The 56,828-nt window shown below is 56.9% G+C and carries 50 protein-coding genes and 4 pseudogenes (2 of these 54 only partly in view); 21 read left to right on the top strand and 33 right to left on the bottom strand.

Going from position 1 to position 56,828, the window contains the following annotated elements:
• The 3 genes from ACZCWR_RS25925 to ACZCWR_RS25915 form a co-directional block, all read right to left on the bottom strand.
• Positions 1–1,277, bottom strand: the start of a protein-coding gene (locus ACZCWR_RS25925; protein WP_487305879.1) for a phosphoribosyltransferase-like protein. The gene continues 1,963 nt to the left of window position 1, outside the view; the window shows 1,277 of its 3,240 coding nt (coding positions 1–1,277); its start codon is at positions 1,275–1,277; its stop codon lies beyond the left edge, outside the window.
• A 1,415-nt stretch (positions 1,278–2,692) separates the two neighbouring features.
• Entirely contained in the window at positions 2,693–4,006 is a 1,314-nt protein-coding gene (locus ACZCWR_RS25920; protein WP_487305878.1) for an MFS transporter, read from the bottom strand.
• Positions 4,007–4,051: 45 nt separating this feature from the next.
• Complete coding sequence (locus ACZCWR_RS25915) at positions 4,052–5,230, bottom strand: mandelate racemase/muconate lactonizing enzyme family protein (RefSeq protein WP_487305877.1); 1,179 nt, start codon at positions 5,228–5,230, stop codon at positions 4,052–4,054.
• Between the two features lie 148 nt (positions 5,231–5,378).
• Between ACZCWR_RS25915 and ACZCWR_RS25910 the strand changes: the two genes are divergently transcribed.
• From ACZCWR_RS25910 to ACZCWR_RS25900, 3 genes are all read left to right on the top strand, one after another.
• Positions 5,379–6,128, top strand: coding sequence for a GntR family transcriptional regulator (locus tag ACZCWR_RS25910; protein ID WP_487305876.1), 750 nt, complete (start codon positions 5,379–5,381; stop codon positions 6,126–6,128).
• 761 nt (positions 6,129–6,889) lie between these two features.
• Positions 6,890–7,138: a hypothetical protein gene (locus ACZCWR_RS25905; RefSeq protein ID WP_487305875.1), complete on the top strand. Its 249-nt coding sequence runs from the start codon at positions 6,890–6,892 to the stop codon at positions 7,136–7,138.
• 2,666 nt (positions 7,139–9,804) lie between these two features.
• Positions 9,805–10,113 (top strand): H-NS histone family protein, encoded by a 309-nt coding sequence (locus ACZCWR_RS25900; RefSeq protein WP_487305874.1) that lies wholly within the window; start codon positions 9,805–9,807, stop codon positions 10,111–10,113.
• Positions 10,114–10,325: 212 nt separating this feature from the next.
• Here the strand turns inward: ACZCWR_RS25900 and ACZCWR_RS25895 are convergent, their stop codons facing one another.
• The 6 genes and pseudogenes from ACZCWR_RS25895 to ACZCWR_RS25870 all read right to left on the bottom strand — a co-directional run bounded on the left by ACZCWR_RS25895 (position 10,326) and on the right by ACZCWR_RS25870 (position 13,745).
• The gene (locus ACZCWR_RS25895) at positions 10,326–10,475 is read right to left on the bottom strand and encodes a DUF2934 domain-containing protein (RefSeq protein ID WP_487305873.1); all 150 of its coding nucleotides are present in this window, start codon (positions 10,473–10,475) and stop codon (positions 10,326–10,328) included.
• 39 nt (positions 10,476–10,514) lie between these two features.
• Positions 10,515–10,748 (bottom strand): annotated as a pseudogene (locus ACZCWR_RS25890) (HAD family hydrolase); the annotation flags it as partial.
• A gap of 21 nt (positions 10,749–10,769) precedes the next feature.
• Entirely contained in the window at positions 10,770–11,063 is a 294-nt protein-coding gene (locus ACZCWR_RS25885) for an HAD hydrolase-like protein (RefSeq protein WP_487305872.1), read from the bottom strand.
• Positions 11,064–11,674: 611 nt separating this feature from the next.
• Positions 11,675–12,673: pseudogene (locus ACZCWR_RS25880) on the bottom strand (aldo/keto reductase).
• 92 nt (positions 12,674–12,765) lie between these two features.
• Positions 12,766–13,050: a helix-turn-helix transcriptional regulator gene (locus ACZCWR_RS25875; RefSeq protein WP_487305871.1), complete on the bottom strand. Its 285-nt coding sequence runs from the start codon at positions 13,048–13,050 to the stop codon at positions 12,766–12,768.
• Entirely contained in the window at positions 12,963–13,745 is a 783-nt protein-coding gene (locus tag ACZCWR_RS25870; RefSeq protein ID WP_487305870.1) for an AraC family transcriptional regulator ligand-binding domain-containing protein, read from the bottom strand. The genes ACZCWR_RS25875 and ACZCWR_RS25870 overlap by 88 nt, the downstream gene beginning before the upstream one ends.
• Before the next feature lie 26 nt (positions 13,746–13,771).
• Between ACZCWR_RS25870 and ACZCWR_RS25865 the strand changes: the two genes are divergently transcribed.
• The 5 genes from ACZCWR_RS25865 to arsH all read left to right on the top strand — a co-directional run bounded on the left by ACZCWR_RS25865 (position 13,772) and on the right by arsH (position 17,336).
• Complete coding sequence (locus tag ACZCWR_RS25865) at positions 13,772–13,999, top strand: hypothetical protein (RefSeq protein WP_487306197.1); 228 nt, start codon at positions 13,772–13,774, stop codon at positions 13,997–13,999.
• Positions 14,000–14,715: 716 nt separating this feature from the next.
• Positions 14,716–15,039, top strand: coding sequence for an ArsR/SmtB family transcription factor (locus ACZCWR_RS25860; protein ID WP_487306152.1), 324 nt, complete (start codon positions 14,716–14,718; stop codon positions 15,037–15,039).
• 57 nt (positions 15,040–15,096) lie between these two features.
• A complete protein-coding gene (arsB, locus tag ACZCWR_RS25855; RefSeq protein ID WP_487305869.1) occupies positions 15,097–16,167 on the top strand; it encodes an ACR3 family arsenite efflux transporter in 1,071 nt (356 codons plus the stop codon).
• Positions 16,168–16,186: 19 nt separating this feature from the next.
• Complete coding sequence (gene arsC, locus ACZCWR_RS25850) at positions 16,187–16,621, top strand: arsenate reductase (glutaredoxin) (protein ID WP_487305868.1); 435 nt, start codon at positions 16,187–16,189, stop codon at positions 16,619–16,621.
• Positions 16,587–17,336 (top strand): arsenical resistance protein ArsH, encoded by a 750-nt coding sequence (gene arsH / locus ACZCWR_RS25845; RefSeq protein WP_487306151.1) that lies wholly within the window; start codon positions 16,587–16,589, stop codon positions 17,334–17,336. Before arsC ends, arsH begins: the two co-directional genes overlap by 35 nt.
• A 255-nt stretch (positions 17,337–17,591) precedes the next feature.
• On the opposite strand, the gene ACZCWR_RS25840 is transcribed toward arsH, so the two are convergent.
• The 3 genes from ACZCWR_RS25840 to ACZCWR_RS25830 all read right to left on the bottom strand — a co-directional run bounded on the left by ACZCWR_RS25840 (position 17,592) and on the right by ACZCWR_RS25830 (position 20,019).
• Positions 17,592–18,107: a tyrosine-type recombinase/integrase gene (locus ACZCWR_RS25840; RefSeq protein ID WP_487305867.1), complete on the bottom strand. Its 516-nt coding sequence runs from the start codon at positions 18,105–18,107 to the stop codon at positions 17,592–17,594.
• Between the two features lie 119 nt (positions 18,108–18,226).
• On the bottom strand, positions 18,227–18,715 hold the full coding sequence (locus ACZCWR_RS25835) for a hypothetical protein (RefSeq protein ID WP_487305866.1): 489 nt from the start codon (positions 18,713–18,715) through the stop codon (positions 18,227–18,229).
• 167 nt (positions 18,716–18,882) lie between these two features.
• The gene (locus ACZCWR_RS25830) at positions 18,883–20,019 is read right to left on the bottom strand and encodes a hypothetical protein (protein WP_487305865.1); all 1,137 of its coding nucleotides are present in this window, start codon (positions 20,017–20,019) and stop codon (positions 18,883–18,885) included.
• A gap of 214 nt (positions 20,020–20,233) precedes the next feature.
• Here ACZCWR_RS25830 and ACZCWR_RS25825 point away from each other — a divergent pair, with 214 nt between their 5' ends.
• Both ACZCWR_RS25825 and ACZCWR_RS25820 read left to right on the top strand, forming a co-directional pair.
• Entirely contained in the window at positions 20,234–20,539 is a 306-nt protein-coding gene (locus ACZCWR_RS25825; RefSeq protein ID WP_487305864.1) for a hypothetical protein, read from the top strand.
• Between the two features lie 79 nt (positions 20,540–20,618).
• Entirely contained in the window at positions 20,619–21,125 is a 507-nt protein-coding gene (locus ACZCWR_RS25820) for a hypothetical protein (RefSeq protein ID WP_487305863.1), read from the top strand.
• 19 nt (positions 21,126–21,144) lie between these two features.
• Here the strand turns inward: ACZCWR_RS25820 and ACZCWR_RS25815 are convergent, their stop codons facing one another.
• Positions 21,145–21,438, bottom strand: a complete 294-nt coding sequence (locus ACZCWR_RS25815; protein WP_487305862.1) for a hypothetical protein — start codon at positions 21,436–21,438, stop codon at positions 21,145–21,147.
• Positions 21,439–21,968: 530 nt separating this feature from the next.
• Positions 21,969–23,420, bottom strand: coding sequence for an IS1182 family transposase (locus tag ACZCWR_RS25810; protein WP_487306150.1), 1,452 nt, complete (start codon positions 23,418–23,420; stop codon positions 21,969–21,971).
• Between the two features lie 500 nt (positions 23,421–23,920).
• Between ACZCWR_RS25810 and ACZCWR_RS25805 the strand changes: the two genes are divergently transcribed.
• From ACZCWR_RS25805 to ACZCWR_RS25790, 4 genes and pseudogenes are all read left to right on the top strand, one after another.
• Positions 23,921–25,168: an MBL fold metallo-hydrolase gene (locus tag ACZCWR_RS25805; RefSeq protein ID WP_488876524.1), complete on the top strand. Its 1,248-nt coding sequence runs from the start codon at positions 23,921–23,923 to the stop codon at positions 25,166–25,168.
• Between the two features lie 54 nt (positions 25,169–25,222).
• Positions 25,223–25,990 carry a hypothetical protein gene (locus ACZCWR_RS25800; RefSeq protein WP_487305861.1) on the top strand — a complete coding sequence of 256 codons (768 nt, stop codon included), beginning with the start codon at positions 25,223–25,225 and terminating at the stop codon, positions 25,988–25,990.
• A gap of 183 nt (positions 25,991–26,173) precedes the next feature.
• On the top strand, positions 26,174–26,443 hold the full coding sequence (locus ACZCWR_RS25795) for a hypothetical protein (RefSeq protein ID WP_487305860.1): 270 nt from the start codon (positions 26,174–26,176) through the stop codon (positions 26,441–26,443).
• A 114-nt stretch (positions 26,444–26,557) separates the two neighbouring features.
• Positions 26,558–27,185, top strand: a pseudogene (locus ACZCWR_RS25790) (tyrosine-type recombinase/integrase).
• A 1,357-nt stretch (positions 27,186–28,542) separates the two neighbouring features.
• Here the strand turns inward: ACZCWR_RS25790 and ACZCWR_RS25785 are convergent.
• From ACZCWR_RS25785 to ACZCWR_RS25770, 4 genes are all read right to left on the bottom strand, one after another.
• Entirely contained in the window at positions 28,543–29,337 is a 795-nt protein-coding gene (locus ACZCWR_RS25785; RefSeq protein ID WP_487305859.1) for an H-NS family nucleoid-associated regulatory protein, read from the bottom strand.
• 248 nt (positions 29,338–29,585) lie between these two features.
• On the bottom strand, positions 29,586–30,683 hold the full coding sequence (locus tag ACZCWR_RS25780; protein ID WP_487305858.1) for a hypothetical protein: 1,098 nt from the start codon (positions 30,681–30,683) through the stop codon (positions 29,586–29,588).
• A 586-nt stretch (positions 30,684–31,269) separates the two neighbouring features.
• Entirely contained in the window at positions 31,270–31,812 is a 543-nt protein-coding gene (locus ACZCWR_RS25775) for a hypothetical protein (protein ID WP_487305857.1), read from the bottom strand.
• Positions 31,813–32,024: 212 nt separating this feature from the next.
• A complete protein-coding gene (locus ACZCWR_RS25770; protein WP_487305856.1) occupies positions 32,025–32,714 on the bottom strand; it encodes a hypothetical protein in 690 nt (229 codons plus the stop codon).
• Between the two features lie 779 nt (positions 32,715–33,493).
• On the opposite strand from ACZCWR_RS25770, the gene ACZCWR_RS25765 reads away from it, so the two are divergent.
• On the top strand, positions 33,494–33,835 hold the full coding sequence (locus ACZCWR_RS25765; RefSeq protein WP_487305855.1) for a helix-turn-helix domain-containing protein: 342 nt from the start codon (positions 33,494–33,496) through the stop codon (positions 33,833–33,835).
• Between the two features lie 384 nt (positions 33,836–34,219).
• Here the strand turns inward: ACZCWR_RS25765 and ACZCWR_RS25760 are convergent, their stop codons facing one another.
• The 4 genes from ACZCWR_RS25760 to ACZCWR_RS25745 all read right to left on the bottom strand — a co-directional run bounded on the left by ACZCWR_RS25760 (position 34,220) and on the right by ACZCWR_RS25745 (position 39,757).
• Entirely contained in the window at positions 34,220–35,851 is a 1,632-nt protein-coding gene (locus tag ACZCWR_RS25760) for an ATP-binding protein (RefSeq protein ID WP_487305854.1), read from the bottom strand.
• A complete protein-coding gene (locus ACZCWR_RS25755; protein WP_487305853.1) occupies positions 35,835–38,033 on the bottom strand; it encodes a Mu transposase C-terminal domain-containing protein in 2,199 nt (732 codons plus the stop codon). The genes ACZCWR_RS25760 and ACZCWR_RS25755 overlap by 17 nt, the downstream gene beginning before the upstream one ends.
• Positions 38,034–38,066: 33 nt before the next feature.
• Positions 38,067–38,918: a TnsA endonuclease C-terminal domain-containing protein gene (locus tag ACZCWR_RS25750; protein ID WP_487305852.1), complete on the bottom strand. Its 852-nt coding sequence runs from the start codon at positions 38,916–38,918 to the stop codon at positions 38,067–38,069.
• A 335-nt stretch (positions 38,919–39,253) separates the two neighbouring features.
• Complete coding sequence (locus tag ACZCWR_RS25745; RefSeq protein WP_487305851.1) at positions 39,254–39,757, bottom strand: HAD domain-containing protein; 504 nt, start codon at positions 39,755–39,757, stop codon at positions 39,254–39,256.
• A gap of 154 nt (positions 39,758–39,911) precedes the next feature.
• Between ACZCWR_RS25745 and ACZCWR_RS25740 the strand changes: the two genes are divergently transcribed.
• Together ACZCWR_RS25740 and ACZCWR_RS25735 are read left to right on the top strand one after the other, a co-directional pair.
• Complete coding sequence (locus ACZCWR_RS25740) at positions 39,912–40,451, top strand: DUF6471 domain-containing protein (RefSeq protein ID WP_487305850.1); 540 nt, start codon at positions 39,912–39,914, stop codon at positions 40,449–40,451.
• Positions 40,452–40,961: 510 nt separating this feature from the next.
• On the top strand, positions 40,962–41,240 hold the full coding sequence (locus tag ACZCWR_RS25735; RefSeq protein WP_487305849.1) for a BPSL0761 family protein: 279 nt from the start codon (positions 40,962–40,964) through the stop codon (positions 41,238–41,240).
• A gap of 1,606 nt (positions 41,241–42,846) precedes the next feature.
• On the opposite strand, the gene ACZCWR_RS25730 is transcribed toward ACZCWR_RS25735, so the two are convergent.
• Entirely contained in the window at positions 42,847–43,671 is an 825-nt protein-coding gene (locus ACZCWR_RS25730) for a TniQ family protein (RefSeq protein ID WP_487305848.1), read from the bottom strand.
• A gap of 2,313 nt (positions 43,672–45,984) precedes the next feature.
• Here ACZCWR_RS25730 and dapA point away from each other — a divergent pair.
• Positions 45,985–46,851 carry a 4-hydroxy-tetrahydrodipicolinate synthase gene (gene dapA, locus ACZCWR_RS25725; RefSeq protein ID WP_487306148.1) on the top strand — a complete coding sequence of 289 codons (867 nt, stop codon included), beginning with the start codon at positions 45,985–45,987 and terminating at the stop codon, positions 46,849–46,851.
• Positions 46,852–47,064: 213 nt separating this feature from the next.
• Here dapA and ACZCWR_RS25720 read toward each other — a convergent pair whose 3' ends face one another.
• Together ACZCWR_RS25720 and bla are read right to left on the bottom strand one after the other, a co-directional pair.
• A complete protein-coding gene (locus ACZCWR_RS25720) occupies positions 47,065–47,232 on the bottom strand; it encodes a hypothetical protein (protein WP_487305847.1) in 168 nt (55 codons plus the stop codon).
• 244 nt (positions 47,233–47,476) lie between these two features.
• Positions 47,477–48,349, bottom strand: coding sequence for a class A beta-lactamase (gene bla / locus ACZCWR_RS25715; RefSeq protein WP_487305846.1), 873 nt, complete (start codon positions 48,347–48,349; stop codon positions 47,477–47,479).
• A gap of 394 nt (positions 48,350–48,743) precedes the next feature.
• Here bla and ACZCWR_RS25710 point away from each other — a divergent pair, with 394 nt between their 5' ends.
• Complete coding sequence (locus ACZCWR_RS25710) at positions 48,744–49,112, top strand: nuclear transport factor 2 family protein (protein WP_487305845.1); 369 nt, start codon at positions 48,744–48,746, stop codon at positions 49,110–49,112.
• A 285-nt stretch (positions 49,113–49,397) separates the two neighbouring features.
• On the opposite strand, the gene lpxO is transcribed toward ACZCWR_RS25710, so the two are convergent.
• The 3 genes and pseudogenes from lpxO to ACZCWR_RS25695 form a co-directional block, all read right to left on the bottom strand.
• Positions 49,398–50,300: a lipid A hydroxylase LpxO gene (lpxO, locus tag ACZCWR_RS25705; protein WP_487305844.1), complete on the bottom strand. Its 903-nt coding sequence runs from the start codon at positions 50,298–50,300 to the stop codon at positions 49,398–49,400.
• Between the two features lie 29 nt (positions 50,301–50,329).
• Positions 50,330–50,518 carry a hypothetical protein gene (locus tag ACZCWR_RS25700; RefSeq protein ID WP_488876523.1) on the bottom strand — a complete coding sequence of 63 codons (189 nt, stop codon included), beginning with the start codon at positions 50,516–50,518 and terminating at the stop codon, positions 50,330–50,332.
• Between the two features lie 22 nt (positions 50,519–50,540).
• Positions 50,541–51,920 (bottom strand): annotated as a pseudogene (locus ACZCWR_RS25695) (efflux transporter outer membrane subunit); the annotation flags it as partial.
• A 58-nt stretch (positions 51,921–51,978) separates the two neighbouring features.
• On the opposite strand from ACZCWR_RS25695, the gene ACZCWR_RS25690 reads away from it, so the two are divergent.
• Positions 51,979–52,254: a DUF4148 domain-containing protein gene (locus ACZCWR_RS25690; RefSeq protein WP_487305843.1), complete on the top strand. Its 276-nt coding sequence runs from the start codon at positions 51,979–51,981 to the stop codon at positions 52,252–52,254.
• Between the two features lie 149 nt (positions 52,255–52,403).
• Positions 52,404–52,691: a DUF4148 domain-containing protein gene (locus tag ACZCWR_RS25685; protein WP_487305842.1), complete on the top strand. Its 288-nt coding sequence runs from the start codon at positions 52,404–52,406 to the stop codon at positions 52,689–52,691.
• Positions 52,692–53,133: 442 nt separating this feature from the next.
• Here the strand turns inward: ACZCWR_RS25685 and ACZCWR_RS25680 are convergent, their stop codons facing one another.
• The 5 genes from ACZCWR_RS25680 to ACZCWR_RS25660 all read right to left on the bottom strand — a co-directional run.
• Positions 53,134–54,204, bottom strand: a complete 1,071-nt coding sequence (locus ACZCWR_RS25680) for an SDR family oxidoreductase (protein WP_487305841.1) — start codon at positions 54,202–54,204, stop codon at positions 53,134–53,136.
• Between the two features lie 73 nt (positions 54,205–54,277).
• The gene (locus tag ACZCWR_RS25675) at positions 54,278–55,357 is read right to left on the bottom strand and encodes a maleylacetate reductase (protein WP_487305840.1); all 1,080 of its coding nucleotides are present in this window, start codon (positions 55,355–55,357) and stop codon (positions 54,278–54,280) included.
• Positions 55,354–56,217 (bottom strand): intradiol ring-cleavage dioxygenase, encoded by an 864-nt coding sequence (locus tag ACZCWR_RS25670; RefSeq protein WP_487305839.1) that lies wholly within the window; start codon positions 56,215–56,217, stop codon positions 55,354–55,356. Before ACZCWR_RS25670 ends, ACZCWR_RS25675 begins: the two co-directional genes overlap by 4 nt.
• A gap of 21 nt (positions 56,218–56,238) precedes the next feature.
• Entirely contained in the window at positions 56,239–56,523 is a 285-nt protein-coding gene (locus ACZCWR_RS25665; RefSeq protein ID WP_487305838.1) for a YciI family protein, read from the bottom strand.
• Between the two features lie 27 nt (positions 56,524–56,550).
• A protein-coding gene (locus ACZCWR_RS25660; protein WP_487305837.1) for an NAD(P)-dependent oxidoreductase crosses the window boundary here: on the bottom strand, positions 56,551–56,828 show its 3' portion. It continues 631 nt past the right edge of the window; the window shows 278 of its 909 coding nt (coding positions 632–909); the start codon falls outside the window, past its right edge — the gene reads right to left on this strand; its stop codon occupies positions 56,551–56,553.

Raw genomic sequence — 56,828 nt, 5'->3', positions numbered from 1 at the left:
CGCTTTTGGCCAGTGATGAAAGAGGAGCCCATCCTGTCCTTCTGGAAGCGACCGCACAGCGCGTTTAATTTTGAGGTCCTTCCGACAAATTCCTCGCCTTCGGCGACGTCTGTATTATAGGGATGATGCTGTCGGGCCTCCAACCAATTGATGTTTGTATCTTGACCCATCAATGTGACTGGCAGGAGCACAGATCGACGCGACGTCTCTCCCATGACGTCCCATTCGAACGTGACGGCGAGTTTTGCGCTATCGGTGGCCTTTAGGACCATCACTTCGAACGACAGAGAGAAGTTGCCTGGAGGAATATCTCCGAGGCTGACAGCTGGATCAAAGTCAATGCAGTCCGAGGTGGTGCCGAGATAAGCCATGCAATTGCCAGCGACGCCGGGGCCATCATTTCGGAGCGGAATTGAGACACGGACAATTCGCTCTACCTCGTGCAAGGGATAATGCTTGTCCGCAATGTCTCGTCCACTGCCCACAGCAGTAATGTTACAGACGAACCTTGACACCGCGGCAGCCGCAAGCTCTTTCAACGCACTCCGAACGACTGTCAGGCTTAACCTGTAATAGTCGATCGTAAAGAAGTTAGGACACGCTTCGATCCAAACGCTTTCCGCTTCGATAAAATCGGATAGTGCGTCCACTCGAGAACTAAAAGAATGGTCACGGCAGGAGAGAATTTCTTCAGCGTCCGAGAGTATTTTGGTAAGAGCTGCCTTCACACGCTGTTGCTGGAACGGCTGAAGATAAGCTGCGTTCCGGTCACTGGAGACCGCTTTGATGATTGCTTGCCGGTTGGTAAGGATCAGAGACAAGTTAGGCGTTAGCGACCGCAGCACTCGCAATGATTCACAAATTTGCGAGTGGAGCGCAGTCATCGCATCAAACTTCTCGAAGGTCTGCGCATTCCTATCGAAATTCAAACGCCTACAAAGATCTGGCGCGTGTCGCTCGACCAATTGGACAAGCTTTCGATGCAGCTGATTCGCGGTGCTGTTCTCTGGAAGAACTCCCGGTTCGCCTGCGATTCTGAGCAGCACAATGGCGGCCGTGCGTGACGCCACCGACGCTGGCGATTCTAGCGCGATGCCTATCGCATCGGGAAGCGACATGTTCAATGCCGACTCTGCGTCGAAAAGAGACACAACGTAACGGCTTACGCTTCGCCTTGCGTTGTGATAGATGTTGTCCGGTCCGCCGCCCTGCGGCAAAAGAGACAACTCATACTCGACAGACTCCAGTGACGGTTGAACCTCGGAGTTAAGATCCATTCTCTTCTCGAAATAAGTCCTGTAGACCGCTTCTAACGGCAGCTAGTCGATCAAGAGTTGCCTGATTAAGCGCTTAATAACGTGATGGCATACATATTAACATTGACTGTCGCGCTCTCGCCGTGCGCATTGTTAAGGCACGTTAACGACGGCCTTGCCCAACAATTGCCATTGCTTTATGTCAGCTCGGATGGTTTAGTCGGCGCAGGCATTTGCGATTCACCTGCCGCGCGTAGCCATGCAAGGTCAGTAATAGACGGGCTGCTGGACGTTAGCGATAACTGCTCTTAATGCACGCGAACGCCAACTATCGGCAACCAACCAAACCTGAACGAACGGCTCCTGGACTTGGGAAGCGGTCATTGGCACGCCGGCCAGGCCAGTGACGGTAACGGGTCGGGCTGCGTCGGTCTGCTTTAAGAATTCATCGCCCTGAAGAGGCCACTGAGATTCCGCAGCCCCAAAGCAGCCAGTCGCAAGCGCGTACTCCCGGCCAGGAGCGGCCGGTCGACGAAACACCGTGAATCGTCGACAATCATAGTGCGCATGGCATCAATTTCTTTCATTTCATCAATCGCCGATGCAAACAGAAAATATGAGGCAACGCCGCATCAGTGTGCTATCGCCCATTGTCGTTGCACTAGTACTGCTCGGCTCGCTCTTTTTGACACGAATCCGGGAATGGCCAGTGACCGTCGAATTCAAAGACTGGCGCTTGGATGCCGTGTTCGGTTGCATACTGGCCAGTTCTGTCGGCCTTTTGGTGGCGTTTTTCGCACGCACGCTGCGTCGGCAAATAATTCGTGCTTTTTTAGGTTGGCTAGGGATAGCGCTCTCTATTGCTTCGCTACTAGTTTTGCTGATTCGCTTGCAAGGGCCGACTCAACAGGTACAAATGGAGTACAGGGCACGGAGCGGGCACTACCGTCTTTACCTTGATCAGTCGGGTGGCATGTTTGCGCCACCCTTCGCTGTGTTGAAGCAGGAATGGGGGCCCGTCTTGGGGGTCAAGCTAACTAGTCAACTTTGGGCAACCACGTACGATTGCTGCGATTTGGAGATCAGGGGCCGGGGTGCTTCAGGGATTAGCGTGGTTGATCGCAAATCCGGTGAGAGCGTGGTCTCATTTCCGTGATGACGCCGATGTGGCGAGCTTAACTGATGTTATTGTACAGAGTGAATGACTGCTTGAGCGAATGGCGGGTGTCGCTTTTGGGTCGTCAAGACCCGTTCGCAATTTCCTGGATCCGACATTCGACTGCACCGCATAGCGAATGTCGGGAATGCGGTGCGCTGCAGTCCTACGGCTGCCTAACACCGATGGTCGGCAAAGGCCGAGCTTGCGGCATTGCAATTCGGTGAGACCCTTCCGCGTGCTGTGATCGACGCGCGGTAGATCGCGTGCGTGCATTACTTCACGGCGCTGGTTGCTGCACCTCGCCGGATGCGCAACCGGCGCGCTCTGCGTTCGTTTTCGACAGCGCGATCGCCACGCCTCCGGCCATTGAAGACAGGCCGAGCGCAAGCAGCGACAGCTTGTAGTCCGATGACATCGAGCGCACATAGCCGACCATCAGCGGTCCGAGAAACTGGCCGATCAGATTGCCGACACCGCTCACGAAGGCGATGGCAGGCATCGCCTTACGCATCGGCAAAATTTCGGTCAGCCGCGCGAAGATGAGCGGCATCAGCATCTTGAGCGTGAACCCGAGCGCAATGAATAGCGCGATCTGAAGCCAGAACAGCGGCGCGGGCACGAAGGCGGCGGCGATCATGAGCAGGCCGGTGAGCATCGTTGGCACGGCGGCGTGCCAGCGGCGCTCCTGACCGTGACGATCCGAGCGATGGCTGATGTAATAGATGCCGAGCATCGACATGACGAACGGCGCGCCGGCCAGAAAGCCGATCGTCGTTTCGCTCAGTTGCCCGTAAGATTTCATCACCGAGGGCAGCCACAGTGTCGTTCCGTACAGGAGAATCGTATTGAGCCCGAAGCCGATCGTCATCAGCCAGACGGCCGGTTCGCTGAAGATGGTCCACCACGGATCGCGTTCCGGCGCGGCGTACGCTGCCTGCTCCTGGGCGAGATCGCGGCGGATGAACGCGCGATCGGCATCGTCGAGCCAGCGTGCGAGGTCGAGGCTCTGCGGAATCGCTCTAAACCAGACGATGCAGAAAATCCACGCGGGCAAGCCTTCGGCGATCAGCATCACGCGCCAGTCGTAATGCGAAATGAGCGCCCCCGAAATCGGACCTGCCAGAAAGCCACCGAGCGGCGCGCCCAGATTCCAGATACCGAAGGCGCGGCCCCGTTCGGCCTTGATGAACCATTGCGCAAGCAACATGGAGGTCGCGCCATAGACCGGACCTTCCGCGCAGCCGAGCAGAATACGCACGCCGAGAATTGCCCAGAACGAGTGCGCGATGCCGGTCAGCATGGCCGCGCCACCGAACAGCACGAGACAGATGGCCACCAGCCGCCGCGCGCCGAACCGAAGCGCGAGCCAGCCCGCGAGCAATTGCGTGAACGCGTAACCCCACGCAAACGCGCCACCGATCCAGCCCGCCTGCACCGGCGTGAAGCCCAGCGCCTTTGACATGTGCGGCAGCGCCATCGCAATGTTCACGCGGTCGAAGTACGACAGCATGTAGACAGCGAAGGTCATCGGCAGCACGATGAGCCATCGGTTCCTGCCGACGCCCTCTCCCTCGGTCACGATCGGGTCCATTGTGGTCTCCTGTAATTGATTTTGTAACGCGCGGTCGGTTGCGACTTATTGGTCGAACGGTGCGCCGTCAACAGTGCGACGCATTGATACCGGACGATGCAGCGGTTCGCGGCGCGACTCGACGTCGTCCTGCAATTCCACGCCGATGCCGGGCGCATCCGGCACCACGATGAATCCCGCCGTCGGCACCGGATGACTCTTCACGAGGTCGGAGCCGAGCAACTGCTTGCCCGACTTCAGCACGAGATTTTCGAATCCGGTCGGGTATTCCTGAATCGCAAAATTCGGCACGGCTGCGGCGACCTGCATGCAGGCGGCGAGGCTGATCGGCGAGAGCGGGTTATGAGGCGCGATATCGACGTTTTGCGCTTCGGCAAGCGCGGCGATCTTCTTCGCCCCGGTGATGCCGCCACACACGCATACCGATGTGCGCGCATACCGCACGCCGCCGCCCGCAAGTTGCAGATGAAATTCGGCCGGCGTCGAGAAGCGTTCGCCCGTTGCGATCGGAACGCGGATCGCGTGGCCGACCGTCGTCATCTGCGGATAGAAATCTGGGCGCAGCGGGTCTTCGAGCCACATCGGCGTGAGCGGTTCGAGCACCTGACCGATCGCGATGGCCTCGGCAGGCGACAGACGGCGATGCATCTCGATCAGCAGATCGACGTCCGGCCCGACTGCCTCGCGAAACGCCATCACGCGCTCCTTCGCGTCGCTCACCTTGCCTGCGTGCGAGCGGAAATACGCTTCGCCTTCGGGTTCGTCGAGGAACGGGTTGATATGGCCAACGGCCGTAAAGCCTTCGCTGCGCAGACGACGGCATTCGGCGAGCACCTCTTCGAGGGTTTCGGCATAGACATGGCCGTACACGCGCAGCTTGTTCCTATAAGCGCCGCCGAGCAGTTGCCAGACGGGCGCCTGCAAGCGCTTGCCGAGTAGGTCCCACAAGGCGATATCGATCGCGGATACCGCCGCATTGATCGCCGTCCCCCGAAAATGCGAGAAACGCTGCATCACGTTCCAATGCAGTTCGATTTGGTTGGCGTCCTGACCCACCAGATACTCGCCGAACTTGTCGAGCGCCGCCTTCGCTGCTTCGATATGCCCCCACGAGCCGGCTTCGCCGTAACCGGTCAAGCCGGCTTCGGTGCGGATGCGCGCGTAAAGAAATTGCCCCACGTGAAGGGCTTCGACGGAAGTGATGCGGTGGACATGTCGATTCATGAGCGGTCTCGATAACCTGTTCAATGTGTTGGTCTTATCGACAGGGGAATGAGCGCCCTGCCAATGTCGAAAACACTCTATGAAATAACGCCTAGCTTGAGAATCAAATTCTGCAGTGAAGCATCTGCATTCTGTATAGAATTGAGCGATGGACTTTCTCGATCTCAGCCCGGCCTTCGTGCGGCTTGCAAGGCATATCCGTGACCGGATCGTTGGCGGCGAATGGCTTCCCGGGCAATTGCTGCCGGGTGAAGAAGCGCTTGCGAAGGACTTCAAGGTCAGCGTGGGAACCGTGCGCAAAGCGTTCGATGTGCTAAGCGGGCAAGGGCTGGTCACGCGGCATCGCGGACGTGGAACGTTTGTGGCGCGCGCGACCAACGAACGCGCATTCACAAGCTTTTTTCGGCTGGTCGATCGTGAAAACGGAGTGAAGCGTCTGCCTGTGGACACCATCCTGCTGCGCGAACGTGCTGCCGCCGATGCGGACGAGTGCAAGGCGCTCAGGCTTGCCGCCGGTGCGCTCGTTTATCGCCTACGAAGGCGGCGTACCCTCGACGAGACGCCGCTTGTCGTGGAGACCATCACGTTTCCCTATGCGCGTGTGGGCGAAAAGGAGTGGGGCGACGATAGCGCGAGCGCGCATCTGGTCTACTCGTTTCTGGAGCAGCAGTGCGGCGTGTCGGTGAGCCGCGTCGAGGATCGCTTGCAGGCTTGTCTGCTTCCGGATGACATCACCGACGATCTCGAACGGCCCGCAGGTCATCCCGTGCTGCTTTCGGTTCGCACGGCATTCGACTTGCGCGGGGCGCCGGTCGAATATCGCCGTTCGTGGATCGTGACTGATGCACAAGATTATCTGAGCGAATTGCGCTGGGTGGCTGGCGAAGGGGAGGGCTGACCCGCTATCGGATCGGACTATACACGGGGGCTCGCGTCGCGGAAGAAGTACGAGTGGGAATTCAATCGTGACCGAAGGGACAGCGCGAGTCCGGCTACATCCTCGGACTATCGTCGTGGAATCACAATGCGTGCGTGCTTATTCCACAGGCACTCGGACGATGTCTGCAATGACGTACGACCTTACTGCGATTGAAAGAGCCCTGCTGTTTTCCCGAAACGTATCCCCATAATTACAGTTGCACTTCGTTCGCTCGCTCGAAAAGTGACCACAAAACAGAAAGTTCGCCAGACTAAGCAGCTCCACTGCAGCCGATCATATTGCTTGCTTCGCGGGCAGGACACAGGTAGAGATTCGTGCCTTTCATGGATTGAATGGACGATCTCCTCCCTATCAATTTTTCGTGGTCCTTCCGTTGAAGGCGGGGTTGGCGAAGATTGCTTAGGTTCAGCCGAGCACATCCTGCAACTCGGAATTCTTAGGCTAGGTCACCCGCATCGAACAGGTAAAAGCCGGCAACCCTGTTCGGCACTTCCTGTCTAGCCACGAACGACGCAAATCGCAACCGCTTTGGGACTATCAGTGCTCGCTTATCAGCGATGGGTACTACCGACGCAAAGGGTTTAGGACGCGACGGATAACTTTCCATGTCCAGTTTTCAGCGGCCGTTGAAACATTAGCCCCAAAGTGCGTTAGAGCCGAGAAGGAATTCTTCGCTGGGTTCCGGCATACTGCTGGTTCTCGAAACTTTAGGGACACAGATGAGACAGGTGACCGAAGTATGGATTATCGACGAAGCCGTGAGCGGTGACTGGAGCAAAATCGGCATCAAGGCCGATGATCACATCTATATGGGAATAATCTCCCGTACTGCCTTGGCAGTAATCGAGAAGCGTGTTTCCAGCGATCTAACTTTCGACGAACTCCTACTTCGAGCCGTAAGGAACTTCGTCTCTCAGAATCCAAACGATGATAAAGTTTGGATCGGGCAGTTCTTAGATCTTTCGTAGCAACACCTGTTCATGGATTGTGCTTCCTCAGCAGACCGGCACGGATTTGCTCTTGTGCCTGACATTTTCGATTGCTCATTCGACTATCCTCTTCGAAGCCTCGCCGAGGAAACCGTGAGATCCGGACGCGAATCGGATGAAAATGTTTTGGAGACACCACACTTTAAAGTGTTCTGTTAACGAACAACGTCAGCTGCGGCTTTATCAAACTAGGCCGGCACCGCAAATTGTTGGGTGGCGTGTTTCTGATGCGCGGCGACATCAGGTATGCGAACAATGCAAACGCGGTTTTGTGGAATGTCGCAGCCCCAGCTCGATCATCATCGGTCGTGAAGACAAGATGGATTCGGCCTTTCTGAAACTTATGCGCGGGCTTTATGCCGATGTTTCCACAAGTGCGGTGGTGCGGTCCTGTGGGCAAACAGAGTGCTTCAGCCAATTTTTGGCCCTGCGGGCAATTCAGAGGATGACGTCCTCCTGCAGTGGACGGCTATTGATCACCGACCGGCCGGATCACCCACCGATTGCCGCTTGAATCCGTCCCTTCCTGTCTTGCCAAACCTATAGTAAAACAGCGTCGAATAAGTGAGCCCTGATTTCTCTCACCCATGCCGTTTATCAAAACCGACGACCATGCCCAGCGCGCTTAAATACTAGTGCCATAGCGCAAGGCATCAACAGGAGCGACGAGAGTCTATTGTACTGACCCATTTCTAAACCAACTACTGTCTGAGTATCAACCGACCTATAACATTGTTTAAAATGTGATCCGAGTCAACCCGCTTTCCATATTAACTTGCAAGTTTGAACGATAAGCGCACGCATCCGTTTATGAGCGGAATCGCGATCATATCGTGTATGCCAGGCCATGGTAGAGTCAAACGGTGCGATCGTCAGTGGTACATCACATGAGTAAATCTGGTCCTTGAGCGGGTGATTTCGCACCGCGCCTGCAGGCAGTATGGCAATCAGGTTCGATGAAAGCAGAAGCGATTGCGCGCCCGAGAAATTATTCAATGTGATCGCGACCCGGCGTCGCTTTCCTGCACGCTGAGAGCAGCATCCGCAATGCCGACCGGGTCACCTGAGAGAGAAACGAAAAAAAGGTGTTTGGCTTCGAGAAACCTTTCCTCGGTCAGCGGAACCTGCGCAAGCGGATGGTCCAAGCCCATCGCGCAGACCTTCCTCTATGAAAAGCCGCACGAGCCGAATTCATCGCTCATGTTAAGGAGACAACGCAAGGCATATGTCGATATTGTTGTCCCGCAAGGGGATATTTGTTTCCTGACTGGTATGGGCACCGCAAGAATTCAAATCCCCGGCGCGTGCCGCCTGACATGCCGACGCATGGAAGGCCATAGCGAACCCAACAGGTAATCGATGACTCCGACACGAAAAGCGCGGTTCGACGTGGACGCATCAAATTGGTCAGGCGACGGATGGCAAGGCGAATCGCGCCAGCGGTTCCCGAATAGCCCGCCAACGTTCGCGCGCTCTTGCGGAGGGTTTGATTTTACGGCCGTATTGGGTGAAATGCGGGTCGTCTCAAATCACCCGCATTCGGGCAATGGCGTTGCTGACAGCGGACTGCGTGAGCGCCGGACGGTCCACCGCCTTCGTCACAGCCCCCTTCGTCATGACCGCATCGAATATCGAGACAAAATGGAGATAAAGATTTTTCATTCTCTGGCGTGCGCAGAACTCTTCATCGATTATCAATTGGCGCGTGTACCGGTGGCGCGGTGGCACACACCAATGTAGCGGAACCACGCTCGGGGCGCATCGCTAGAGTTCGGCATGTCATTTAAAAGGCCGACGTCGATGCGTTGATCTGTTGACGCGCAGCCGACTGTCCACGATTAATTAAACCTGAAATAGACATGTTGCAAAGAGATCACGACGATGAGCGAACCACGGACAAAACGCGATCCGGAGGTGACGCGTCGACGCATCCTGAATGCGGCTACGATGTAATTCACAACCTACGGACTCGCAGGTGCGCGGGTCGACGGCATCGCACATGCGGGCGACACGAACGATCGCATGTTGTATTATTGCTTCAGAGGAGGGGAGCGCTGTATATTGGCGGGCTGGAAGAGATGTACCAGCATTTCGCCGAGAGAGAAAGCAAACTTGACTTGTCAGAGTTAAACCCGAAGAGGCGATTTATGAGCTTGCGCCGTCTATCAGAGCGCATTCGGGAGAAAATCCTCAGCCGCTGCGACTCATCAACAACGAAAATCTTTACGAAGGCCGTTATCTCGAAGGGTTCAGCGAGCAACCTGAGACGATTTCGCCCGTGGCGAGATAGTTCAACCACGCTTGCGCGTAGTGCAGCAAGCGGCGTATTTCGCCAAGACGGTAGTCCCACCGATTTCTATGTGACGATGGTCAGGATGGGTTTCAACGTCGTCTCGCGCCGTTTAATGTTCAGGCATTCGTGGGGCTAAGACGCGGAACAGGGAAAGCATCAATCCATTGCAGAGATGCAGATTACGATGCTGCGCAACTTTTGTCGTGCGCCGGCATAACGCTTGCGATGTGTTCATCCAGTTGTGGCGTCGAGCATTTCTTTGCCCGGCCTGACGGATTATTTTCTATTCTGTAGAACAACGAATCGGAATAAGCAAAACATGGGATATCAAAGTTCAGAAGTGACAGCACTGATGGCGCAACAAAAGGCGCTCGACGAACAACTGGAAGCGGCGAAGGAAAAAGAGACGCGGCTCGTGCTCATCGAGATCGTTCAAAAGATGCGTGAATATGGCATCAGCTTGAACGAGTTGATGGGCCGAAAATCTGGTGAGCATCCGGACGAACCGGCAGCGAAGTATCGCGACCCGGTGAGCGGCGCGACGTGGAGCGGCCGGGGACGCGCGCCTCACTGGATCGTCGGCAAGGACAAGAACGAGTTTCTCATTGACCGCCGCATCGCTTCGCGCGAGATGATGGAAGAATCGCTGTTTCGCAATTAGCACAACTGTTGCGCCTCTCGGATTGTAGGTCGCGCTGGACGCTCCGGCGAGCCTGTTCTATGCGCGTGGTGGGAACGGATAAACAAAGATTACCGATGCAGAAAACGCCGCCAAGATTTTTGCTCCAGACGAGAGGCCGGAACGACACGCTCATTCGCGTGTCACATCGACCCGGCACACCCGGAGCCAGTCAACACAGTTCCGATGCAATTCTACTGGGCTAAAGTGCTCTGCGAATCCCCATTGAGATGCTGTTGAGCCAGCAGCCAAAACTCATCGGATCGTCCCTCGGGACTACCCGCTTCCTCCCACATCAAGTAAGCAAGCGTGCGAATTTGTTCTTCGGCTACGGGCATATCCATGACTCTCATCCTTGATGATAATGAATTATTGTGGCCAGGTCAGATCAGTGCGAGAGGGTGAGCCACCTCAGCGCGATCTAAACAAGTATGAGTTAAGGCATGCGAACAGTCTACCGGCCCAAGATAAATATGCGTGCAGCCCGCCTCGCGCAGGGCGCGCTCTGAGAAACACCCCGACAGACAGGCAATCGCCGTCATCCCGGCTTGTGTCGCTGCCTGTGCGTCATACGGCGACTCGCCAACGGCAATGATGTCGGCAGGCGGAAGACTTAGCTTGGTTGCAGCAGTTTAAAATCATCGGGTGCGGGGCTTTGATGCCTCAACGTCCTCGGACGAAACGCAATCATCCAGCAGAGACTCGACTTGCGCGATCTTTTCATAGACCTCAAGCTCGTCTTTCTGATCGGACGACACGACGGCGACTTTGATCCCCTTTGCGCGCCGCGCTCGGAATAGCGGAGGAACAGCAGAGAATGGCTGCACTCGGCAAAGGTATTCTGAACTCTTCCCGCGCCATTCTCCAATGGCGGACCCTATTGCCGTCAATCTGCTCGTCGGACAAAAATTCGGGAAGCAGATTGTCGCCACCTTTGCCTATCTGACTGCGTGCTTTCGGCACGCTCACGTCATGACTGAGTGGACAAAGGCCTCGTGCCAAGCAAGCGCATGTAGGTCGACCGAGTCCACCGGTGTGTCGTCGATATCAAATACAGCTGCGTTTTGCATAGGGTCATTTCCTTCACAGCGTTCCGAATCGCCATAACGGTGGAAGGTTCAGACTACATCGGAACACTTTGCGGATTCGTCCCTTCGGGCTTATAGGACGTCTGCCGTGGCGTCTGGGCGAGTTGACGTGCCTATGGATCAGGGCAGGCATCCTCAACCCTAAACAGGAGGGCACCTGTTTAATGCATTGCAAACACTTTCAGACGACCGTTCAGCTTCTCGAACGGTCATTCGATCACTGTAAGTCCGCATCGCCTCATCGGCCTTTGCCGACGTTCATCGATCCACGCTGGGATGGCTGTTGAATGAAGGAAACCGGCCGTTCATATCGCCGCCGCGTGGAACGTCACCCTCCCCCAAATGTGAAAGGGCAAGTTCGACCCGTTTCTGTCGTTCGAGACAGTCCCACTGAAAGTCTGCTCCTCATCCCATAGCTACCGTCGAATGTTGGGGCAATATGGAAGCGATGGCCGCTATCTCTCACTGTCGATCGTGTGCAACCAGGCCTCCGGATAGCGCGTTCCCACGACTGCACTTGCAGGCACAGCCTGCTCCAGCGCCGCGACTTCGGCGGCATCAAGAGACACATCGAGACTCGCGATCACGTCGGCGAGTTGCACGCGGGTGCGAGCACCCAGCGTCGGAACAATCGTCACGCTGAGTTCCGCGCCACGGGCACGGACCCAGGCAATGGCCAATTGCGCCGGCGTTACGTTCTTTCCGGCGGCCACACGAGCGAGAGCATTAACGAGCGGTTCGTTTTCTTTTGCAGACTCGAAGCGTGGGAGCTGTGTGCGGGCGTCTCCTTGATCCTTCGGTCTCGCGGCCGTTAGCAGGCCGCGCGAGAGCACGCCATAGGCCGTGATGGCGACTCCCAGTTCCGCGAGTGTCGGGACGATCTTCGATTCAATGCTACGGCTAATAAGGCTGTACTCAAGTTGGACGTCACAAACGGGATGTACCTTGACAGCGCGACGAACCGTGTCGGCGCCGACTTCGGACAAAGCGATGTAGCGGACGTACCCTGCCTTCACCATTTCGCTCATCGCCCCCACCGTGTCCTCGATGGGTACGTTCGGGTCCAATCCCGTTCGATAGATGTCGATGTAATCGACGCCCAACCGTGACAGGCTGTGAGCCAAAGCATTCTTCACCGCCTGCGGTCGGGCGTCTCGACCCACGATCGCGCCATCCGGTCCACGCTGTGCACCGAACTTGACGCTGAGCAGTGCCTTATCGCGTCATCCCTGTAGTGCCTTGCCAAGAAGGAGTTCGTTACGTCCCATCCCGTAGAAGTCGCCAGTGTCGAGCACATTCACACCGTGCTCAAGTGCCTCATGAATCGTGGCGATGTTCTCGGATTCATCGCTCTGGCCGTACCAACTGGTCGCGCCCATGCCCATGCAGCCCAGTGCGATAGGGAACACGGTAGGGCCGGTTGCGCCAAGCTTCACTTCAGGTTTCGTCGACATAGGTTCTACTCCAGGTTGCGTCGTCCGGTGGGATCCATGTCGACAAGATATCGATCGAGATGCCTGCGCTCAAACCAGATCGCGCCGTTCATTCATCCAATCGCGCCACGAAACTCACGCCACTGTTTCGGCGTCTTGCCCTCCCAGTTTCGGAAAGCACGCGTGAAGGAGTTCAGTTCCTCAAACCCAAGCAGGAAGGCAATTTCGGCGATCTCGATGCTTGTCGTACAGAGAAGGCGCATCGCCGTGTCACGGCGAATCTCGTCGAGCACCTGCTGGTAGCTCGTGCCTAGCGCCCCGAGGCGACGCTGAAGCGTGCGCGCGCTGGTCGCAAGTTCATGGGCAACCTTATCGGCGCTCGGTCGCTCTCCTGACATTCGTTTGGCGACTGCTTTGCGAACTTCCTCCAGGAAACCATTCCACGCTTCTGCGCTACCTGCTCGTCGAGTATGGGGAGCAGCGCGTGAAGCAGGTCGGCGTTATGCGTGACGAAAGGCGTACCCAGAACGTGGTCGTCAAAGATCAGTGCGTCGCGCCTCGCGCGAAACTTCAGCGGGCAGCCGAAGAACTGCATCAGCATGGATTCATCCGAGCGCGCCCGTGTAAGTTCGAGACGCCTCGGGGCAAGTGCCTGGCCAGAGCCTCGATGGAGCAGCACGAGCAGCGTTGCGAACATGACATCGACAAGGCGCGACGGTGGCGGCGTCGAGGCTTTCAACCACGCAGTCGAAACGGCGACTTCGTTCGGAGAAAACTCCAGGTGCAAATCCTGTGGTCCGCAGAGGCGCTTGTAGCGCGCGAGCTTTTCGAACACAGTTCGCACGTCTGGCGAATGCAGCGCCGCAAGTAACGACAGGTCGTACTCGTGTACCGTTGTCACTCCTGCAAGCCGAAGCCCGATGTCCGGGGGTGAAGAGGCGCCCAGTGCCTCCCAGAATGCGAAATATCGAGCCGTGTCTACCCGACCCGACGTGGCCACACGTGCGGTTGCCATGGCTTGGTCGACATTTGCTCCAAGGCGCACGAGGCGTGAAAGAACGGCGGGCCGCACATGAATGAGGTCGAGGTTCATGCTCCGAGTGTACGGAAAATTTCTCTATGATCGCCAATCCGATCGCGCCATTCGAAGCGTTGATAAATGCGCTCCCCTTTTACAATAGCGCCGCCGCCTTCGACGTCGCAGCGGCACGCATCGAATATTCGAGCTTGCGAAATACGCTTCCCACGTGGGTGCGGACGGTCGACTCCACGCCCACACATCGGCAGGCGTTGCTATTCATCATCATGTACGTCGCCGAAGACGGATCTAAACCACATGAATGGTAGAGAGCATCAGGACATAGGCGTGACGTGTTTTGAATGCGTCGACGCGCGACGCTAACTCGCCTTCGGCGCGTGCGGCAACGGCCTTTCCATCAAGGATGATTCTCTACGAGCACGCCAAAAGACCTGTACGCCCCTACCTTAAACTTTCACGCGCGCTCAGCACTCGCTATTTGGGCAAGTGACCCCAAACAACATAACGAAGAACAGAACGGAGATGTCTGAGCGAAGATTGGTGAAGTGTTGAAACGAAGACCAACCTTCTCAGGCGATCTGCTACGCTTTTCAATGGTGGCCCCTCGTTTCTCGCCATTTGTGGCGCGATCTAATTCGCTGACTTTCCGCGGGTAACGTCTGCGTCTGCAACGCGACGCATTCCGGACGACCGAATGCTTACGCTGAACGGCAGAAGCTCGCCGGCTGCCGGAAAGCGCAGTGCGAACCGCGCCTCTGCGATGACCGTGGCCCGAATTGCCGGATGCGTAGTAGACCAGTCGTTCGAGTAACCGCCCAATGACTCAGGCGAGCGGCAGAAACTGGCCGGCTACTGCGCGATCTGGATCGACTCAGCTCGACCCCGAACGAGTTCGCTTTCGGTTCTGCGCGAGTCAGCTACTGTGCGGAAAGACGACGTCCGGTCGCTAATGGTCAAACTCCCAAACAAAAAACATGCCGAAAATTCTCTCGCTAGAAACATATATTTCGAATATATTGGAAATATGGAAGAGAAAAACATCATTCGCGCCCTAGCGGCGCTCGCGCACGATTTGCGTCTGCGTGTGTTTCGCATGCTGGTTGTCGCCGGTCCGGAGGGGCTGATACCCGGCACGATCGCGGCGCAGCTCGACGTGCCCAATGCAACGCTGTCGTTTCATCTTAAGGAGTTGATGAACGCGGGGTTGGTCACGCAGGAGCGCGACGGACGCACCTTGATCTATCGGGCCGCCTACGACCAGATGAATACCGTGCTCGGTTTCCTGACCGAGAACTGCTGTCAAGGTCAGCCGTGCCTGAACTCTGGCGCAAATCCGTGCCAATGCTGACCGAGAACACCCACGACGCGATGCAATGGCATTCCTTGTTCCTCAACTCAAGTCTTCATGACCACCGCAAACACCATCGCCGCGCGAAAAAAGACGTCTGAACCGGCGATCAGTTTCTTTGAGCGATATCTGTCCGTCTGGGTCGCACTTTGCATTGTCGTGGGCGTTCTGCTTGGCCAAGTACTACCCGGCGTCTTTCAGACAATCGGACGTATGGAATACGCTCAGGTCAATCTGCCGGTCGGCCTGCTGATCTGGGCGATGATCGTCCCGATGCTGGTCAAGGTCGATTTCGGCTCGCTGCACGAAGTACGTCATCACATCAAGGGCATTGGCGTCACGCTCGTCGTCAACTGGCTGGTCAAGCCATTCACGATGGCATTCCTCGCGTGGGTCTTCATCAAGAATCTGTTTGAGCCGATGCTGCCGGCCGTGCAACTCGACAGCTATGTGGCCGGACTGATCTTGCTGGCAGCCGCTCCCTGCACGGCGATGGTGTTCGTCTGGAGTCGCCTGACAGGCGGCGATCCGCTCTTCACACTCTCGCAGGTCGCGCTCAACGACAGCATCATGGTGGTCGCGTTTGCGCCACTCGTCGGGCTGCTGCTCGGCATATCCGCGATTACGGTGCCGTGGGCGACGCTGCTCACGTCCGTCGTGCTCTACATCGTCGTTCCGGTCATCTTCGCGCAGATCTTGCGCAAGGTTCTGCTGGCGCGCGGCGAGGCGACATTCGAAGCGACGATGGCGAAGATCGGGCCGTGGTCGATCACGGCGCTGCTCGCCACGCTGGTGCTGCTCTTCGCTCTTCAAGGCGAGGCCATCCTGAAACAACCTCTCGTGATCGTGCTGCTCGCCGTGCCGATCCTGATTCAGGTGATCTTCAACTCCGCGCTCGCATACTGGCTTAACCGCGCGGTCGGCGAGAAGCACAACATCGCGTGTCCGTCTGCGCTGATCGGCGCGTCGAACTTTTTCGAGTTGGCCGTCGCCACGGCAATCGGCCTGTTTGGATTCAACTCCGGCGCAGCACTTGCGACGGTCGTGGGCGTGCTGATCGAAGTTCCGGTTATGCTGCTCGTGGTGCGCATCGTCAACCGTTCGAAGGACTGGTATGAGTGCGCCTGAACGTTACGAAAGCATGGCAATGAGCGAAGTCACCATCTATCACAACCCAGATTGCGGCACCTCGCGCAATACCCTCGCGATGATCCGCAACGCGGGCATCGAACCCGTCGTCATCGAGTGCCAGAAGAATCCGCCTTCACGCGAAAGGCTCGTCGAGTTGATCGGGCAGTTGGGGCTAAGGGTGCGGCAAGTGCTGCGAGAGAAAGGCACTCCCTATACCGAACTGCACCTGGACAACACGGCATTGACCGACGACCAGTTGCTCGACGCGATGATGGCGTATCCGATACTCATCAACCGTCCCTTCGTGGTGACGCCGATGGGCGCGCGCCTGTGCCGTCCGTCCGAAGTCGTGCTCGACATCCTGCCCGATGCTCAACGCGGCGCATTCACGAAGGAAGACGGCGCAGCGGTTATCGATGCGGAGGGCAAGCGTGTCCAGTCCGTCAACTGATCTCACAATCGAGCTACCGCAAATCGATGCGGCACTGTTCCGCGTACCCGATATCTCACGCCTTCAGGCTACGAAAACATCCTTCCATCCGCCCCGTATTCTGCTGCTCTATGGTTCGTTGCGTGAGCGCTCGTTCAGCCGTCTGCTGAGCGAAGAAGCCGCCCGGCTGCTGACGGCGATGGGCGCGGAGGTGCGCACGTTCAATCCGAGCGGCCTTCCATTGCCAGACGATGTGCCCGACACGCACCCCAAGGTAGCGGAACTGCGTGAACTGGTTCTGTGGTCGGAAGGCATGGTCTGGTGCTCGCCGGAGCGCCACGGCGCGATGACCGGCATCATGAAATCGCAGATCGACTGGATTCCTCTTTCGCTTGGCGCGGTGCGTCCGACGCAGGGCAAGACACTCGCGGTGATGCAAGTGAGCGGTGGCTCGCAGTCGTTTAACGCCGTCAATCAGATGCGCGTGCTCGGGCGCTGGATGCGCATGCTGACGATCCCGAACCAGTCGTCGGTGGCGAAGGCGTTTATGGAGTTTGACGAAGCCGGCCGCATGAAGCCATCTACCTATTTCGATCGTGTAGTGAACGTGATGGAGGAACTCGTGAAATTTACGCTGTTGACACGCGATATCGGCCAGTACCTCGTCGATCGCTACAGCGAACGCAAGGAAAGCGCTGAGCAACTGATGAAGCGAGTCAATCAGGAAAGTATCTGACTCGCGGCTGGCCGCAATCAAGCACGAAGCGGACAATCGGTGACGCAATGTCGATGTCCGGAATTGGCCGGGTTGAGGCAGTGCCACCGGCAATTTGCTCGCCGGAAACCGGCCATTGAGCGGGGGCGGTCGAGACCTTGGCTATTTATATTGGACGGCGACCTCGACCGGCGGCTCATGGCCGCGAGGAGCGGTGCGCTAAAAGCGCGAGGCGGCCGCAGCGACCAACAGCCTGTCGCACGGCCGCGGGACCTCTTAGATCTCAGTTTGCTCGGAGATCTCAAGCGCATCGTCGACCTCTATACCGAGGTATCGAACGGTGCTTTCGAGTTTGCTATGCCCGAGCAGAAGTTGAACCGCTCTCAGGTTCTTCGTTCGCTTGTAGATCAAAGTCGCCTTTGTCCGCCGCATCGAGTGCGCGCCGTAGGCGGTCGGATCCAGGCCGACTGCGGCGACCCATTGATGTACCTTCCGGGCGTATTGCCGCGTTGAGATATGCGGCGAACCGGAAAAGCGGCTTGGGAACAGGTATTCGTCGGACCGCAGCTTAGCCTTTTCGATCCATGCAGCGACCGCAACCCGAGCGGGCTCGGTGACCTCGAATTGCACTGGCCGTTTGGTCTTGCGCTGCATTATCATCGCACGCGGCAGGCTGGACCTGAGCGGCAATACCTCGCTGACCGACATCGAGCCGTATGATGCGAACAAGCACGCCGCGTTCGATGACACGTTCATCGCAATCAAAGTTGAGTGGAAGATGTCGTATGGCATCACGAAGGACGTTGTGACGGTCGAGTAGGTCGACTCTTTCCGAAAAACAAAATCCGCCTGCGAGGCGGATTGTTCAATGCAGAGCTGTGTCGCAGCCCTACGGGAGTTTGCTGCCTAGATCAACGGTCCCAAATGCGCCACGTGTGCGCCATAATTTTTTCCTTCGCGGTGGACTTCAGCATCCACAAAAAGGTATCTGAGTTTTCTTCGTCCTCAGTCATGCATGCCGAAGAGAAGATATGGCAGTTGCGCCACAACAATGCGTAGCCTTCGCCACGCTGCGTTCTCTCGAAGTACTCTGCCGTATCGGCAACATGCTGGAAGCCGGTTGCTTGAGTGTTGTAGCAGGACGTGTAGATGATTCTGCCCGGCGTTTTTGCGAGGAACTCGCGCGCTGTCACTCTGCAGATCACGCCTCTGCCGTCCCGGTGCATGATTTCGCCATCGCCCATATAGATACCCGAGTGCTCGGCATAGCCGGCCGCCAGATCACAGTACACGACGCCGCCGACCTCCGGTTCGTGCACCTTATCGCGAATCATGCCGTCGATGACGGCTTCGGTGATTGAGCTACCGATGACCAGCCGGGTCAACATGTTGATAATCATGGTGAATCTCTTCTTGTTCTTTAAAAACAAGAAGATCGGCACGAGCGCGAGAAACTTGAGCAGAGGTTAGTTTCAACTCGAAAATCTCCGGCTATCGCGACTTATGCCCGAAAGGGCCGTCCGGGTCAACGTACGGGTTCTCGGCCTTCCGCTTGATATGTCACACGCTATCTCGGCCTGCTCAATCTCGCTCGACTTATCCTGTTTTTGGGTCCAACATCATTCTGAAGTAGAGGTTCTGCTGAGCTAGGGTCGGCCGCCTCCCAGGACACGGCAGAGTGGTCCGGCATGAGAGCTTTGATGATATCGGCAGCCTGGGAAGTCTTGCTGCCCCAGAGGGCATGGAAAACGTAGGTATTGCCGGCAACGACGAAGCGGTCCTGCTCGCTCAGGAAGTATTCGCTCGCATCCTCATACTTGGCCTTGAATGCTTCTGCATCAGCCTTACCGGGTAGCGTCAGAAAAACCTTAGGCCGCTTCCAGCGAATGCCCGCCATGATCTGCTCTGGCGTCACGCTTTGTCGAATCGCTTCGCGGACCAACGCGAGCAGAAAGTCTGCACGCGCCAAATTCAGGGTAACGCTCTCGCCAATCGTGATGTTGTAGATAAGCGTCTTACGGGACGCTGCGATTCGGACCTTCTCCTGGTCGACAGTCTTTTCGCGCACGCTGACCGTGTACTGCTGCGCCTGTGGAAGCGGAATGACCTGTTGGATGTCCAAAAACACCTTTTCTTTAGCCTTACCCTCGATGGAATACGGAAGCATCTGAACACATCGGATGTCCATCGAGTACTTCTCGTTGAGCCAGAGCACGGAAGTAGTCAATTCAGGTGAAAAGTCGGCAGAGGCCAGAACGATTCTGACTTTGTCGTTGAACACGACAACCTCGTCGTCCTCCACGTTGAGAAACTTGCGAATCGCTTGCTCGGGATCAGCGTTGGACCGGCGTTCCGCTAAGAACGTGCGGTGCGCCTCGACCGCGTGCGCCCACAGCATCGTGGACACCATCGCGGCGTAGCGAATGGCTTGAAGATCCATATGTACCGAGGCATCGCGCTTGAGTTCCACGACCACGAGGTTGCGGTTGGAATCTAGGCAGAGCAGGTCGATCCGGCGGCGGCTTGCCTTGTCCCAAGAATTGAACTCTTCGGCAAGAACCATGGTTTTGGTGCCTGGCGTAATCGCGCCGATGTTGTCTCTGATCGCCGCCTGGATGTCGGGACGCTCGTGGAGGCCGAGAACGCCGAAGTTAGCCGACTTCAGAAGCTGGAGCTTTCCGCTGTTCAGTTCAAACAACGCCATCGTGTCTCACCCTCGTCTGATGAATAGGACAGAAGAGTAGCAAGTCTCGCAACGGGCTGCCGGCGGCCAGTCCATATCAGGCTTGCCGGCAAGTCATATTGCAGATTCCCCGCTATCATCAACCGTCAACAGACGAGGCAGTTTGTATGACCGTTGGACGTTCTCGCTTAGCAGGCCCGCTACGCTAAACAACAAAGAAACGGGAGAGAACTGCATGGATAAGCAGAAATTCACACTTGCGTTGCAGGGTGAAGGAATGGACCCAGACCACGCCGACATCATCGCGCGCGAGCTGTATGCGATCTATGCGCATACCGTCTTAGGTGGCGTGTACAACCCCGTCGATTACGGCGACTCCGATACGCTGAAGTTAAAGGCCCATCTTAGGGTCGAGCACGCGCGCGCGATAAACAACTGTATGCGCGCCATGTTGAAAAACGACAGCGCGGACGAGGCCAAATTGCAAGCTCGACAAAAGGAGATTGAAGCCGAACAGCGAGCCCGTGGCCTCAGGACGTGATCCGTTGGGCGCAGTAGGAGGACAGCGAGCCACACCCAACTTTCGCCTAACCAGCTGTTTCTAATCGAAAGTCTCTCGCATGCGAAATGAAGATTTCATCGTCCTCGAGCAGGGCAGGACTGACCTGACGCTACTATCCGAGTTGGAACTCAACCGGCTGCGGGAGATCAATCGACGCCTTCAGGAAACGGAGAGGTGGATTCACGATCGAGCACGTCGAGCACTTGCCGATTACCGCGAGCGCGGAGGCAAGCAGAGCTGCCAGCTTGACGACTCGAGTTTTGAGGACGTTTTGGTGGACGTCACCGTTGACTTCATTTTGTCGCGCGAGCATTGTCGGTTCCGCGCGGACGACGACAACATCATCGCGCGACTCGACTATGACGAAAGTCTGGAGGAGCACCTCGGCGGCCATGATTGGAATGAAGGACCGCATCCGAATGCGCTTTCGACTGAACGCATTTGCTGGCTGTTTCACGATCTATGCTGGCACACCTTCGGCGGTGACTACGACAAGGTTTTAGCGGTTGGTGGTGTTTGGGTCGACGTGCACGTCATTGAACAAAGGATCGTGTCCTGGATCTGATCGTACGCGCGATCCAAGACTACCAACGAGGGTCGACATCGATGTCTTCGATGAAGAATCCCATTTCAGGTCTGAACGGACTGTAGTCGTCGAAAATTGAATTCACCTTTCTTCGCTCAAGTTCGTCGGCGATGGAAAACAGGAAGCGCTCGCCCGAGCGTGACACCACGTCAGCCACGATGCTCAGCGTTAAGCTTTTTTCGAAGCGACCCCCGGCCGCGTACAGCCTGTCGGTGAACTCTTCGAGCGCTTTCAGTGCAAATTGCGCGATGACGACGCAGAAGTCGTGGCTGCGGTGCTCGTCGCGGGTCACAACCTGAGGATGATCCTCCGGAGGCTGAGGCTTTTTTATGTCTTAATGCTGAGCTTGTTCTTAAGCATGCATCCTCGAACGTTCTTCTCGTGACTCAACTCGCGCAGGGCTCGGCGCATTGTTCAGGGTCGACTCATTAACCTGCCGCTTGCCGATGACGGGACGATCGTCAGCTTTGGGTCGCGAGTTCGCATTGGCGGACGGCGTGACCGGTCATTCGAGACAGGCTGACGCGCGAACGGCCGGAAAGCGGTGGTCAGCCGCCAGACCAAAGCCGATGCTCGAATGACGGCAAAGGCCGAATTGAGTGCGAAGCTCGTCCGGCAGGTTTCGGAGTACTGCAGCCGTTCAAACGGCAGGTCCCCCGCTCGCTGAACGGCCGGCTGTGGCCCAGAGTGTGTCAAAACCCCAATAACAAGGGTTGGCCAGAACAGTGTCAACGGCGGCGGACGAAGCGTCGTCCGTAGAAGGTTCTGGTGCCGTAGAGTCGCGTGTGCGACACGATGAGGTGCGATCCTCCTGCCTGCCCATCAACTCGCTGCTTGCACGCTTCGATCTTGAATTGCGCAGATCAAGTCCGCCGAGCCGAGTAGTTTGATGACCCGCTTCATGTTGTACGCCAGCACGTGCAAACTCATCTCAGTGCTGACCTTCTCAATAGTTCTGGTCAGGAAATGTGTTGCGCCCATCCAGGCCTTGATCGTCCCGAACGGATGCTCGACGGTTTGCCTCCGGATACGCATCATGTCCGGTGCATGGTCAAGACGCGTTTGCATTTGTTCTAGAACGGCCTGATGTTCCCATCGGCTCACCCGTCGTTGAACGCTGGGAGTGCACTTCTCTTTTAGCGTGCATTGCTGGCAATTCGAACTCCAGTAGCGATGAAGTCTCAGACCGCTCTCCACGGTTGCATACCGCCAGATCAGACGCTCACCCGCCGGGCATGAATATTCGTTCTTCGATGCGTCATAGATAAAGTCGTCTTTGCCGAAGCGACCATCGGCAGTGGCACCCGAGGTTACCGACTTTGGCACAAACACTGTGATGCCTGCTTCATGACACGCGAGGATTTCTTCGCTCTTGAAGTACCCTCGGTCAGCGACGACGGTGAGGTTATCAACTCCCATTTCGGCTCGCGCGAGGCGCGACATCGACGTGAGTTTGTCCCGGTCGAGGCCGGTGTTAGTAACTTCATGGGCAACAATGAGATGATGCTTTGCATCGACTGCCGTTTGCACGTTATAGCCAACCACGCCCGTGCCTCGCGTCTTCATTGAGCGGGCATCAGGGTCGGTCAGCGATAGTTGTTTATCCGGTGACGCATTGAGCTTCACCTCGATATCCCTGAGCACCTGCATCTGCTCCTTCAGCGCCGAAATTTTGTCTTGCAACCGCCCTGCCTTTGCTTTGGCGATCGTCGGCTCCTGACGGTCAGCTGTCTCAAGCGCCACGAGATAACGGTTGATGCTTGACTCGATATCTTCCATACGCCGCTTCAGCTTTGCGCTCGTGAAGTTGCGGTCCCGGTTGTTGACCGCCTTGAACTTGCTGCCATCAATTGCGACGAGCGCATCGGCGAATAGATCCAACTGTTGGCACAGCATCACGAACTGCCGGCACACGGCACGAATCGCCTTACCGTTATCTTTGCGGAAACGGGCAATCGTTTTGAAGTCTGGCATCAATCGCCCCGTCAACCACATCAGTTCGATATTGCGTTGAGCCTCGCGCTCCAGTCGTCGACTGGACTGAATGCGATTGAGATAGCCGTAGATGTATATCTTCAGCATGACTTCGGGATGATATGACGGCCTGCCAGTATCAGCCGGTTCAACACCGTCAAAACCCAGTTGACCAAGGTCGAGTTCGTCGACGAACACGTCGATCACGCGGACAGGATTCGTGTCCGTTACATAATCGTCGAGCGATTCAGGAAGCAGGATGCTTTGCGTACGACTGTCGCCTTGAACAAAACGCTTCATCTCGTTCACCCTGTAACCTGATGCCACCATGATAGGTGTTCAAAATGCGTTTTGACACACTCTGGGCCGCGTGGAGCCCACGACCATCGCAGCAACTCGATCCGTTTTAGCCTTGTTGGAAGCGCGTTTGACGGGCTTCGATCCGATGTGACAGCGGTCACGATCACATGGGAAGGCTGCATCGTCTTCGACTGAAGCCGACGGCTGAGATAGGCGCTGGCTGGGCTCCTAATTTGAGCAGCGATCTTCAAATACGCGAGTAAGTATGTGGATTAGCAAGCATACGGAAAGATTCGCTCCGGGAGATGATGGGCGGCGGGGCAAAAGCAGCGATCGGTATTTCGAGCCTAGATAGCCAAACATGCCGCGCCGTGGTAATAACTATCCGGAAACGCTTTCCAATAAACTAATATAATGATCGAAAATGTAAATTCAAATCCGCTGAATTCGAATCTATGAAGGGTTGCAAATCCTTTTGTTAGATCAATTCGGATAAGAAAATGCGAGCGTGCATACATCGGGGCAGTAAAGAGATCGGGGGCAGTTGCATTGAGGTGGAGCAGTCCGGTCAACGCATCCTGCTCGACCTTGGGCTGCCTCTGGACGCGGAGTTCAATACCCCGCAATTCCTGCCGCCCGTGAGAGGCCTTGACGGAAGCGATCCATCCCTGCTCGGGATCTTGATCTCTCATCCTCACCTCGATCACTACGGCTTGCTGGCCCACGTCTCCCCTGCGGTCAAGGTCGGCCTTGGGGCATCGGCCCGACGGGTATTGCGCGCGGCTTCCGATTTCGTACCGGGAGAATGGCCATTGCCCAATGCAGGTTGGGACTACCGCTCGGGAAAAAGCTTCGATGTAGGGCCGTTCCGTGTCACACCGTATTTGGTCGATCATTCTGCTTACGACGCGCATGCGCTGCTTATCGAATCCGGAGGAAAAAGGCTTTTTTATAGCGGAGACTTCAGAGGTCACGGACGGAAGTCCGCTTTGTTCGAAAGGATGGTTGCAGATGCGCCGCGTGACATAGATGCACTTCTGGTCGAAGGCTCATCGTTGAGCAGGCTAGACGCCAACGGGACATTCCCGACCGAGAGCGATGTGGAGACACAATTTGCCGATGCGCTTCACCAGACGCACGGGCTAGCCCTCGTCCACACTTCCGCTCAGAATGTCGATCGAATCGTCTCCATTTATCGCGCTGCGAAGCGGACCGGCCGGACACTGGTCATCGACCTTTATTCTGCTGCCGTTCTGGAGGCGACCGGAAACACCAACCTTCCTCAATCCCATTGGGACAGCGTGGCGTTATATGTACCGCACACGCAGCGGCTACACATCAAGAAAAATTTCCTCTTCGATCTACTTTCCAAACATTCGAACAACCGCGTGTTCGAACGCGATCTGAGCGGCGCTCCTGATCGCTACGCTCTTCTTTTCAGGCCGCTTCATCGCAACGATCTTGAGCGCGCACGTTGCCTTGCCGGAGCGCACTACGTCTATTCGCAGTGGGAAGGCTACTGGGACCGAGGCATGTACGATTACTTGCGGGCGTGGCTAGAATCTCATGGCATTCCGAGAACTTGCATTCATACGTCCGGCCACGCATCGCCCCGAGATCTGAAGACCTTCGTCCAAGCCATCGATGCGAAACACGTCGTGCCTATTCATAGCTTCCGCCCTGACTTGTATCCCGATCTATTCGCCAATGTCGAGGCGCATGCCGACGGCGAATGGTGGCGCGTCTGAGCGAGGCAAGAGATCTTCCTACACGTTATTTATTCAAAAGGATTAGGGAACACAATGGACATCAGTATTCATGATAAAGAACCGAATTGGCTTCGTCACCTGAACAACATGACAGCTTTTGCACGTCAACGCCATCAGCATCAGGAGCGGCTCGTCGAACTCGCCGAACGTCATTGCTATGTTCGTATTGGAGGCAACGGCTTCCGGCTCGTCTCGATTCATCTCGACAACCCATGCGGAAGTCTCTACGTTGATAACCGGGCGATCGGCAGTAATTCGTCACTCGACGCTGTGCTCGTCCAAGCGAAGGTCGCGAGCCAACGCGTCGGTCCTCCGGGCAACGGAAAACGCGAACATCGCGTACAGGCTAGTCTGATCCATTGCGCCCTCACCCAACCGGGCAAACTCGCATCCGTGCTGGGCTGCACAGCTCTTTTCGACGAATTGATCTTCCTTTCCGACGAATTCCGTCTAGATGAAATTCGCGCCGATGTCATTGCCTTAGGACGGAAAGGATCGCAGTATTTTCCGGTTTTCGTTGAACTCAAAGCAACGCGCACTCTGAAGCGGGTGATCGAGCAACTTGAGGAAATCACGCAGCGGATGGTGGAGCAACCCGACGCCGTCGCTGAATTTCTCGCTGCGGCTTCGGGTATCTCCGCGACTAAGATCGAAATGACTCCGCTGCGACTGATCATTTGGCCGAGCCGAGGGAATGGCAAAGAAAGTGCAAGCGTGTCGATCGCACGCAGCAAAGGCTTCCATACCGTGGGCTTCAAAGAGCCCGCTCCAGGCACGTTCGAATTCGTACTTGAGTGCTGATGGCACAAGCATTCTCGCGTCTCGAGCCGAGGCGGTCGATGTTGCGCGGTCCGAGTGTTCCATGTGTTTGTGCTTACGCCCGTTGCGATCCACGATGTCGCTGGTCAGGAATGTCGAACCGGGTTGGCAAATGTTCGAGCACGTTGGTCGCCAATGCTTTATGGAGGCATCGTGATTCATTGCATGACCGATGCGGCCGGCCCCGGCACCACCTTAGCCTGCCTGTCGTGCCTGTCACGGATCGAAAATACAGCACAACGCGCCAGATTAATCGCATTCGCCATCGACATGAACGAGACATTGACACAAGCCTTATACGACGAGTTTCCCGGTCTTTATGCGGGTCGTGCAAAGCCTCCAACCGACAGTTCGATGTGTTGGGGAATTCAGTGTGGCGACGGCTGGTTTGGCCGATCACCCGTCAGCAAACTGCGCCTAATGGACGTCCGCTGAACGTTGAGAAGAGCCATTTATGCCTCGACGTCCCGTAGGACCATTGAGAATCGAACAGCGAACAGTTTTCTAGGGCGCAAAATCCAATCTTCGTTCATCGAAGAGGAAATTGTCATGGAAACGACTAGTTCGTCGGACACGCGCCGGGTGCATTGGAACAACGGAAGGCTGACCGGTCAGAAGCCGCCATTGAAGCTCCGTGAGATCTGGGCGATTCGGACGAGGCTTCAGATGTCGTCCAACACTCGTGAGTTGGGCTGTTCAACCTTGCGATCGACAGCAAGCTTCGGACGTGCGATCTGACTCGACTGCAGGTGCAGGACGTCTACATGGGAGGGCATGTCATCGCCCGCACGACTTTCATGCAGCACAAAACGCCTAGACCGGTGCAATTTGAAGTCGGAGCAGACACATCAAAGTCTTTCTGCCTAGATCTCGGCGCGGGGGTTGAAGCCCGGCCGATTATTTGTTTCCAAGTCGGCCGCATGCTTCGGCGCACGTCTCGACGCAGCGGTATGCGCGCGTCATTCATTGTTAGATCGCATCGATCGGACTCGAAAACAGCGCGTATGGTATGCACACCATGTGACGGGCGAAAGCCTCGTTGATCTATCGACGCACCAAGAATCGGCGTGGCGTGCAATTGCTGCTGGGGCATACAAAAATTGAGAGCACGGTGCGATACCTTGGGATGGAGGTAGACGACGCACTTGAGATGACCGAGCAAACTGAAGTTTGTTAACCGGTGGACGGCGAGCGTTCCCTTCGCGGCCACGTGCAGCCCTTCGTTCGATGCATTGCATTGTCATTCGAGAAGCCGTTGGACTCAGTAAGCGGGTGTTCGGTTACCTGTCAGATGGCTGAAGCGGGCGAACCGCGTCACCGAATCGATTCTCTCAGGGCCTTGTTTGTGCGTTGTTTTCGTGGCAAATAAACGTTCAAAGTGTCGTTTCGACGATATAAAAGGCATCCGCCTCGTGGACCAACACACCGTCGATATGCAATTTAGCGGAGTAGACCGGATTTTTTCCAATGTCGAGCCGAGCTTTGCACACGGAGGTGACCTCGCGGCTAGCACCCCTCCGGTCAATGTCTGCATATCGACTGACGCGGCACGCACGGCGACAACGATTGGTTTGTGCAGGAGGTAGACGTTCTCACCTACATCAAGAAGAAACGCGCGGAAGCTAAGGAATGGATTGCCGGGTGAACGGAAGATGCGCAAATCTCAGATCGATGAGGTTTTGCGGTGCGCTCCACCGACGGCATCAAGCCTGCGATGCGAGCAAAGTGTAGTAATGGGATAAGCGGGCGGCGATTAGCAATACTGGAATGGATGTTTGCTTTTTTTTGCAAGCTTGCCTGACATCAACTTGATAGCACGGCTTACCTATTGAGCTTGTCCTAATGGGCTCGGAACACACCGACAACGAATGCAGCCCCACCCGGATGCCTCTGCGATCGCTGCGCCTCGCCACCATGCATCTGGTCAAACGCGCCTGGCACTTGCCGCCGTGACTGCATAAATAGCGATGGTGAAGAAGGTTCGAAGCCTCAGGACGGATGGGGCGACGTCGCCTCCCAAATTGTCTTGGCCGACAGTGTCGGGGCTTTTGCCGCCCATTCAGGCCGGCTGGTTTCAACAAACTCTCGATGGCTTTTTGGTAACCGATGCGTTTTGGGATATACGTCGAAATTTTTCGGAAAGTCGCTGTTGGCCCGATTAAGAGCGAGCACCAGACGCCGCGGGCCGCAACGAGCGAGTCAGGTCGGCGCTTTGTGCGCGTGAAGCGAGATAGTTCATCTCTTCACCCTTCCGTTTCTGCCACGTTCTTCTGCGCAGTACGTAAAGTATTTCCAGTGCCTGGGTTGAATTCTATGGAAGTTCTCGGTGTCCGCAAGGTCGTCGGTTAGGGAACAGCAGGCAGCAATCCGTTTCGGTTCCAACTGCAATATGCAGTCACTCGCACGATCGACAAAAAAATGACCCATTCTTTAGGTCAAGATTGGGTCACTTCTTCGATCCAGACACTTGGTGAGGGAGCCGTCGATAAACGTTTTATCGATGCGACTCCACTACCATCAGCTGAAGATTAAAGTCAGCTTGCTGACGTTGCGTCGCTGGAATCATTTGACTGCAAAGAATCGGCGCCCGTACTTGGCGTATCGCCTGACTTCGCCGGTGCTTTCTTCGAGGCGGCTTTCTTAGCGGGCGTCTTCTTTGAAGCAATCCCAGCTGCCGACTCTTTCCCAACGGACTGTGCAACGGGTTCGCGTTTGCTCGCACTTTTCTTGGCAGACGTTTTTTTCATGGCAGGCTTTTTCGCGGTCGGCTTTCCAGAGGAAGTTTTTGAGGCCGTTTGTTCTATCCCTGAAGCTGATGCATCGGCCGCACCCTCAATCAAAAATTTCGTTCGATCCTTCGCGCTGGCGAGCCACCCTGGGGCCTTACCGCGGCCGCTCCACTCAGCCCCGGATTTTGGATCTCGGTACTTTGCAGGTTGCGGTCCCCTCAGATAGTTGCCGGGTTTTGTCGAAGCCTTTGCGGCAGCTGACGCACTGGCCCCACCGGCAACAATCAAATAAGCATCGCGGCTCTTTGCGTTCGCGATCCAGCCCGGGACCCGACCGAAACCACTCCAAGTAGAACCCGATTTTGGATCACGATACTTGGGAGGAGGCCCTGATTTGCTGCCCGAATCTGACTTTGTGTCTTTATTTTGACTATTGGCCGCCGACCCGGTCCCGTGGCTGATGTCGGCGATAGTGAGCCCATGCGTATTCATCAATTCATGAATCTTCTTGACGACGCTCGCAGACTCCTTCTTCGCAAGCGCCTCAGCCTGCGCTTCTAGTTTTGCAATTTTCTCGCGCAACGCCCCAAGAGTCGCCATAGCTCTTCTCCGTTTGAGTAGATTCAATGATGCGACTATGCCACATTCATACTAGCTATTGCTAGAAAGTTGCAGTCGAATTAAACGTCAACACCTTGCTCGACGGACGTGCTTAGGTTGAACGTGCGGCACGTTAGCCGTCAATCATCATCAAACGAATTTAAGAACAGGCCATTACATATGCTCTGCCGTGGACGCGGCTGCCTCGTAAGGATGTCGCTTCAGTACGGAAAGCACCAGAGGTCAGACTAAAGCGTCTTGCGTGGACGCAACCTTATTCTTGGATTATGCGGGAACAGCACAGCGTCTTGGCGCGGCCTCAAGGGGGGTAGCTTTTTTCCTTGTCGCAAACAGAGTAGCGCGGCTTCGAAATCCTCCCATCGACCAGATCGTCGAAGATTTTGGTAAAAGGAGCTGACTCTAGTTGCACCCTCTACCATTCCGTTCGCGCTGCGCCATCCCATGCCCGTTGCAAGTTTGATGAGTATCGCATCGACTATCGCTCGGTTGTCGTTTGGGCCGTCTGCGGGGTTGGCGCGGATGATGTGGTTCAATCGCAACCATTCGGAGTCTGCGAGGCGCCAGCCATTTGGTCCTTCAATGAGCTCGGATTTCTTCAACACGGGATTTAGTTGCGTGCCGGAGCGATCGGCAGACGGAAGGATGAATTGAGTCGGTTGTTCGCCCGCCCACGAGAAAGCGTGTTCGTTCGGTTCCAAGCGATGCAGAGACATCGCTGAGGCGACAAAAACCCTCCCATGAAGCGTACCAGTGAGCACTGCATCTCCGACCAGCTTCGGCAGTGCAAGGCGAATCGCTCTACGCAGAGCGTTCGCGTAGACGGAAGCAAACGCCTCACGTGCCGATGGAAAACAGTACATCCACTGCACACGCGTTGGTCCAGACGCTGCCGCCCCTATGCGGCGCCTAAAGTCACGATGTAACGGTGCGCAAACAAGGCCTGTTGCCTGCAATACCGGCGCGACAAGTTGGTCGAGGCTTGACGGACGATAAAGATGATTGAAAAAGATAGCATTCGGCATAAAGAGCGCCCTCGTTAAAACTAAAGCAGGAATCAGCAGGCGCAAGCCTAAATGGCGAGTGACGTAGATTTCATGAGAGTCATCCCGCAGGTGGTATTGCGTGCCCGATAAGGCTAAATATTCGGTTGAGTCCGAGGCCTGCCAATCGTCAAGATTCGTCGTAAGCCTAAGCTTAGACTTACCAGACTCTGGCATTTGCAATTGCCATAACGACGATGCGTCAACCCAACTTATGTCGCCGTCGCTGTGAATGACTTTTCCCTCTAGTCGCCCGTCCTTGCGTTCAATCGAATGCAGCCACATGCTTTCGCTCCTTGATTGTGGAACGTATAGCGACCGCCCTCATCTAAAATGGCTGCAGCCGGATGCCGTATGCCTTGTCAAAAGAAAATTAGGCCGATGACTGCGCAGTCGAGCGATCAAAAGACGCCGTTAAAGTCCAGACAGTTTCAATTCAGATGGCAAGCGAATCTATCGCGAAAGGAGCCGTGGCAGCCAAACACCGACTGAACCGACTAAGCCATTGTCTAGCCTTTTTGCCGCCTGATTGCGCGGCGTCCCATGTCCAAGATCGGTCGGTTCAGCCGCCGTCTCAGACCGAGCGCGCACAAATTCAGACGCTCGACGACAGTCTCTGCCAACACGCGTACAGCCACCCGGGCGGTGCGCTCCTCCGCTCGCGGTACCGCTTAGACTGTTTCGGTGACATGCCGCGTTTCGGAACCAAGCGGGCGAGATGGGCGATGCAACGGTCGTCGTATTCCGACCTGGAGCGCCACTGCCGCCAATCGGGTGGTCCCGCTCTGTTGCAAAGAGCGTGTTCAGGCCGAGATCGTGCGGTATTGCCTCTCGGCTTAGACGGTAAGCCGCCCGACGCATAAAATAGGATTCAATCAACCTCAAGCGAGCCGAATCGGACATTTTTTGGAAGCATTGACTCCGACTGACTGAAGGAAGTGCAGTCGATGTCCCCAAACGTTCCGAAAAAGGCTGCAAGCAGTCGCTGCCGGTCACCGTCCGTGACGTCGAACCGAGCGATCGTCCACCCGACTGCATGCACGAAGAGGACCGAAAAGCATTGCCGAGAGAGCAGGTTGACTTCGAGCGAGTCCACGTCCATCGCGATTGACGAGTTTCCCAAAAGGATTAGAACATTCCGGTTCGGCTGTTCCGGGGGGCCGTAGCACCTGATTTCAAAATCTTTAGACATGTTTGCGATGTCGGCAAGCTCTGCAAGAACGGCGACACAGGGCGGGCTGTCGTACTGCTGACACACGCCAACCGGCAGGTCTTTCGCCGCAATAGAAAACGTTCGTCGCATTCCTGTGTCGCCAGTCGCTCGAATAAGCTCGACGACATTGGTCGTCGTAATGCCGCTTTCCAGATCGGCTGGATGAATGGCGTTACCGCTGATTCGCTGATGTGATTGCATTGATGCTGTCCATTCTTTGACGCGCACTCGTGTGTAGTGAGCGGCGAGATTTCGTCGCTGACGTAACAACCTATGGCGGTTGGCGTAAGCGATTCGTCGGGCATTGAGTCGCAAGAAACGACCGCCGAGCTCGAGGCGCGACGGTCGCGAAGAGAAGCGTGATAGTTCAGCGGGGACTTCGTGCACGACCGAGCGTCGTACGCTGGTGACGCTTAATCGCTCCAAGAACACGCGTCGGGACACTGCTCAGCGAAAAGGTCGGGTGCCGACCGAGCACGTGCCGATGCGAAATACTGGGCAAGCCGTCCATCGCTTCCGATTTCGAAATATGCGGCCGGTACGATAGCGATATTATCGGCCGCTCCGCTGACGGGTGACCCGAGGACTAAGATGCTCCGTGCCGCTCTTTCGTCGTCGTGTTGATAGTTCTCTCCGGCCGACATCTCCAGTGCCTCCCACGTATTGAGAAAACGCTCGCTCCAGTTGTAGCGGACCAAATAGGTGGCGGCTCGATGCAGGAAGAAAACGAAGAGTGAGCCATCGGAGCCGAAAAGAGGTTGGAATCCGTACTTCGGCTCGAACGCGATAGGGCCGTTCCCAAGAAGAAACAAGGATGTTGCCTGGCGGTGCTCGAAGTCGATTTCGTTATGCGGGACAAGCAAGTCCGCAGCTTGTGCTTTCCAGTCAATGTCTTCATTGGAAGGAACGGCAAAAGCCAAAACATGTGTCTCTGAAATCGCTTGCTGCAACTCTCTTGGGAGAAAAACCTTGGCTACTGCAGCGCATGCGGTCAAACCAGCATGCTCCGCACAAGCTGCAAGTTCGTCGAACAGCGCGATGTTGTCTACAATAGTAATGTCGTCACGTTGACGACTTGCAGTTCGGTTGATGGCTTGGGTCATTTTCTGTGTCCTTGCAGTGTGGTTGGGCTCGGCGTGTAAGGGATCCGTTTTAGCCTTTTCCGCTCATTTTCGAACCGAAGCCCAACCTGTCAGCGATCGACGCTCGCGCGCCTCGCCTGGCGCTGCGAAGATATTCAACTGAGACAGGCGATATGCAGCCTCAGAGGCCGAAAACGTCGTCGTGCTGGCATGCCGCCCCATCGTTACCAGATTTAACAGATGACTGAAAGCAGTCGTACCATTCGCTTTTGCTCGCAAAATCGCGAGACGGAAGTTGTCGATGGCAAGCGTTAGAAGGCACTTGGTCGCTCTCCTCTTGCTGTGGGCGGGTGAGCTGGCTTTATCAACGCTAACACGGCTTCTGCTCCAGCCGCGACTCCTGTGACCTTCCCAGCGGTATCAACTTTTTCTGCGGCCCATGCCGCTCGCTCGTCGTCGATGTTTGCTTGCTGAAGAACTCTAGCAACGGGGGGATGAACTCGCCATCTCATGGTCGAACGCTTGTGGCACGTTGACGAAAACCCTCGAAGCTAGCGAGTCGTCCTCTCGAGAAGTGAGCTCAAATACAGCGGTGGTACGTTGTCATATGCGCGCAACACTTGGGTGTCGCTCGTACGCATTGCATCCAGAATACGCGTGACGGGTTCGAGATCGGCGCGGATAGACCCTCATTGAGCGATCCGACAAGCGTTTTGCAATGTCGGCCTAGGTTGCACTAGAATACCGTATGAATGCTCGTTAAATCGAGCATAAACGCTTTTGTGACTGATTTTACGAACATGAAAGTTGACCAAGCAGCTAGCCTCCCCTCCCACTTGCTCGAGCAAAGTCGACAGCTCGGCGAGCTTTTGAGTCGCCTGCGCGTGGCGCGCGGTATCAAGCAAACGGAGGCAGCCGCAAGGGCTGGATTGTCGCGCAACACGATCTATCGGCTGGAGCACGGAGATCCAGGGCTCGCGGTGGGTCAGATTTTGCGCTACCTCGAAGCCATCGCGCCGGGGACCACGCTCGAGAGTCTCTTTGAACAAAAGGACCCTGCATTACTCGCGCAAGCCGCTCGTGAACGAAGAACCCGCGTAAGGGGTTTGAGTGCCGCCGAGCTCGACGAGCTGAACTTCTGAGAAAGACATCGGCACCCGGTAAGCACCGGGTGGCCACTTCACGCTCGCCAAGATGCCTAAGCCGGGATCAATGTCGCCCAACTCGTACCCTGCATCCGCAGGCCTACTTTGGCGCGTGTTGAGGGTGTGGCGACGAGCGACGGTGCCGCTCGGTAGCCTGAAATGTGGGCCGCAAGTCAATGAAGATAGGTTGATGTGGATTGTGCCTGTCGAATGTTGATGGGGTTACCCGGCCAGAAATCATTGGGAAACGTGGCAGATCTTGGCCGTCCCGCTCGAGTCGCGTGACGCGTGACGGCCCAACCGTAACTTGTGAAGTGCGGCAGCTTGCACGAATTGTCTTCCGGGTGCTGATAAAGCTCGACCGCCAGCTGTCGCGCGGCTTCATAGGCCCAGGACCTCATCCAGTCGGCACGCCGCTCCCATCGCCACCAGATGACTGAACGCGCTGCTACCGTCAGCCTTTGCCCGTAATATCGCCTGGCGGTAGTCGTCTGGAGCAAGCGTCACGGGTGGCTCGTCAAGCTTCTTCTTGCTGCTTTTCGTGATAGCGCGCGGCTTCGTCAACGCCAACGCTGCCTCTGCGCCAGCAGCGATGCCAGTGACCTTGCCGGCAGAATCAACCTTCTTTGCGGCCCAGACCGCTCTGTCGTCTTCAATGCCAGCCTTCTGCAAAACGCTTGCGACTGCCGGAACAAATGCTTCATCTCCCGGGCGCACACTGGCGCCACGCTGGCGAGTGCCCTCGAAGGTGGCAAGCGTGTCATCCAGCAGCGATGTCAAGTGCACAGGCGGGATGTCTTGATATCTACGCAGCGTTTGCGCGTCACCAGTGCGCATTGCGTTCAGCATCCGTTTCACTGGCTCGAGCTCGGCTTCAAATACGGAGGTAATGGTCGCGCTAGAAAATGTCTCACTGCGATCAAGCATCGCTCTCCATTGGGCACAAGCAAACAATTTGATGGCGATGTCGGGCACTCCCTGCGAGCAAGCCAGCATCGTGTTTGACATGCCCTGAGTTAGGGTGACGGGCTTCTTGTTCCATTGATACGCGAACAATTCGGTAACAAAATCTTCCCATTCGCCGGGCTCATTGAGGTCACCGCTCGATTGAAAGGTCGACCATGTGGGGAAACCGTGTCCGGCGCTGCGTCGGCCTTGTCTGAAATCGAGCCCCAGAAGTTCGGACGCTTTATGGGTACCTACAAAGACCATCGGAACGCCCAGTTCGTTCGACCCTGTGACCAGGGCAGACATCAGCGTCTGCTTCGACGTACCAGCATTGCTCAGATTTTGGATTTCGTCGACCACGGTCACGCCGACGAAATGGTTATGCATGGCGCGAGCAGCCTGGTTCAGAAGCAGTTCTCCGCTGTTGCCACGTCGGTTGACGTGCATATCGAAGTACCCGGCATCCGGAACGAGCTGGTCGATTTTGCGCAGTATCGAGGCAGCGAGTCCCTTCGTCGACATGCCATCGTGGGGAGCCTCAATGTGCAGGTAAGGTATCTGGTAGCAATGCCATTTCTCGTGGTAAATCACTGGCGGATACCACGAAAAAATTCGACGTATCGTCGTCGTCTTTCCCGTACCAGACATCCCCACGACACGCGACGACAGCTGCTCCTCGGTAGGAGGCAGATAGGGGGCATTAAAGGCTCGACCGGCCTGCATCGCCTCGTACAACTGTTGAAATACGCGAACGTGTTCCGCTGATGAAGGGCGTCGCCCTACATAGCCGGAACGGATAAGAGTGTCGAACGCACGTGCGAGCTGGACATGCCGCTCCATCGGTCGGAGAAACGAAGACAGACCGGCAACCATTTGAAGTCGCTCGTGCGTTTCCCATTCTCGCTGCTGCTCGTCAAAATCAGGGACGACCATCAGCCTATCGATAAGCGTGTCATCGTCCACAGACGGAGGCAACGCTTCAATGAGAGGGTTTCCACGATAGCGTGGAATACGTTGGGGCGAGTACTGTGCCTCAACAACAATCTTGTTATTCATTGCGTGCATTCAATTTCTCCTGAGCCTTGCGGCGTAACATGTCGCGCAAAGGCGATGACGTTTTACCCCCGGTGGGACTCGCAGTGGCGCCTGGATCCAACCCCGGTGTCGGCTGGGATTCGCCACCGTCAAAAGGCACTCGGTTTGCGGTTGTCATCTGCGTTTGCAAAGGGATGACGTTTTGGGGAAGCGATTCGGGAATTACCGGCATAGCGGCATCTTCGCGCCGACGCGCCGCAAGTTCAGCTGCGCGAGCGAAAGCAGTGTCCGCCCGTCTTCCGGAGCGCGATTTGCCCTTGCTTGCCGCCTTGCGTTCTGCGACCGCGTTCTCACTCAGATTTCTGATGTGCTGACGCAGCTCGGCTTTTGCCTGGTCGGCGGTGGCTTTGTTCGCAAAATTATTCTGCTCTGCGCGTCTAAATATGTACTCGACCTCAGCAAAGGAATAGCCCTCGAACGCTTTGCTGGCCGGCGCGAGCTTGCACTCAAAGCTCTGTCTGCGATCGGATGGGTTATAGACGATGATGGCGGATGCCGAACGCGGGTCGAACGACACGTCGACATTGAAGGTCCCTCTGCGGCCCGCTTGGACGTACCAACCGAGTTCGGCTGCGGAAGGGCAGTCAAAAACGAGTTTTTTGAATCTGATGCCATCTTGCGTAACGGCCGCCTTGTCTTTCGGCAGCAGTTGCAGGCGGAGAAAATCGTAGTCATAACGCGCGAGAGCGCCGCTACGACGAGTGACGTCGTCATTCCAGAGGTCAAGCGGCACGGCAGGCGTACCAGACAGAACGTGTCGTGGTTCAAGCCGGTAACCTTTCATGACCTTTCGGTTGTGTGCGATGACGTGCTTGATAATTATCGAGGTGAATTCGTCCAAGGTGAGCGACGCGTCGTGGTAATAGCGCTTTTGCCGACGCATGATTGCATTCATCGGCGGCTCGTAGCCAGGGGTCACATCGGCGATCGACGCATGAAGGAGCTTAAATCCGCATTCGACAGTGCCTTTCCGGTGCGGTAGCAGGGATTGCGTATTGACAACAGTAGATTGCATGCCGTCGCAAATTCGATAGCTGTTGCTGCTGTTCATCTCTCCGCGGTCGCCGACCCACTTCTCCGGGAAAGTCGCATCGGCGGGCCAATCTTCCGGGTCATAAGGCACGCCGTACCGGGCACACAACGCCCGCTTGTCCGCCGCAACGCTGAGAATCGTGAGCATCGCGCCTGTCCACGAAGCGTTTTCAAGACCCACGTAGAACCCCACTACAAGGCGGCTCCAGCGGTCGTAGATGAGATAGAGCGTTGGCTTTCCAATAATCGTAGACCGGTCTTCCCGTGCCACGACGAATACATCTGCGATAGTCGCGTCAATCTCATAGATATGACCGACACCCACCGCCTCTTCGAGTGCACTTCCAAGATGCGCGCCGTGTTCTCGATCAAACTCCTTCGATCCGCGCTTCTTGCGGAGGATTTCGGTCAGGGTAAATTTGCTCCGAGCGATGTGTCGAAGCTGATGTATCGACGGGCATTCGCCGTCGGGACGCAGAAACCTGACTCCGTTGCCATCAACGTATGAATAGTGCTCTTCCCGCATCCGGAAATGCGCGCCCGCCAGCGTCGAAATTTCCCCATCGAGGTAGAATTTCTTGATGGACACCTCGACGTTCTTAACATCGTCTGGCGTCATCTGGAATGTGCGGTACTTGCCATCTTTCGGTCGGCGTCCACGGCCCGCGGTCAGCTTATCGCTTGAGCGACCTATCTTATCGAACTCGGGGGCAAGCGCAATTCTGCTTTGGCCGTTGCGCCAGTACATGCGAAGGTATCGATAAAGAGTCGTCTCCGACATCCCAATTTCTTTAGCGCGCGCTTGCACTAACGATCCTCGGACCGATGCCACAAAAATCTGGGGATTTTTGATGAGTGGTTCGATAGCGTCGTACGCTTTTAACGCCCGCTTTCGCGCTGTCTCTGAATAGAAGGCGAGGTCCGGCCGCTGAGGGCTCCCAAAGCCACGAATTGCCGTGACGTTTGCATGGCCGGTCAAAACACCGAAATTTCGGTACTGCGGCCATCCTCTTGCGCCGCTCAAGGGCATTACCCAGCCCTGAGCACCATCGGACTCAATGGTCAAAACGCGATAACGCGTTTGATCAGCAGCATCGAAAACATCGTTCTTGAGCAACATGGTGATAACGGCTATCGCGTAGGTAAGGTTTAATCAGGCGTTCGAAGCGCGATTGAGCGAAGGCCAGTCGCCGTCAAAGACAGCGAAGCTGCTGACAGGCGCCTGGTCAAGGTGAGGAACATTCAGGTCACAGCTCAGGCTCTGCTCCCATAGAAGGATGCGGGCAGTTCGAAGGCCTAGGCCGGGCGTAATTCCATGGCGGCGGTCAAAGTCATTGCAGTAGTCGGCTAGCGAGTCGAGGCGCGATGACTGTGAGAATTCATGCAACATGAGGTTGCACAGCTCTTGCAGCTGCTCGAGCGACGGGGACGTTTGACCGGGTTTCCAGATGGCGCCCCGTGCCCACTCGATATTGCGCACTTTCTGCATCGGAAGGGACGAGTGAAACACCAGATGGTGCTGGACGTCGCACCCTGCGAAATACGCGTGCGAGATTTGCAACTTCTCCACGGCGCGCTCATTCTCTGCGTCTTCTGTGCGCTTGCAGTCAATGGCCGCAAGGCGAGGGCCACTCTGGTCCTCGATCGTTGCCAGGAAATCTACAGTCATCACTGTCGGCACAGATGTGCCGGGGTAGTAGGGGTGCTTGATCCCAAGCGCAGCGGCGATCTCCAGCGTTGTCTCTCGCGGCAGAGGAAATCCCTCATAGACCGCCGTGACGTTCTTCGAGAACTCGAGCAGGACAAATGCGTTCCACTCGACGTCGGACACCATCTCGATGGTTCTGCCAAATCGCTGGCTGTAGGCGCGATGGGTACGCCCCAGCGATGAGAAGTCGGCCGTGCTGACCCATGGTTTGTAGTTCGCTCCCTCGCCGTCACCAAATCCTTCACGGATGCGACGTGCGACAAGTTCTTCGGTCCAGGTTTTGATTCCTCGCGGCATGCCTTCTCCTTGAATAGATGGAACGCGAAAACCTGCATTCCTGAGGCATATAGCGCCGTGTTTTTATGGCAATGGCCGAGCCACGCGCTTTAGATTCGTGCGAAACGGATCATGGGCTTTAGACGGCACGTTGGTTCCGTGTCCCGGTGAGACCGAGCAGCTTTACGAAACACGCATAGCCCGGCGATCCGAATAGGACAAACTCCGTAGCTCCCGCTGTCAGCTAAAATCAACAAGCGGGGAGAGCCGAAGGCGACCATGGCAAGAACGCAGTGACCGTTTTAGGGCCAGATCGCGAGCTGGCGCCGGATATGGGATGATCAGTAGCTTACTGCTCAGGTCTCGGGCGCTGCATGGTTAGCCGAGTGAGCTTTAAGTAAAAGCGCAAGCTTGGTGGTGACGTCGCTCACTGAGGTTGAGTGGGCGGGGTCTAGTATCACCGCCTGTGAGACGTATTCGAACGGCACCGCACGCGCAAAGGCGTCCACAATTGCTAGACGATCGGGCTGGCGCCGATTGATATCGGCTCGGAGAATGTCGACACGGCGTCGTTTGTCGTTTGGGTTTCGATGCTTGCGGTTGCCGGGTAGTGTGGCGCCGATTGTTCTTGTAGCTAGCTCGGGTGGCAGCATGCTGAGCACTGTACGAAAGCCGACGTCAGCTACTGCCCACGAGTTCAAAACGACATCGGCATCGGGTAGGGCTTGAAGGATATCGACAATGCCATGCAGCAGTTCGAAGTTCTTCGGTGCGAACGCAGAAGATTGTTTTTTAGAGGTTGCACCGGGGCGGTATGTGAAGAATATGCCTTCCACACCAAGGTAAAGGATGGAGCCCATGAGAAACAGCGCTCAGGTTCATTGCAAGGCGACGCGCGATCTCTGCGGCGGCCGGAGGGCCGACACATGCAAGAGACGCGAAAGCCGATTCTCTCCTACAGGTATTTGACTTTTACAGAGAGCGCGCGTGCGTTTCTACACACCACGATAGTACATGTTGACCCAAAAACAAACGAGAAATGTGGAGAAAATAGACGCAGCGTGGGCCAAGCTGGTGTCACGTGCCGTTCGCGTCGCGCTCGCGAGGCAAGATGTGAGCTACGCGCAGCTCGCGACGGAACTGACTCATCTGGGCGTTGCCGAGTCGGCGCGATCGGTCGAAGGAAAAATACAACGAGGAACCTTTCGCTTTTCCTTCTTTCTTCAAGCGCTTTCCGCGTCTCGAGTTGACATTCCGCCTAGCTGGGCAAGCATTCTTCGGAGCGACGGGACGTGGGAGGAGCATGCTCGTTCCGTTTTAAAAGACGCACTTGCACAGCAACCTTGGCTCGATTGGCACCAACTCGCGCGCCGTCTCGACGAAATTGGCGTCGATCTCCAGCCGGATGTCCTGTGCGCTCAGGTGGATGACGGCTCATTCCCCGCGACACTATTTTTCCAATGTGCTGCTGTGTGTCGCTTTGACGGCGTTCACCTGTTTTTGGATATCTCGGCACTCAACGGGGCGGCGCTCGCGGGGAAGCAGTGTGCCTAGGGCTAGGCTAGGCCAGGTCTCCCTTTACGAACGCAGGTAGTTCGACTATATTTAAGGCGCGTGTAGAATTACACGCGGAATCACGAGCCAAAAGCAAAATTAGATCAGCTCGTGACGTCGCGAAGGCTTCGTTCGTAGCCTCTCGATCCGATAGAACCCGATAGAAGCTTGCGTTGCTGGAGACTTTGATGCCGGCTTGCGGCGTTTCCCCTGTTTCAGTTGAGCCAGAAATTTGTCTCATCCAATGGCAAGTCATGGCGATAGTACCTGATGGTACTTTCCATTTCGTCGGTCGGAACCTTGCTACGAAAGACGGTCGCGTTAGCTCGGCAATCGAGGCATTCGATTCGCGGACTGGTGCCGGACGCACCTTTTCTGGTCGGTGCTACCGCTTAGTCGGTGATAGCGACTGCGCCGGGATCGCGCAGTACATATGGACGGTTTGGTGCACGAAAAACAACATTGCAGAATCCATTGACGTTACGCATATGTACAAACCGGAGTTAGGGTATGACTACTCCATATGAACGGACGCACGCTGTATTGAAAACACGCGATTTCTTGGAGACATTGGCGAGCGGCGGCGAAGTCACGATTCCAGGATTGGTGGCGACCTACGCTTTGCTTCTACTCAAACACTTCCCCTCTGAGTGTGAACTAGCCGCGTCGGCATCCACTGCTCCAGAGATTTGGTCGCGTCCACCGGACGGACAGGTACAAGCGATGCGCCTAGCTGGCAAGCTCGGCGCACCGCGTAACATCACGCCGACCAAAGGGGAAACTAGTTAATGAGCGAGGGCTGCGGGGCCGACCCGTACGCTTCCTCATCGACCACAACCATAGCGATATACCTTGGCGACGGCCACGGCCCAAATCTAACGCTGGTTTGCGAGGGCGTATCGCAGGAAGAAGGAGGGTCGCTTGGGCAACGTGCCATCAATGCCTTTGAGCAACGTTTTCCGCGTGGGCCCTATCCTGTTTCGACTCGCTTCGCGATATTCGTGCATGAGGTAAATGAGACTGCGCCCGCCGGCGAGAGAGTGCTCAGCATGGTGCACATCGATGTCTCATGCGATCCACAACCCGCTTGTGCAGTTGTATCTACCCGACAATCGAAGCGTTCTGTCGAGGGTAGGTTTTACGTGATTGGCGATGACATTGTGACGGTAGCTCGGCGGGTTCTGGTTGCTACCTTCGGTGAATAGCGGTCGGATGCTCGCCGCGGCAGTGGGCCATTCTTGTTGCTTATTTCGCCAATAGGTACGACACGGGCTATCGTGAAGCCATGGTTAGCCTGCTCGAGGAGATACGAAACAAACATGGATGAGCGGCTTTGGTCTCTCGCCATGAGACGAGTTGATCTTGAGTTCGACATTCCGCAGTCCGTCGGGGCTTCGATCGTGCGTGAAATTCTCGACAACAACCTTAGACTTCCGCCGAAAGTTCGAAGCCGCTATTCGCAGTTGCCTGACGCGGTAATCGAACGCATCGAGCAAATTGTTTACGTCGCCCATCTTGAGGCACGAACAAGCAGCTCAAGGGAGAGCCGAGAAAGGTCGACCGTCTTCCCGGTGAGCCGGTCCGACTTGGAACCTCTGGCGTCCGATTGCGTGAACCTTCTTTCACGCAAAGCTTTTTGTGAGCGACTCGGTATCACTGGGCAATGGCTGGACGCTCTAGTCGCAAAAGGAAGCTTGTTTGCGTTAGAAGTGAAGGGTGACGACCGCTTTCCCTCGGTCCTAGCGGACTCTTCACTCGACAGGCGCCGGCTACAGTCGCTTTGTCGAATTCTGGTCCCAGCCCCGGCGGCCTCAAGACTAGTCTTTCTTGTCGCCGGCCACGCTGGGCTAGGGGGATTCTCGCCGGTGGAGATGCTTCGATCAAGGAAACAATTCAGTTTGGTGCGTGAAGCTGCCGGCGCGTGGGCCGCAGAATGGTCTCGCACATCCGTCAAGATTTTCATTGGACATCATCTTGCGCTACCCAGCTCGTTGCCACCAATCTATGTTGCCATTGACGAAGTGGATCCAAGACGCGACGTGTGGAAACGGATGGAAGGAGCAATGCAGGCGGGCGGATACATTGCACCGGATGGGCTCTATCCTCTCGTGAGCGAAGCGACGGCGTTTGTTGTTCGTCAAGTTGCGGGTTCCCCAAGCAGCACGATCGACGCTCGGCTAGAGGTAACAGTCGATGGTAGCAATAGTCGCGCTCTAATTCAGCTACCCGGGCAGCGGAATCTCCTACGAAATATACCGCTAGAGCGCAGTGGTCTTGACATCGTAGAGATTGTCGGCACGATTGTGAACGCACTGAAGAGGCGTTAGGCAAGACGGATAACAAGCGGCGGTAGTGCCAGGGTCTGCGATGAGTGAATGTGCCTGTTGGTAGGAGATCACCCTGAGCGCCAGTTGATTTTAAGAAAGTTGCGCAATAGGATATGTGCCAACACAGCCTGTCTACGTAGCGGCTTGCCGCGAATCAGCTTTAACACCCAGTTTTTGGCCAGGGGAGTCGATAAGGGGAGCTCAAGCCGCTCAAGAAGAGCTTTTCCGTAGGTTGCCTCGCAGTCACGCATCAACTGAAGTTGAACGTCGCGGCGATCGACGTCTTCATACCCGCGGGACTTTAATGCTGCCGCGTACTGGTGGCCACAGTCGACCCAAGAGCTGGAGCTGCGCGCGATTGCGTCGACAGCCGCTTTTGAAAGTTCTCGCAGCAGGAGACGGGGCGGATAGTGCTCGATTCTCACACCTTGCGTGACGTCCGGCAGAACGTTCGACTTATTGTCGATGCTGGATAGCAAAAACGTGGACGTTGTCATAAGCCTGGATAGATGTTCGGGACAGGTGAGAACGCCAGGTATGTTGTGAGAACGGTGCCAGTAAGTCTCGCCCAATTCAGCAGCCTCGCGAGCCGCGCAAGCAATGCAGAAGCGTAAATTCGAGACGTGCCCAGGTTGCCGAGGCAACTGGGCGCGGTACGCAGCGAGGCCGCGCACCCAATCGCCTCGGAGAGCAACGGCTTTAAGCCGCTCGACCTCGCCAGTATCACAGGTAAGAGCGACGAAAGGGAAAAGGGTATGCTCCATGAGAAGCGTATCGCCTACCACGCCTGCTAGCTCCCCTAGCCGCGCTAGGTGGCCAGGAGCAGCGAATGAAGGTTTTGCCGGGGGCGTGAGGCCTGCCACTTGAGTCAATCGTCCCACCGAGATACCCATTCTGCGTGAAGACCGTATCAGTATGCTTCCGATCAGTTCGTCTGGATACGGTCGAGGCAGAAGCATCGAAGCACCGTCGTTAGGTGTTTTACGGGAGAAGTAAATTGAGGGCCGCCAACCTCGCAGCAAACCAGCGACGTAGTGGTCGATAGTTCTCGACTGACCTTTAACTATTAACGCCTGCTGCACTAGCGCAGTACAGGGTAGATTCCGCTTCATTTTAGGCGTTTTAGTAAGTGTGCAAGTTCTTCAGTGTCTGAAACACTCGTCACTGGCGCTGACGAAGCATCACTGCGTCGTTCGAGCATATGCATCGATTGAGATGCGATATCGATGAAGTGGTCCAGTGCACTGCCTCGCTTGAGATACTGGGCCGCGTCAAAGGAGTTTCACGAAAACACTGTCGAACTATCGCATTTCGCGTAGTGGCTGTGGAAGGTATAAAACGACTTCCCTATGTTCGTTGCTGGAGGAGGGGGCTAAATACACCGCGACCAGCGAATCGCACCGAGCGGGCGTTCATGGTGCACCCTGGGGCAAAGGTTAGAAGGGGAACGGCGGGGCGCGCATGGCCTCGGACAGTCTGACCGCGAAACGGCCGTGCGCTGGCCGTTGACCTAGGCGAGAGGTTGGCTCGGCAGTTCAAACCAACGCTTTCTAGGTAGTGCTCTCGATAGGACCAAGGTCCTAGGGGGAGCTCTGCCCAGAAAACCAATAGTCTCTTAAATAATCCAAATAAGTTGTTTTTAACAATGGATACCGCTTGCCTGGACGGCAGGCATAGCTCAACGCTCGATAGCGACGACCTTGTCCGGTCGTTTCCAGGTCTGCGCTTGCCTCGAAGCTGACTTGCAACGTGGGCGTTCAGTTCTCCCACCTGTGTCCTGCAAGGGCAAAAAAGTCTCGATGCGAATCAGGCCGCATGACTTAGGCAGTCAGAGAACCTAAGAAAGTGCACGGTTATGAGTGGTCTCTGTCTGAGATTGACCTGAGGAAAAGTTCCGCCGCACTAAGCGCGGAGAAGTCCGGCGCACCACCTTTACTCTCGATGAGACGGTGGACTTCGCGGGAATGCTCCTTTGGCACAAGGATCCACTCCGCTTGTATGCTCTCCGCAAGCGCGTCCAACATCGTTGCGAGGGTTTCGTTTGATCCCGCCAAAGCCGAGTTCAACTCAGACGGGGCAATGCCCGTGCGCTTGCTGACTTCCTCTAATGTTACGCCTCGCTGGAACAGCAAAGAATCGATTTGCGTAGAGAAGGACATTGTCGCATTCCGCATTTTGAAGAAGGCCGCCAGATGCGATATCGCCGTCCGCGACGTGAAAGACCTCGAGTCTGCAAACGGGTTGTTTATGCGCTCGAGAGCCACCCAACAACGAAACAACCATCATACGCGTGATATTGAGGGCCGCCCAAGGTACTCTCGTTTCTCGAGCCGGCGCTGGCATTGATAGCGCGTGAGCGGCTATGGCTGACGGTGCCTCACAGTGCTCCGAAGTAACTTCGGTCAACGCTGCTCGCCACGGCCTTCAAAGAGGTGGATGTCGCGGTGGCGCCTGAGGCTCCGGCTAAGCCTCGGGTCACCGAGCTCACGTCAATCGAGTCGGTGGTCGCCACAGCGCCGGTCATACCGAACACGACTTAAGCACCATGATCTAGTCAGAGCCAAAGATAGGTGCGATGGGCCGAAGTTGCCCAACTTCTTGGCCGCCACTTCGATCGCGAGCTGCGCGCGTCCGGCGCCGCGTTTCAGAACCCAAGGCTTATGCAGGCAGATGTTGCCGGCAGCGAAGCTGGCGTTCGCCTGGTGTTCGCCGCGGATGCTATGGGAGCATTTCGCTGGTCTCCTTTCTTGTTATTCGCCGGTAGGCGACGGTCAGCAGGACACGAACACGCGTGATTGGCCTCCATCTCATACATAGAACGTCTCGGCATTTGCGTTCTATCCGTCATGGTGGCGAACATGGTCGATTTGACTGCAGCGCCGCCTCTGTTTAAAATCGCCATCATGTGCTCCCGCTTTCTACCCACGCTTTGTATTCAAGCTGCCACTAGACACGCTTTCTCAAGCGTAGTGAGGCCGCGCGTGGGCGCGTCGCAAATTCGCCACTGCGTCGGCTGTTTCCAAGTCTGCGCCAAAGCAAAAAAACAGTTGCTCATCTGACCGGAGCATGCTGTTCCGTCATCAGATGTGCGACGGAGCAGCGGTCAGACGCATCGCGCGGCCTGTACTCAAACCTCCCTCGTACCACTGAACGGATTTAAACGGTCGTTCACGAGGTAAGCGATGTTTGATTTTTCAGGTATCTAGATTCCGCTGATTACGCCATTCCGAGACGGCGCAGTCGATCACCCTGCGCTGCGCGCTCTAGTCCGTCGGTACGCTGGCTTGGGCATTGCGGGAATTGTCGCGTTAGGAACAACCGGCGAGCCGGCTGCGCTCGACGCTGCCGAGCAAGACGCTGTGCTGCTGACGATACTTGACGCCGCTAACGGCTTATCAGATGCGCCTGTCTTGCCAGTCATCGTTGGCGTGTCAGGAAATCACACAGCGACAATGCGCGAGCGAATCTCGGAAATCAACCAGATGCAAGTCGCGGGCATACTGGTCGCAGCGCCGTATTACATTCGCCCATCGCAGGCCGGCATCGTAGGCCACTTTACTGCACTTGCCGATGCAAGTGAAAAGCCCATCGTGCTGTACGACATCCCATACCGAACCGGCGTGCGGCTCGAGCTTGAAACGCTGCTGAGACTGGCCGCACATCCACGCATCCAGGCGATTAAAGACTGCTCAGGATCGCTTGACACGACCCTTGCGTTGATCCGCGATGGCCGTCTGCAAGTGCTCGCAGGCGAGGACGTCGCGATGTACAACACCATATGCCTTGGCGGAGCCGGGGCCATTGCTGCTTCCGCGCATCTGTGGCCTGAACGATTCGTCAAGATGTTTAACGAGTTGAACGATGATCGACTTGCCGACGGGCGGCGAACCTTTTTCGAACTTCTGCCGCTGATCCAGGCGGCGTTCGCTGAGCCGAACCCGGCGCCGATCAAGGCGGCGCTTGCCACACAAGGGCTTATATGCGACGAACTGCGCATGCCGATGACGCGTGCAAGCGCTGAAGTCGCTGCTCAGCTTTCGGCTATCCATAGCCCTGCTGCACTAGGGTACTAGCACTTTCGTGCGGAACCTAATTGACGTGTAAGCTTCGATTGACCTCATCGAGGCTATCCACAACCGGAAGTACGGATTGGATAGTCTCGGTCGGCAGACCTATGCCGAGGTCCGCTATGTCGCGCGACGTGCCGGCTTACCAGCGCGCCGAGAAGTGCATCGCGAGAGGCCTAACTCTTACCGCTACGACCCGGAAAACGTCTTGGAAATAGGTTACGCGCCGCGACATTTGCGTGCTGACGGTGCCCGTTCCAAAGGCACGCGAATTTCGCTTGCTCGATACTGAAAGATGGTGATGCCGGCCAGAGCCAATGCGTTGATCATGGCCAGCAATAGCGAAAGGCAGGGCAGGATGCGGGCGAAAGGCAAGCCGTAGAACATTCGCACAGCAATATGGCCGAACTAGTGACCCATTGTGTTCGTCGTGATCAAATAGCTCGAAATCACAAATAACTCCGTTACCCTGTAGTTGCCTTTCGGGCGAAGGCGCGCGCGTCCCATCAGTACACGCGCGACAGAGCCGCGTCGTCGAGCCAGTAAGCCATATTAAAGTGGCGGAACAGCACAGGAAGAATCGATATTCCCCGCACGAAACCAATCCTCCGGTTTCATCAACTTGTGTGGTTCATGCTGCGTTCAGGGTCCACTGTACGAAGACCGACCCTGCCTCGCGCAAAACGGCCTCACGCGTGTCCATGCTGACGCTCGGCGCATCGTAGTAAACGGCAACGAGCAAGGGCGCTCGTGCCGGTGGACGAACAAGTGCGTAGTCGTTGGTCTCTCCCTCGACACTGGTTCCAGGCCGGTCGGAGGCCTGCCAGCCAGTCGGCAACACCGCGCGAATCTGGTTGAGGCCCGGCTTGCAGTCGGACATGCCGCGCTCCAGTAGCGCGCGCGAACCGGCGCTTAGGACGTCGCCGAGCAGAAGGCGCTGCGCGGTGGTGGCGATTGCCTTCGGTGTCGTAGTGTCAAGCATGCCGCGACAACGGTTTGATTCGGGCTCGTAGCGGTCCGAGCGCGTGAACCTATCGCCAAGTTCGCGAACGAACCCGGTCAGCGCCGCGGGGCCGCCGGCACTGCGCATCAGGAGTACCGCGGCCGTATTGTCGCTTTCCACTAAGACCGCCCGGCAGAGGGCGTCGATCGACAGCGCGCCGCGCGCGACACTAGCCTTGGTCACCGGCGACGTGAAGATAAGGTCCTTCTCCGTGTAATGCACGAGACGGTCGAGATGCTCGGCGCCGCTGTCGACGCGTGCCAGTGTCTGCGCCGCGAGCAGTCCTTTGAACGTGCTGCACATTAGAAAACGTTCGTCGGCGCGGTGGCTCAGCGTGCGTCCAGAACCGGTGTCTACGGCGAATACGCCGAGGCGTCCGCCACGCCTGCGCTCGATCTCCGCGAATGGGGATTCGGCCGCATGCAGCACGGGGACGACGCCAGTGCCGACGAGCAGTGGCAAACCAATCAACAGTTTGCGACGCGTGATCGAGTGAGTCACGGTTAGGTCCAGTTATACGAGTGGGGATCGTTGGTGAGCGTCAAGCTGGTTTGCGCATAAGTAGCAGTCGTCGGATGAGACAAACCGTGTGCGACGCTAGGATAAACGAAAGCCATCAGGTTGATTTTATTGAGCTTGGTCAGTAAGGTCGTCTGGCCATCGCGGCCGCGCGACAAATAAACTGGAAGGGCCCTACTTATGTGCCAACGAAAGTGAAGATGACGACGGTTGCACGGGCTGGCGGAATATGACGCTGCAAAGCCGGGTCCGGCCAACAGCCTTCATTCCTGTCATCCGCCTAATTGCATGGACGGTTGTGAGAATCTAGATCGCTCATATAAGATGACCCGAAGACGCGCTTCTCGCATTCGAGAACGCTTGGAACAGTCACGACATGGAGTCGTTTGGGGCGCTGTTCCATGTCCACGCAACCTTCGTGAGCAGGTTTGGCCATTACGTGCGCGGCGTCGGGGCGATCATCAACTTGCATGCGCCGATCCATGCAAGCATCTATAGCGACTCGACGTTGAAGAACGAACAAATCGACGTGGTCGCGATCAACGACGATGCTGCGGTCATACACTTCTGGAGCCGCCTCACGGTTGGTGCGACTCATCTATTGTGCCCGCACGCCGTCGACACGCCAATGCTCGCAGTGCTGACGCGGCAGCCATGGGAGTGGCGAATCAAGGCGCTCGAAAATGTCAACTTAACAAATCCTCGCACGGGCGAAATTGTCTTGCGAGAGGACCGGGGTCTCTGAGGGAGCAGTCATGACCTCGATGGTGGTTGGCGGCGTAGGTGTTTACCCAGTCAGTTGGGGCGTCGCGGAATCAAAGGAGGTCGCAAAGCAGCCAAACGACGAAGCGCAATCAGGAGCAGACGGGGCGCGCAGGGACGGCGGTGCTGATGCAGTGATTCGGGGCAGGAGTTCGTCGAGCGACGTGGCGCCATTTCAATTGCCGCTCCACTGAAAATTCCGCTTATCGAACGATGTTCGCCGCGTTACGGCACCGCCTGGTCTGCGCCTGGTTGCCTTTGGCTGGCCTCAGTAGCGCCAGAAAATCGCAATTGCTATTCCGCCGAATAGCAGCCACTTTACGATGTAGTACACGATCCGGTTCCACGCCTTCAGACGCTTGCCGACGATCCGGATCGAATACAGATATTTGAACGCGCGATTCAGACCGCCGGTACGATCACCAGTCTCGTTCGGCGAGGTCGCCGCGCGCATCAGGAAGCCGCCTACCACGTGGTTGAACGCCTGCGCCCATCGGTATTTCATCGGCCGCTCGATGTCGCAGAATAGGATGATGCGGTCCTTCTCTGTTTTGTTTTCGGCCCAATGCAGATAGGTTTCGTCGAAAACGACTTCCTCGCCGTCGCGCCATGAATAGCGCTGGCCGTCGACGATGATCGCGCAGCTGTCGTCGTTAGGCGTCACGAGTCCAAGGTGATAGCGCAGCGATCCTGCGTATGGATCGCGGTGCAGCGTAAGCACGCCGCCGGGCGGCAGCATGGCGAACATCGCCGCCTTTACCGTCGGAACCTTTTGCAGAATGGAGACCGTGTTCGGACACTGTGCGACGGCGGACGGATGAGGGCGGTCATACCATTTCAGGTAAAAGCGCCGCCAGCCGCGCCGGAAGAATGAGTTGAAGCCGATGTCGTTGTACGCGCCGGCCGCCTGAATCTTGCTGGCTTCGTGAAGTGCGATGGCCTCGGCGCGGATGGTTTCCCAGTGCGCCTTGATCTGCGCGAGTTCGGGAAAAAGAGAAGGCTCGAGGAATGGTGTCGACGGCACGCGCGAGAACAGGTAGACAAAACCGTTCAGCGGCGACATGAAAGTCGAATGGTCGGAAAGCTGGCGGAAGAATCCGTGCCGAACCCTACCGCGCCAGTGAGTGTAGGCAGCGCAAGCGATAAAGATCGACAACATCACCCACCGCATGGTTTCTCCCTTCGCAGCTCGTCTCTCGCTTAGCACAGCGTTTCGAAATTATACGAACCAATGGCGGATGCCTGCTTGGACGACGGCGGGGCAATTTCCTGGGCAGGATTTGCGCGTCCTAACCAGATCAAGACGTAGGCGCACGTGAAAACTCTGCCGAAGCTGTGGGTGCTGATGACCATTGGGACGTTCCAGCCCGCATCCAGCACGGACTCCATGATTGCCAGCTTCGTTGATGTGTCATTCGGCGGCGCGCTTACCTGACGCGCTCCAGTCGCCGCCAAGGGCGATAAGCAGACTGACGGACGCGATTACGCGTCGCGCGTCGATCTGGTCTGCCGTTTTTTCGTTGCTCAGGGCGATCGTCTGTGCTGTCACGACGTCCAGATAACTCACGGCGCCTGCCTGAAACCGGTTGTTGGTGAGCTTGAGCGACAGCGCGGCGGCATCGGATGCGCGGCGCTGGCTTCGGGCTTCCTCCGCGAGCGCGGCTAGCGCGGTGAGCTCGTCTTCGACCTGCTGAAATGAGGTGAGCACGGTCTGGCGATAATCGGCGGCAACGCCTTCGTATTGCGCGCGTGCATCGGCGAGCGTCGCGGACCGGCGGCCGCCGTCGAAGATTGTTGTCGCCAGTTGAGGGCCGAGCGACCAGAAGAGACTCGGCGCGGTCAGCCATGGCGCGAAGAACGTGCTTTCAAGGCCGACGTTCGCGCCGAGCACGAGGCTTGGAAAGTATGCGGCGCGCGCCACGCCGATTTGCGCATTGGCGGCGACGACACGCCGTTCCGCGGCGGCGATGTCTGGGCGGCGCTCCACCAGTTGTGAGGGCAGCGCCACGGGAATCGACGGCAATGCAAACGGTTGGACGGCCGGCGCAATGGAGAAGGTCGAAGCCGGCTCTCCGACCAGCGTTGCGATCGCGTGTTCAGATTGCGCTCGTTGCGAGGCGGCTTCCGTTGCCTGCGTGCGCGTGCTTTCGAGTTGCGTCTGGGCCTGCGCGACCGCCGAGGCGTCGATTGCGCCGTTCGCGAGTTGCTGATTCAGCAGCTTAAGCGCAGCCGAATACGCATCGATCGAATCGTCAAGAAGCTTCTTCTGTGTGTCCAGGGAGCGCAGGTTGAAGTAGTCGATGGCGAGCTGGCTCGTCACGGACAGACGAACCGCTTCCAAATCGGCCGCGCTTGCATCCGCGTTGGCTTGGGCACTGAGCGTTGCATCGCGGATTCGACCGAAGAGGTCGGGCTCCCACGATGCCGACAGACCGACGGCATAGTCCGGCACGGTCTTTCCGGCGAGCGATTTCCCTTCCAGATTCGCCGATGTCCGTGTGCGATTCTGGCTGAGGCTCGTCGAAATCGTAGGCCAGAAACCGGCCCGCTGATAGTCGACCATCGTTCTCGCCTGTTGAAGCTGAGCGACGGCTTTCTTGAGCGTTTGGTTCGATACGTCGACGCGCGCTTCGAGCGCTTCGAGCGTCGGGTCCCGAAAGAGCGTCCACCACGGACCGCGCGCCTGCTGATCAGACGGCGAAGCCACAGACCAGCCGGGCGCGGACGCGAAGTGCGCGGGCACGGCGACTTCGGGCGGCCGATAATTCGGAACAGTCGAACACGCCGCGATAAATACGCAAGCCAGTCACCCTCCGCCATTCCTTCGTGAATTAGTGAGGGTAGAGACGATGAACAAGTTGATGAGTGCTGTGCTGGCGGCCGCGACCGTGATGCCGTGCGCAGCTTTCGCGCAATCGGCGCCGGGTCACGTGACGCGTGCGCAAGTGCGAGCAGAACTCGCTCAGGTAGAAGCTGCGGGCTATCGTCCGAGCACGCACGACGCCGGGTATCCGCAGGCGCTGGAAGCCGCCGAAGCAAAGGTCGCCTCGCACGCTGCATATGGCGGCGCGTATGCCAACACCCAGGCAAGCGGCGATTTCAACAACAGTGAGGCATCGCAATGATGCGATGGACCGCATACGCGAGCGCTTTTGAGCCTCGTTTGCGCGCTGAGCACAGTATCGCACGACGCCTTTGCTCGCGATCACGGCCCGCGCTTCGCCAGCTCTTCCTGCAAACCAAACTAACGCATTTAGTTTTCGAAGGACCGATCGTGAAGAAGACGCTTTTGTTGCTTACCGCTTCTTTAACCGTTGGCGTCGCAGTCCATGCGCAGGCGCAGACGCAGACGCAGACGCAGACGCAGACGAGCGGCCTCACGCAGGCCGAGGTCAAGCAACAACTCGTTCAAGCCGAAGCGCAAGGTCTGCTGCCTTCTAATGGAACGAACTATCCCCCAAGCGCGCGCGCCATCGCGCGCAATAAAGCCACTTTTGCCGAGCAACATGAAAGCAAGGGTGCAACGGCCTATGGCGGCGTCGACACGCAGACCAATAACTAAGCGGGATGGGTGCGACACGCAAGGCGGCGCGCCGCAAGCGCCCGCCCGTCGCGCGGATATCGTGCGCTGCACGTCAACAGGTGCGAAGCTGTCGCAAGGCTTAACACCGATCGAGCATTCACATCAGACTGCGTCTGCGACGCGACGCCATGCGCATAAGGTGAATGCTGCAGGCGGCGTGGGTGAAATAGCTCGTGCGGACGGCTGAAGCCGGCCACCGATCTATCGCACCCTTTCGCCGGGCGGCAACCCGACGCTCGAGATGCTGATCGCGCTGCTCAAACGGGCGAGATGACCTTTTCCTATCGAAATGAGCGAGAAAACTGTACCCGGATGGCCGAGTACCTCACGCGGGAGGGGTAGCTGTAATCCGACTGGTGTTTGATAGACGGGGTATGTCGCCGACCACAGGATCGAATGGCCGCTCTAGGGAACCTACGCCTTAGGAAGGAATGATCCGCTCGCGCTTTAGTTTATTGAAGAGCGCGAAGAACGCATCTTGAGTTGACTGATAATCAAGGAAACCGGCTTTTCGGCTCTTGCCCATGTCAGTCAGCACTTCCATCGGACGCCCGAGATCGGCGTCCGTATGCCACCACGACACGAGCTTTTCTATAGCCGGTTCCTTCAGTTGGTAGCGGCCCGCGATGTCCGCCCACTGCCTGTCCGCATTCTGCATGCGATGTTCAAGCGGACGCGTTTCACCGTCGAAAGGCGCGGGCTCGATGCCGAAATACTGCGCGAGTTGTGACCACATCCACTTCCACCGGAACACGTCTCCATTGACGACGTTGAAGTCCTCGTTGCGCGCGGCGGGCGTAGTGGACGCCCACTCCAGATGCCGCGCAAGCAGGCGCGCGTCGGTCATATCCGTGAGATAGTTCCATTGAGCGGCCGAACCCGGAAACATGAACGGCTGCCCCGTTTCCTTGCACAGCGTTGCGTAAACGGCGAGCGTGACGCCCATGTTCATAGCGTTGCCAAGGGCGAAACCGATGATAGTGTGCGGTCGGTGCACGCTCCAGCCGAAGCCATATTGACGCGCGGCTTCGAACAGCCGGTCTTCCTGCTCGTAATAGAAATTATCGACCGGTTGCCGTCCTTGTTCCTCGCGAAACGGCGTAAGCGGGACGTTGCCTTGTGCATAAGCTTCAAAAGGCCCCAAGTAATGCTTGAGACCCGTGACGAGCGCGGCGTGTTCGAGCTTGCCCGATGGACCGAGCGCATCCAAGACATGGTGGACCATTGCGCCGTTTACTTCGATGTTCTCGCGCTCGGTTGCCTGTCGCGACCACGCGGTGAAGTACACGTGCGTGAAGTGCTGACCTTGCAGCGCATCCGTGACAGATTTTGAGGAAGTGAGATCCGCGGTAATGGACTCGACGCCATCGGCCACTTTCGTGCGTCCGCGTGAGAGACCCGTTACATGCCAGCCTCCGGATGCCAGCAGATGTTGCGCGAGATTGCCGCCGACGATGCCCGTCGCGCCGATGATGAGTGCCCGTTTTTTCATGAAGATCGATGTCGATAATATTAGTGTTGGCAGGAAGAATCTGCGAATGCTCGCTTTCGCCAGCGGAAGCGGACTACACGATAGGAAAGGTCCGGCTGTCGGGCCGTATGCCGTCGAAAGCACATGTCAGCAGGCGATGCACCGCTGCATGCGAGAGGGGTCTGGGGTTGTAGTACGGAGTCTGCATCGCCACCGTGGCGGCGGCATCGATGTCGGTCAAACGAAGCCCTAGCGCGCCGAGAGACGCGGGGGTACCGAGCGAGCGGCCAAGGTCGTGCAGGGCGGCCGCTGGTTCTCGCGTTTCCAGCGCCTTGCACAGCCGTTTGTGTGCGTCTGGTGCGGAGGGCAGATTGAATGCCATCGAATAGGGCAGCATGACCGCATGCGTCTCCGCATGCGGCAGATTAAATGTTCCGCCGAGCGTGTGACACAGCTTGTGATGCAGCGCCATGCCGACACTCCCCAATACGGTTCCGCACAACCACGCACCATACTGGGCGGCTTCGCGTGCCGCGGTGTCGTCGGGCTGCCTGACGATACGCGGCAAGGCATTCGCAAGGCTGCGAATGCCTTCTTCGGCGAACAGCGACATCACGGGATTGGCGTCTTGTGCATAGAGCCCCTCTGCTGCATGCGCAATCGCGTTGAGCCCGCTCGTCGCCGAGAGCGACGCGGGCAAGGTCAGGGTGAGGCACGGATCGTAGATTACGGTGCGCGGTAGCACGCGATAACTCTTGCCGGTTTTCTTCTCGCTCGCCGAAGTCATTCCGTAGATAGGCGTAACCTCGGAGCCGGCATACGTGGTCGGAATCGCGAGAATCGGCAGCGAGGTTTCGAGCGCAATGGCTTTCGCGAGTCCGAGCGTGGAGCCACCACCCGCTGCGACAAGTCCATCCGCGCCCGCTGCGAGCGCGGCCGCGACCCCCTCACGCGCGGTTTCAACGGGTACATGCATGACGGCCCGATCGAATATGTCGGCGCAGCGCTCGCCTGCGAGCTTGCGCACGCGATCAGCAAGAAAGCACTGCTCGGGCGTGCACATCACGAGCGCGCGCCGGATGCCCAGTTCGTCTAGCTCAACGGCGAGGCGCTCGATCGCCCCTGTGCCGAAGACGATGCGACCGGGCCGGCTGGTGTAGGTGAAGGAATTCATGAGGATTGACTCAGAACGAAGTCGAACGAGAGCGTGCTGAATGGCGTCGTCATCACCGTGCCGTCGGGCGCCTTGCCGCAATCGTGACGGATCCAGGGCGCGATCAGCGACGAACGCACGCCGAACACGGCGTCCGAGTCCAGGTAAGGATCACCGTCTCGGAAAACGTGCGTGACGAGTCGGTCATAACCGGGCGCCGTAATCATGAAATGCAGATGTGCCGGGCGCCAGGGATGTCGCCCCAGCGCCTTGAGCATGCGTCCGACCGGACCATCGTGCGGAATGGGATAGGCCTCTGCCACGATCGACCGAAAGTGATAGCGGCCATCGGCAAGGCTATGCAGCACACCTCTTGCGCGATGCGTCTCGGCGTCACCTGTCTGGACGTCGTAGAAGCCATCGGCATCCGCCTGCCAGACTTCGATGCGTGCACCGCTCACCGGCTCGCCGTCTTGGCCGCGCACGACACCCGACACGAAGCACGGTTCGCCGCGCGCGCCGTTAGCCACGTCGTCGCCGTTACGATATTCCGGCGCATTCTCGACGAAGAACGGGCCGAAAACGGTCGCTTCCGTGCAGCCATCAGGCTTGCGATTCGCCATTGCCGTCACGAGCATCGACAGGCCCAGCGTATCTGACAGCAGAATGAACTCCTGACGGCGGTCGTCAGTGATATGACCGACGTCGGTCAGAAAGCGGATGCCGGCTTCCCATTCGCGTTCGGTCAGACCGACTTCGCGAGTGAAGGCGTGCAGATGCCGCACGAGGCTCGTGACGATTGTCTTGAGCCGTTCATCGGGTGCATGCTCGTGGCGTGCGAGTACCGCATCCGTGATGGTGTTCTCGTCGAGGTTTTGCATGAATCGATTAGGTTGATATAACTAGCGGTTGTCGACGCGCTTGAGGAACGGACGGATATCAACGCTGCGCCAAATTGCGGCCTTGTTGAAAGGGTCGTTGCTGTTAAAACGCATGACATCCTCAATCTCGTCGGCTTCGAACAGAAAGAAACTGCCAATCATCGTTTCCTCATCGCCTGCCAGCAGCGGGCCCGACATGACCATCTTGACGGGTGAGGTGGTCAGATAGGCCTTGTGTTCTTCGTAGTGGGCAAGGCGGCGTTCGACCATGTTGTCATGGTCGAGGCAGTAGACGGTGTAGTGCATTCCAACTCCTGGTTTAGATTAAGAAAGTCAGCGACAAATTCCGGCCTGCGCCTCGACAGCGCGCACAATGGAAAAGAAATCCAGATCCGCGCCATCTCCCGCGGCGTAGCGTGCGAACTGCTCCCGTACGAGCGCGGCGGCTGTCATCGGTACGCCGGCGTCCGCCCCCGCATCGACCACGAGTGACATGTCCTTGAGCATTTGCCGCGACGAAAAGGCAGGGGAAAAGTCCCGCTTCTTCAGCGGATCGAGTTTGTATTTGACGAGCGGGGACGCCGCGACGCTATCGCCGATCACCTCCAGCA

The organism is Caballeronia sp. A2-2 (genome assembly GCF_057612605.2).
Note: the sequence above shows the minus strand (reverse complement) of the source record. Positions and strands in the feature narration are given on the sequence as shown.

Excerpts from the sequence above, each read along its gene's own strand:
- ACZCWR_RS25840 (WP_487305867.1), bottom strand. The coding sequence starts at position 18,107 with ATGCCATACGACATCTTCCACTCAACTTTGATTGCGATGAACGTGTCA.
- ACZCWR_RS25735 (WP_487305849.1), top strand. The coding sequence starts at position 40,962 with ATGACTACTCCATATGAACGGACGCACGCTGTATTGAAAACACGCGAT.
- lpxO (WP_487305844.1), bottom strand. The coding sequence starts at position 50,300 with ATGCGGTGGGTGATGTTGTCGATCTTTATCGCTTGCGCTGCCTACACT.
- ACZCWR_RS25805 (WP_488876524.1), top strand. The coding sequence starts at position 23,921 with ATGCGAGCGTGCATACATCGGGGCAGTAAAGAGATCGGGGGCAGTTGC.
- ACZCWR_RS25905 (WP_487305875.1), top strand. The coding sequence starts at position 6,890 with ATGAGACAGGTGACCGAAGTATGGATTATCGACGAAGCCGTGAGCGGT.
- ACZCWR_RS25810 (WP_487306150.1), bottom strand. The coding sequence starts at position 23,420 with ATGAAGCGTTTTGTTCAAGGCGACAGTCGTACGCAAAGCATCCTGCTT.
- ACZCWR_RS25750 (WP_487305852.1), bottom strand. The coding sequence starts at position 38,918 with ATGCCGCGAGGAATCAAAACCTGGACCGAAGAACTTGTCGCACGTCGC.
- ACZCWR_RS25835 (WP_487305866.1), bottom strand. The coding sequence starts at position 18,715 with ATGATTATCAACATGTTGACCCGGCTGGTCATCGGTAGCTCAATCACC.
- ACZCWR_RS25825 (WP_487305864.1), top strand. The coding sequence starts at position 20,234 with ATGGATAAGCAGAAATTCACACTTGCGTTGCAGGGTGAAGGAATGGAC.
- ACZCWR_RS25775 (WP_487305857.1), bottom strand. The coding sequence starts at position 31,812 with ATGCAATCACATCAGCGAATCAGCGGTAACGCCATTCATCCAGCCGAT.
- ACZCWR_RS25870 (WP_487305870.1), bottom strand. The coding sequence starts at position 13,745 with ATGAACCTCGACCTCATTCATGTGCGGCCCGCCGTTCTTTCACGCCTC.
- ACZCWR_RS25900 (WP_487305874.1), top strand. The coding sequence starts at position 9,805 with ATGGCGCAACAAAAGGCGCTCGACGAACAACTGGAAGCGGCGAAGGAA.
- ACZCWR_RS25710 (WP_487305845.1), top strand. The coding sequence starts at position 48,744 with ATGGAGTCGTTTGGGGCGCTGTTCCATGTCCACGCAACCTTCGTGAGC.
- ACZCWR_RS25820 (WP_487305863.1), top strand. The coding sequence starts at position 20,619 with ATGCGAAATGAAGATTTCATCGTCCTCGAGCAGGGCAGGACTGACCTG.
- ACZCWR_RS25740 (WP_487305850.1), top strand. The coding sequence starts at position 39,912 with ATGTTGACCCAAAAACAAACGAGAAATGTGGAGAAAATAGACGCAGCG.
- ACZCWR_RS25780 (WP_487305858.1), bottom strand. The coding sequence starts at position 30,683 with ATGTGGCTGCATTCGATTGAACGCAAGGACGGGCGACTAGAGGGAAAA.
- ACZCWR_RS25755 (WP_487305853.1), bottom strand. The coding sequence starts at position 38,033 with ATGTTGCTCAAGAACGATGTTTTCGATGCTGCTGATCAAACGCGTTAT.
- ACZCWR_RS25785 (WP_487305859.1), bottom strand. The coding sequence starts at position 29,337 with ATGGCGACTCTTGGGGCGTTGCGCGAGAAAATTGCAAAACTAGAAGCG.
- ACZCWR_RS25700 (WP_488876523.1), bottom strand. The coding sequence starts at position 50,518 with ATGGAGTCCGTGCTGGATGCGGGCTGGAACGTCCCAATGGTCATCAGC.
- ACZCWR_RS25860 (WP_487306152.1), top strand. The coding sequence starts at position 14,716 with ATGGAAGAGAAAAACATCATTCGCGCCCTAGCGGCGCTCGCGCACGAT.
- ACZCWR_RS25745 (WP_487305851.1), bottom strand. The coding sequence starts at position 39,757 with ATGGGCTCCATCCTTTACCTTGGTGTGGAAGGCATATTCTTCACATAC.
- ACZCWR_RS25765 (WP_487305855.1), top strand. The coding sequence starts at position 33,494 with ATGAAAGTTGACCAAGCAGCTAGCCTCCCCTCCCACTTGCTCGAGCAA.
- ACZCWR_RS25770 (WP_487305856.1), bottom strand. The coding sequence starts at position 32,714 with ATGACCCAAGCCATCAACCGAACTGCAAGTCGTCAACGTGACGACATT.
- arsC (WP_487305868.1), top strand. The coding sequence starts at position 16,187 with ATGAGCGAAGTCACCATCTATCACAACCCAGATTGCGGCACCTCGCGC.
- ACZCWR_RS25915 (WP_487305877.1), bottom strand. The coding sequence starts at position 5,230 with ATGAATCGACATGTCCACCGCATCACTTCCGTCGAAGCCCTTCACGTG.
- ACZCWR_RS25910 (WP_487305876.1), top strand. The coding sequence starts at position 5,379 with ATGGACTTTCTCGATCTCAGCCCGGCCTTCGTGCGGCTTGCAAGGCAT.
- ACZCWR_RS25690 (WP_487305843.1), top strand. The coding sequence starts at position 51,979 with ATGAACAAGTTGATGAGTGCTGTGCTGGCGGCCGCGACCGTGATGCCG.
- ACZCWR_RS25760 (WP_487305854.1), bottom strand. The coding sequence starts at position 35,851 with ATGCACGCAATGAATAACAAGATTGTTGTTGAGGCACAGTACTCGCCC.
- ACZCWR_RS25875 (WP_487305871.1), bottom strand. The coding sequence starts at position 13,050 with ATGTCAGGAGAGCGACCGAGCGCCGATAAGGTTGCCCATGAACTTGCG.
- ACZCWR_RS25920 (WP_487305878.1), bottom strand. The coding sequence starts at position 4,006 with ATGGACCCGATCGTGACCGAGGGAGAGGGCGTCGGCAGGAACCGATGG.
- ACZCWR_RS25680 (WP_487305841.1), bottom strand. The coding sequence starts at position 54,204 with ATGAAAAAACGGGCACTCATCATCGGCGCGACGGGCATCGTCGGCGGC.
- ACZCWR_RS25720 (WP_487305847.1), bottom strand. The coding sequence starts at position 47,232 with ATGTTCTACGGCTTGCCTTTCGCCCGCATCCTGCCCTGCCTTTCGCTA.
- ACZCWR_RS25895 (WP_487305873.1), bottom strand. The coding sequence starts at position 10,475 with ATGGATATGCCCGTAGCCGAAGAACAAATTCGCACGCTTGCTTACTTG.
- arsB (WP_487305869.1), top strand. The coding sequence starts at position 15,097 with ATGACCACCGCAAACACCATCGCCGCGCGAAAAAAGACGTCTGAACCG.
- ACZCWR_RS25665 (WP_487305838.1), bottom strand. The coding sequence starts at position 56,523 with ATGCACTACACCGTCTACTGCCTCGACCATGACAACATGGTCGAACGC.
- ACZCWR_RS25830 (WP_487305865.1), bottom strand. The coding sequence starts at position 20,019 with ATGGCGTTGTTTGAACTGAACAGCGGAAAGCTCCAGCTTCTGAAGTCG.
- arsH (WP_487306151.1), top strand. The coding sequence starts at position 16,587 with ATGCGGAGGGCAAGCGTGTCCAGTCCGTCAACTGATCTCACAATCGAG.
- ACZCWR_RS25795 (WP_487305860.1), top strand. The coding sequence starts at position 26,174 with ATGACCGATGCGGCCGGCCCCGGCACCACCTTAGCCTGCCTGTCGTGC.
- ACZCWR_RS25670 (WP_487305839.1), bottom strand. The coding sequence starts at position 56,217 with ATGCAAAACCTCGACGAGAACACCATCACGGATGCGGTACTCGCACGC.
- ACZCWR_RS25800 (WP_487305861.1), top strand. The coding sequence starts at position 25,223 with ATGGACATCAGTATTCATGATAAAGAACCGAATTGGCTTCGTCACCTG.
- ACZCWR_RS25675 (WP_487305840.1), bottom strand. The coding sequence starts at position 55,357 with ATGAATTCCTTCACCTACACCAGCCGGCCCGGTCGCATCGTCTTCGGC.
- ACZCWR_RS25730 (WP_487305848.1), bottom strand. The coding sequence starts at position 43,671 with ATGGGTATCTCGGTGGGACGATTGACTCAAGTGGCAGGCCTCACGCCC.
- ACZCWR_RS25865 (WP_487306197.1), top strand. The coding sequence starts at position 13,772 with ATGATCGCCAATCCGATCGCGCCATTCGAAGCGTTGATAAATGCGCTC.